Source organism: Pseudomonas sp. FEN (assembly GCF_904067045.1).
Classification (GTDB): domain Bacteria; phylum Pseudomonadota; class Gammaproteobacteria; order Pseudomonadales; family Pseudomonadaceae; genus Aquipseudomonas.
In genome coordinates this window covers 1-57,671 of record NZ_CAJFDC010000036.1, presented here as the reverse complement: position 1 = coordinate 57,671, position 57,671 = coordinate 1, and the positions used below count along the sequence as shown (strand labels likewise).

The following is a 57,671-nucleotide window of genomic DNA, read 5'->3' as shown; positions in this document are numbered from 1 at the left end:
GGATCGGTGACGGTCACCGGTTCCAGGCTGCCATACACCACGTCACTGACGGTCAGCAGGAATTCCTTGAAAACGAAGGGGATGTTGATGAACAACTCCTCTTCGATTTCGACCAACTGATCCTCGTCGGGCAACTCCAAAGGCACCGGTACGGGTTCGTTGGCTTCACGCAATTGTTCAATGACTTCTTCCACGGCCTCAATCCTCTTGCTTTATGGCGCGGTTCGTATCACGGGTCTTATACAGTAGCTTGCAAAAAGTACAATTGTGAAATGCAAAACCCCGGACAAGTCCGGGGTTTTTGTAGCTCTTTTCAGCGAGTGCCGTGGATCAGCCGTTCTGGCGAATACCAGCCACCAACCAAGGTTGATTGTCGCCTTGTGGACGCTCCATGTTCCAGCTTTCGCTGAAGGCTTCGCCCTGGTCGAAACGCGAGTTCTTCGACACACCGGTGAACGTCAGGGTGGCGATGGTCTTGTCAGCGCGATCATCCAGGCCGTCCAACTGCACGTGCAGGTTGTCGATGTAGGTGGACTGGAAGCCGTCGCCCTCGCTCGCCCGTTCCTGTTTCAGGAACTGCAGCATCTGCGGGGTCACGAACTCGGCGATCTTGTCCATCTCGTTGGCGTCCCAGTGCTGCTGCAGCGACTGGAAGTGGCTGCGCGCGGCTTCCAGGAAGCGTTCCTCGTTGAACCAGGCCGGCGCGTTGATCACGCGGCGTGGGGCGACGGGGGCGGAACCACCGAAGATCGAGTTCTGCGGCTGCGCCGGTTGTTCGAACGCTTCACGCTGGAACGGCGCGCCGGCCGGGGCCATGTGTTCCTGCTGCTTGCGTCGACGGGCGGCAATGAAGCGGAAGATCACGAAGGCGATGATCGCGATGATCAGGATGTCGAAGAACTGCATGCCCTGGAAGCCGCCGCCCATGAACATCGAGGCGAGCAGGCCACCGGCGGCGATGCCGGCCAGCGGACCGAGCCAGCGTGAAGCACCGCCCGCTTTGGCGGCAGCGCCCGCGGCACCGGCGGCACCGGCGGAAGGGGCCATCTGGCTGGTTTGGTGGCTGGGTGCCGAGCCCATGCTCTTGCCGCCGCCGAAGCGCTTGGCGTTCGCGTCCAGGCTCATCGTCAGACCGATGCAGAGCGCCAAGACGATACTGAGAAAACGTTGCATAAGGGTATTCCCGTTTGTGGAGTGCACGCGCGCCATACTGCACAGGTGAAATGTTACTGGCTAGCGCGAGAGTGTTTCCGGCTTTTGCCTGATCCTCTCATGCCCACCTGAAGGTTTCATGAAAGGCCATTACGCCGATGCCGTTTGTTTCGTAAGGTGAGTCGATAAACTCTGCGTGAAATGTCCCTGACTAGCGTCGAAGAGCCAGCATGACCACGCCGGTGGTAATCAGGCCGATACCACCCCACTGACGCAGGTCGAGCTTCTCGCCCAGCAACAGCACGCTGATCACGGCGACGAACACCACGCTGAGCTTGTCCACCGGGGCCACCAACGAGGCCGGGCCGACCTTCAACGCGCGGAAGTAGCACAACCACGATGCTCCGGTAGCCAGGCCCGACAACAGCAGGAACAGATAGCTCTTGGCGGAAATCGAACTCAATGACTGATATTGGCCCGTTGCGTACAAAATCAAGGCCAGGCTGACCAATACCACGATGGTGCGCAGCAGGGTGGCGAAGTCCGAGTTGACGTTGTCGATGCCGATCTTGGCGAAGATCGCCGTCAGGGCGGCGAAAATCGCCGACAACAGGGCCCAGAATGTCCATGATGAAAAAAAGCTCGAGCCCATGGTGCGTGGTGACCTCGATTGAGTGATGGGGAGAGAGCGCCGGCGAGGTTTCCACGCCAGGCGTGGAAACGCTTGAATGTCGTGATCAGACCGCTTCCAGCTTGGCGTAGCCGAGCATCAGCCACTTGCTGCCTTCGCTGAAATTCACCTGGACCCGGGCCTGGGCGCCGGCGCCTTCGAAGTTGAGGATCACGCCGTCGCCGAAGATGCTGTGGCGTACGGTCTGGCCGAGGCTGAAGCCGGTGTCCGGAATGTCGCTGCCGCCGAACAGGCTGCTGCCGGCCTGCGCCTGGGCGCCGCCGAACGGTCGGCTGACGCTGTTGGACAGGCGCACTTCCTGGATCAGTCCTTTCGGCACTTCGCGGACGAAGCGCGAAACCTTGTTGTAGGTCTCGCTGCCGTACAGGCGGCGGGTCTCGGCGTAGGTCAGCACCAGGTTCTGCATCGCCCGGGTGATGCCCACGTAGGCCAACCGGCGTTCTTCCTCAAGGCGGCCGGGTTCTTCCAGGCTCATCTTGTGAGGGAACAGGCCTTCTTCCATGCCCACCAGGAACACGTAGGGGAACTCCAGGCCCTTGGCGCTGTGCAGGGTCATCAGTTGAATGCTGTCTTCGTGCTCATCGGCCTGGGTATCGCCGGCTTCCAGCGATGCATGGCCGAGGAAGGCGGCCAGCGGCGTGAGCTCGGCGTCTTCTTCGGCGGCCTCGAAATTGCGCGCGGCGCTGACCAGTTCCTCGAGGTTTTCCACCCGGGCCTGGCCTTTCTCGCCCTTTTCCGCTTCGTGGTAGGCGATCAGCCCGGACTGCTCGATGACCACCTGGGTCATCAGGTGCAGGGGCATTTCCCGGGTTTTTGCCGCCAGGTCTTCGATCAGTTCGATAAAGACCCCCAGCGCGCCGGCGGCACGCCCGGCCAGGCCCTTGTTGGCAACCAACTGACGCATGGCCTCCCACATCGACAGCTCGCTGTGGCGGGCGTGTTCGCGAATGGCCTCGACGGTTTTCTCACCGATACCGCGGGCCGGGACGTTGATCACCCGCTCCAGCGCCGCGTCGTTGCCACGGCCTTCGAGCAGGCGCAGGTAGGCCATGGCGTTCTTGATTTCAGCCCGTTCGAAGAAGCGCTGGCCGCCGTAGATACGGTACGGGATACGCTCGCGCAGCAACGCCTCTTCCAGCACCCGGGACTGGGCGTTGGAGCGGTACAGAATAGCGATATCGCTACGCGCCAGGCCGGTTTTCAGCGCGCTTTCGATGGTTTCCACCACGTAGCGCGCTTCGTCGTGTTCGTTGAAGGCGGCGTAGAGATTGATCGCTTCGCCGTCACCGCCGTCGGTCCACAACTCCTTGCCCAGGCGCCCGGTGTTGTGGGCGATCAGGGCGTTGGCGGCCTTGAGGATGCCGGCCGTGGAGCGGTAGTTCTGCTCCAGGCGAATGGTCACGGCGTCCGCGAAGTCGGCGGAATACTGGTGGATGTTCTCGATTTTCGCGCCGCGCCAGCCATAGATCGACTGATCGTCGTCACCGACCACCATCAGGCTGTCGCCGCCCTTGGCCAGCAGGCGCAGCCAGGCATATTGCACGGCGTTGGTGTCCTGGAACTCGTCGACCAGGATGTGCCGGAAACGCTTCTGATAATGCGCCAGCAGGCCCGGATGGTCACGCCACAGATCCAGGGCGCGCAGCAGCAGTTCGGAGAAGTCGATGACCCCGGCGCGCGCGCAGGCGGCCTCGTAGGCTTCATAGATGCTGCGCATGGTCGCCAGGAACAGATCGCCGCTGGCCTGGATATGCTGGGGACGCAGGCCTTCGTCCTTCTGGCCGTTGATGAACCACTGGGCCTGGCGGGCCGGCCAGCGCTGTTCGTCGAGGCCGAGGTCGCGGATCACCCGCTTGACCAGCCGTTGCTGGTCGTCGCTGTCGAGGATCTGGAAGGTCTGGCTCAGACCGGCTTCCTGCCAGTGCGCCCGCAACAGGCGGTGCGCCAGGCCGTGGAAGGTGCCGACCCACATGCCGGCCGGGCTGATGCCCAGCAACTGCTCGATGCGATGGCGCATCTCGGCAGCGGCCTTGTTGGTGAAGGTCACCGACAGGATCGAATGGGACGAGGCGTTTTCGACCTGGATCAACCAGGCGATACGGTGCACCAGTACCCGGGTTTTACCCGAGCCGGCACCGGCCAGGACCAACTGACGACCCACGGGAGCGGCTACGGCCTGGCGTTGGGCGTCGTTGAGGGAGTTCAGCAAAAAAGAGAGATCATCGCGCATCGACGCATTCTAGGGTGCCGGGCCTGGACGGGCAAACCCTAATGCTGACCCGGGCGACGTGCGCCCCTTTGTAGACGCAGCCGGTCGACGCTCCTACAGGGGGGGACGTTGCCTGATAAAAAAATCAGCTGTGACGACCGGTCAGTCATCGGCTACAGGCGGCGTCGTGCCTTGCTTTGGCCCTGCACAAGGGCTCTGGCTCCTGGTCAATCCATTACATTTTATGACTTCAGGCAGTTTGGTCCGGCCGGATGCTTGTGTATGCTCCTGCGACGTTTATGGCTTAACCATTATAAGAATACTGCCCATGACCCAGAGCTTTGACGCGCAGAGCCCCTCGATGGAGGCTGGGCGGGTTATCCACAAGCAGTTCGCCACTGAGCTGACGGTCGAACGTACGCGGCTGTTGTACCAGGGGTCGTTGCTGCCGACTTTATTCATGTTGTTGAACGGACTGGTCTGCGCCTGGTTGCTCTGGAGCCCGCAGCGCTACCTGCTGGTCAGCGTCTGGCTGGCATGGCTGATGGCACTGGTGGCCCTGCGGGTCATCCAGGTGGCGGCGTTCGATTCGGCGATGCCCAGTCGGCAGGCCCAGCCGATCTGGCGGCGGATGTTCCTGCTGGGCTCGGCGGTCAGTGGCCTGACCCTGGCCTGCGCCGGCATCGCCCTGGTGCCCACCGACAGTTTCCTCGAACAGGCCTGGGTCTTTGGCCTGATCGGTGCCGCCACCCTGTCCGCCAGCGTGGCCTATGCCGTAAGCATTCCGGCGTTCCTGACCTTTACCTTGCCCTGCCTGTTGCCGGCCATCGGCTACCTGTTCTGGGGCGGCGCCGAGCAGCAGCAAGGCTGGGGCTGGCTCGGGCTGATCCTGCTGGTGTCGCTGAGCGTGGTCGCCCTGCAGGTCAATCGCCTGATCCGTCGTGGTCTGTTACGGCGCTTCCAGAACCAGGCGCTGATCGAGAGCCTGCAACAGGCACAAACCCGAAGCGAGCAACTCAACCACGAACTGGCACGGGAAATCGAGCAGCGCCGCCGCGCCGAACAGGAGCTGCGCGAGGCCCAGGTCGGCCTGGAGAGTCGGGTCGCCCAGCGCAGCCTGGAGCTGGACGCGGCGAGCCAGGCCCTGAGCAAAAGCGAAACGCGTCTGGCCCTGGCCCTGCAGGCCAGCGAGCTGGGGCTGTGGGACTGGAACCTGCAGACCGACGAAGTGCATCACACCCAGATCAAGGAGCTGTTCGGCCTGGATCCGGAACACGTGACCTCGATACTCGGCCACCTCAAGCCGCGCCTGCATCCCGACGATGTCCCGGCGCTCAAGCACGCGCTGGTGGAGCATCTGAAGGGCCGTACCGAGGATTATGTGATCGAATACCGGGTGCGGCATGGCGATGGCCACTGGGTCTGGATCGAAGATCGCGGGCGAGCGGTCGAGCGTACCGCCAGCGGTCGCGTATTGCGCATGGTCGGCACCCGTCGTGACATCAGCGCGCACAAGGAGCAGGAAGCCCAACGCCAATTGGCTGCGACGGTGTTCGAGGCCGCCAGTGAAGGCATCGTGATTTTCGACCCGGATTACAGCCTGCTGGCGATCAACCAGGCTTTCAGCCGGGTGACCGGTTACCTGCCCGAGGACATGCTCGGGCGTAATGTGGTCGACCTGCCGTGCAGCCGTGATGCCCGGCGCCACTATTCGACCATCCACCAGGCTCTGGCACAGCACGGCAGCTGGCAGGGTGAGCTGGTCGAGGCGCGCAAGAGCGGCGAGCTGTACCCGCAATGGCTGCAACTGAATGTGGTGCGCGATAGGCGGGGAAATGTCAGTCATATCGTGGGCTTCTTCGCCGATCTGTCGGCCAGGCGCGAATCCGAAGAGCGCATGCGTTACCTGACCCACTACGACGAACTGACCGGGCTGGCGAACCGTTCGTTGTTCCGCGAGCGTCTGTATGAGGCCCATCAGCAGGCCCGCCAGGGTGGCCGCAGCCTGGCGTTGCTGCACATCAACCTGGACCGTTTCAAATTGCTCAACGACAGCCTCGGCCATGAAGTCGCCGACCAATTGTTGCAGCAGATGGCCCGGCGCCTGGTCAGCGCCTTGCCGGAAGCCAACACCATTGCCCGGTTGTCCGGGGACGAGTTCGCGGTGTTGTTCGACGCCTACGGCAATCTCTCCAGCCTGGCCCGGGTGGCGACCCGCCTGCTGGCCAAGCTGCGGGTGCCGGTGACCATCGGCGGGCACGAACTGGTGGTCAGCGCGTCCATGGGGATCAGCCTGTTACCGGACAATGCGCGGGAAATACCGGTGTTGATCAGCCAGTCGAACATCGCCATGCAGCATGCCAAGCACCTGGGCGGGAATAATTTCCAGTTCTATACCGACAGTCTGCAAGCCAGCACCCTGGAGCGCCTGCAACTGGAGAACCAACTGCGCAAGGCTATCGAAGAGCGCCAGTTGAGTGTTTTCTACCAGCCGAAGCTGTGCCTGGCCTCCGGTCGGGTAAACGCCGCCGAGGCGCTGGTACGCTGGGAGCATCCGACCCTGGGCCAGGTGCCGCCGGGAGACTTTATCGGCCTGGCCGAAGAAACCGGACTGATCGGGCCGATCGGTGAGTTCGTGCTGCGCCAGGCCTGCTGGCAGGCGTGCGAGTGGCAGCGCCAGGGGTTGGCGCCGCTGCGGGTGTCGGTGAACCTGTCGGTGCATCAGTTGCGCCAGGGCAAGCTGGTCAGCCTGGTACGCCAGGTGCTGGAGGAAACCGGCCTGGCCCCGGAACTGTTGGAGCTTGAGCTGACCGAAAGCCAGCTGCTCGACAGCGTCGAACACATCATCGCGACCTTCCAGCAACTGCGCGACCTGGGGGTGAAGCTGGCCATCGACGACTTCGGTACCGGCTACTCGTCCCTGAGTTACCTCAAGCGCTTCCCGGTGGACTACGTGAAGATCGACCAAAGTTTTATTCGTGGCCTGGGCGAGGGCAGCGAAGACGCGGCGATCACCCGGGCGATCATCGCCATGGCCCACAGCCTGGAATTGAAGGTGGTGGCCGAGGGCGTGGAGAACCAGGAGCAGCTGGATTTCCTCACGGCGCAGGGCTGCGATGAGGTGCAGGGCTATCTGATCAGCCGGCCGGTGGCGGCACTGGAGTTGATGCGCCTGCTGCGCCAAGGCTTTCCCTAGGTGCCGCAGTGGCTACATGCTCCCCGCGCTACGGTAGCGGGGAGGCTGGTTACGTAATGGAGCGGGCAATTCGCGAATTCTTGTAGTATAACTACAAGACTGCTACATCCCAGGCGTTCGCCCATAACAATGAGTCCAGCCCTTTGAATCTGTTGCAACACATCGCCCAGTCTCGCAACCTGCTGCGCAAGTCGGAGCTCAAGGTCGCCGATCACGTCCTGCTCGACCCCGCGGCGGTGATGCACAGTTCCATGGCCGACCTGGCCCACAGCGTGGGCATCAGTGAACCGACTATCGTGCGTTTCTGCCGGGCCATCGGCTGCTCGGGCTTCCAGGACCTGAAGCTGAAGCTGGCCCAGAGCCTGGCGGCCGGCGCCAGCTTTGGGCAGTTCGCGATCCACGAAGACGATTCGGTGGCGGACTACAGCCTGAAGATCTTCGACACCACCCTGCACACCCTGATGGACGTGCGCGAGAAGCTTGACCCGGCCGCACTGCAACGCGCCGTGACCGCCATGTCGGCGGCGCAGCGCGTGGAGTTCTATGGCTTCGGTGCTTCCGGCGCGGTGGCGGCGGATGCCCAGCACAAGTTCTTCCGGTTGTTGCTGACGGCGGCGGCGTATTCCGACCCGCACATGCAGGCGATGTCGGCGGTGACGCTCAAGCCCACCGACGTGGCGATCTGCATTTCCCAGTCGGGCCGCTCCAAGGATCTGCTGATCACCGCCAATCTGGTGCGTGAAAGCGGCGCGACCCTGATCACCCTGTGCCCGAGCCAGACCCCGCTGGCCGAGCTGTCGACAGTGAACCTGGCCATCGACGTGCACGAAGACACCGAGATCTATACCCCGCTGACCTCGCGTATCGCCCACCTGGTGGTGATCGATGTGCTGGCGATGGGCGTGGCCATGGCCCGTGGGCCGAGCCTGGTGAACCACCTCAAGAGTGTCAAGCGCAGCTTGCGCAGCCTGCGCTTGTCGCCCAAGTCGGTGAAAGCCCTCGACGACTAGGTCCACTGACTCTCTGCCTCGGGTGGGCTTGCGTGGCGAGCGGGCTTGCCCGCGCTGGGCGGCGAAGCGGCCCTGAAATCAGCGACTTCGTTGTATCAGGCAGAACACCGTCACAGGTTTTGGGGCTGCTTCGCCGCCCAGCGCGGGCAAGCCCGCTCGCCACAGGGACAACTTTCATCTGTCTGTCACGCACTTGCCGCCAAACCGTCATTGCCCGAGTCCACTCTGTAACTCCCGTACCCACCTTGGGAGACTCGAAATGGCCCGGCACCACGAAGAGCAAAGCAGCGTCAAAACCCGTCGGCAGCAGGAAGATCAGCGCCGCATGGAATTTCGTCGCGCAATCGAAGACCGCAACGAACTGCGTCAGTTGCAACAGGAAATCGCCGCCCTCAATTACTGGCAGGCAGACATGGCAGGCGACCGTCGAAGCGCTCAACCAGCCCGCTGATTTGTAACCGTTCACTGCGAATAAACCCCAGGAACGCATGGGCGACCGGTGACAGGCGTTTGTCCTTGGCCTGAACCAGGCACCAACTGCGATAGAGCGGCAGTTCTTCCACCGGCAGTTCCCGGAGCACGCCGGTCGCCAGTTCCAGGCTCAGGGCATGGCGCGTCAACAGGGCCAGGCCCAGCCCCGCCACCACGCATTCGCGCTGGGCCTCGCCCGAGGTCACTTCCAGTGTTTGCGAGAAGTGCACGCGTTTTTCCTTGAAGTACTCCTCGCAAGCTATCCGCGTTCCCGACCCCGCTTCGCGGATCAACAGCGTGTACGGCTCCAGGTCCTGCAAGCGCAGCGGGCCGCCGTGACACAGCGGATGATCGGGCGGCGCCACCGCGACAATCGGGTTGTTCAGGAACGGCAGGAATTCGAGCCCCATGTCCTGGGGCACCATCGACATGATCAGCAGGTCGTCACGGTTGTCCGAGAGGCGCCGGAGCGCCTGCGCGCGGTTGACCACCGTCAGGTGCAGGTTGACCTCGGGATGCTGGCGCTTGAACGCGGCAAACAGGTGCGGCACGAAATACTTGGCGCTGGATTCCACCGCCAGTTTCAGTTGCCCTTGCAGCGAACCCTGCATGTCCGAAAGCTGCATATCGAGGTTTTCCAGCCGACCGAAAATATCCCGGCTGGCCCGCTGTAACGCTTCAGCCGCCTCGGTCATGTAGAGCTTTTTGCCGACGTAATCGAACAAAGGCTGCCCGATCAGCTCTTCCAGCTGACGAATTTGTAGGCTTACAGCCGGTTGTGTGAGAGACATTTCGTCAGCTGCGCGACTGTAGGAACGCAGATCGCAGACTTCGTTGAAAATCTTGAGCTGGCGTAATGTCATACGCATCAAGGACTTACGCATTGTCTAAGTACTCGCGGGGGCTACGAACCGTTCAACTATAAGCTTTTGCTTATGAGTGACCCAATAATTATTGATTTTAGTTTATCGCTGGGTAGGACTAGTGTGGACTCGCGACTGGCTTGAAACATTTAGTCACGCGCCGACCCGTTTTTTCGGTTGCACCCCAAGGGTTGTTTGTTCCAGCGGCTTAGGAATTTCCAAGTGATAAAAAAGATCCTGATCGCCAACCGTGGTGAAATTGCCGTACGAATCGTGCGTGCCTGCGCCGAGATGGGCATTCGCTCGGTCGCGATCTATTCCGACGCCGATCGCCATGCCCTGCATGTGAAGCGCGCGGATGAGGCTCACAGCATTGGCGCCGAGCCGCTGGCCGGCTACCTGAATCCGCGCAAGCTGGTGAACCTGGCGGTGGAAACCGGTTGCGACGCGCTGCACCCCGGTTATGGCTTTCTCTCGGAGAACGCCGAGCTGGCGGACATCTGTGTCGAACGCGGGATCAAGTTCATCGGCCCGTCGGCGGAAGTGATCCGGCGCATGGGCGACAAGACCGAAGCCCGGCGCAGCATGATCAAGGCCGGCGTGCCGGTCACCCCGGGTACCGAAGGCAATGTCGCGGATATCGCCGAAGCCCTCACCGAGGGCGACCGCATCGGTTACCCGGTGATGCTCAAGGCCACCTCCGGTGGTGGCGGTCGCGGCATCCGTCGCTGCAACAGCCGCGAAGAACTGGAACAGGCGTTCCCCCGGGTGATTTCCGAAGCGACCAAGGCCTTTGGCTCGGCGGAAGTCTTCCTGGAAAAATGTATCGTCAATCCCAAGCATATTGAAGCGCAGATTCTCGGCGACAGCTTCGGCAACGTGGTGCACCTGTTCGAGCGTGACTGCTCGATCCAGCGGCGCAACCAGAAGCTGATCGAAATCGCTCCCAGCCCGCAACTGACCCCGGAACAGCGCGCCTATATCGGCGACCTGTCGGTGCGCGCGGCCAAGGCGGTGGGCTACGAGAACGCCGGCACCGTGGAGTTCCTGCTCGCCGAGGGCGAGGTGTACTTCATGGAGATGAACACCCGGGTGCAGGTGGAACACACCATCACCGAAGAAATCACCGGCATCGACATTGTCCGTGAGCAGATCCGTATCGCCTCTGGCCTGCCATTGTCGGTCAAGCAGGAAGACATCATTCATCGCGGTTTCGCCTTGCAGTTCCGGATCAACGCCGAAGACCCGAAGAACAACTTCCTGCCCAGCTTCGGCAAGATTACCCGTTACTACGCCCCCGGCGGTCCCGGGGTGCGTACCGACACGGCGATCTACACCGGCTACACCATTCCGCCGTTCTACGACTCCATGTGCCTGAAGCTGGTGGTCTGGGCGTTGACCTGGGAAGAGGCGCTGGACCGTGGCCTGCGCGCCCTGGACGACATGCGCCTGCAAGGCGTGAAGACCACCGCGGCCTATTACCAGGAAATTCTGCGTAACCCGGAATTCCGTAGCGGTCAGTTCAATACCAGCTTCGTTGAGAGCCACCCTGAACTGACCAACTACTCGATCAAGCGCAAACCCGAAGAGCTGGCCCTGGCTATCGCCGCCGCCATCGCCGCCCACGCAGGCCTGTGAGGACTATTCCAATGACTAAAAAGATTCACGTTACCGACACGATCCTGCGCGACGCCCATCAATCGCTGCTCGCCACTCGCATGCGTACCGAAGACATGCTGCCGATCTGCGACAAGCTCGACAAGGTTGGCTACTGGTCCCTGGAAGTCTGGGGCGGCGCGACCTTCGATGCCTGCGTGCGCTTCCTCAAGGAAGACCCATGGGAGCGTCTGCGCCAACTGCGCGCGGCCTTGCCCAACACGCGCCTGCAAATGCTCCTGCGCGGCCAGAACCTGCTCGGCTACCGGCATTACAGCGACGACGTGGTCAGGGCCTTCGTCGCCAAGGCGGCGGTCAACGGCATCGATGTGTTCCGTATCTTCGATGCCATGAACGACGTGCGTAACCTGCGGGTTGCCATCGAGGCCGTGAAGGCGGCGGGCAAGCACGCCCAGGGCACCATCGCCTACACCACCAGCCCGGTGCATACCATCGAGGCGTTCGTGGCCCAGGCCAAGCAGATGGAAGCCATGGGTTGCGACTCGGTGGCGATCAAGGACATGGCCGGCCTGCTGACCCCTTATGCCACGGGCGAACTGGTCAAGGCGCTGAAGAGCGAGCAGTCGCTGCCAGTGTTTATCCACTCCCACGACACCGCCGGCCTGGCTGCGATGTGCCAGCTCAAGGCGGTGGAGAACGGCGCCGATCATATCGACACCGCGATCTCCAGCTTTGCCTGGGGCACCAGCCATCCGGGTACCGAGTCGATGGTCGCGGCCCTTAAAGGCAGTGAGTTCGACACCGGTCTGGATCTGGAACTGTTGCAGGAAATCGGCCTGTACTTCTATGCCGTGCGCAAGAAGTACCACCAGTTCGAAAGTGAATTCACCGCAGTCGACACCCGGGTGCAGGTCAATCAGGTGCCGGGCGGGATGATTTCCAACCTCGCCAACCAGCTGAAAGAGCAGGGCGCCTTGAACCGCATGGGCGAAGTACTGGCGGAGATTCCGCGAGTGCGTGAGGACCTCGGCTTCCCACCGCTGGTCACCCCGACTTCGCAGATCGTCGGCACCCAGGCGTTCTTCAACGTCCTCGCCGGCGAGCGCTACAAGACCATCACCAACGAGGTGAAGCTGTACCTGCAAGGTGGCTACGGCAAGGCGCCGGGCATCGTCAACGAGAAGCTGCGGCGCCAGGCCATCGGTAGCGAGGAACTGATCGACGTGCGTCCGGCTGACCTGCTCAAGCCGGAAATGGTCAAGTTGCGTGGTGAGATCGGTGCCCTGGCCAAGTCGGAAGAAGACGTACTGACCTACGCCATGTTCCCGGATATCGGGCGCAAGTTCCTCGAAGAGCGTGAGGCCGGCACCCTGGTCCCTGAAGTGCTGTTGCCGATTCCTGAGGCCGGTGGCGTGCGTTCGGCGGGCGGAGAGGGCGTACCGACCGAGTTCGTTATCGACGTGCACGGTGAAACCTACCGGGTGGATATCACCGGTGTCGGTGTGAAAGCCGAAGGCAAGCGGCACTTCTACCTGTCCATCGATGGCATGCCGGAAGAAGTGGTATTCGAACCGCTCAATGAGTTCGTTGGCGGCGGTGGCAGCAAGCGCAAGCAGGCCAGCGCGCCGGGCCATGTCAGTACCACCATGCCGGGCAATATCGTCGATGTACTGGTCAAGGAAGGCGATACCGTCAAAGCCGGCCAGGCCGTGCTGATCACCGAAGCCATGAAGATGGAAACCGAAGTGCAGGCGGCGATTGCCGGCAAGGTCACGGCCATCCATGTAGCCAAGGGCGACCGGGTCAATCCGGGCGAAATCCTCATCGAGATCGAAGGCTGAACCGCAGCCTTCGACTCACAACGATTTATACCTCGGGGGGCATGTGCCCCCTTTTTTTTGGCGTTGGGTCAGGCGGCGACGATTTCAAGAGTGCCGAGGACCCGGTCTTCCTCGCGCACGGGAGTGCACGCGGCATAACGGCCCGTGATGGTGACGGTTCCAGGCAAATCAGGGATCTTGATCCTGATGCTCCCGGAATGGCTGCGTACGACGTCATGCTGCATTCCGGGCTCTGTTCCTCTTTTGAAAAAGAGTGAGTCGATCCCGCTCATGCTGTTTACGACAGGGTCTTCAACGGTGATTGTCGAGCCCACGACCGCTGCTTCCGGAAGAGTCGATTTTCCAGTTTTTGAATGACTCATTTCAACACCTCGTCCTTAAAGTTCAAAGAAATCCACTCCTTCGAAGGCAAGCAGGGCCGCTTCAAGCTAAGGCTGGGATCGACGACATATCTACTGTCAAAAATGACAGTCCTGATCAACGGTCAAGTACTGAGGGGTCTGTATTTTATTGCGTATCTTGCCCACTTGACGCTCTAAAAATGCATTTTATTGCGTTCGTGAGACAAGGAAGATGGATCGATATGTACTAGATTGCAGTTCTATCGACGACTTTTGCTTATCGGACGCATTAAATTGCAGGTTGAATCATGTACGCACTGACGCTCCAGATTTATGCGAACGGGGCTTGGCAGGACGCCATGACCCTGGCTTTCGAGGAGCCACAAAAAGGCTTCGAGGGGCGTTGCAGGTTTGCCTATAAGCAAAGCTATCTGCTGGATCACTTCGAGGACATGGGCAGTTCGTTCGCTTGTGCTGTCAGTGCGGCTCTGCCGTTGGACTGGGACAGCAGGAGTGATCAGTTGGCCCCCGCTTTTATTCAGGACATTGCTCCTGCCGGGGCGGCCAAGCGATTCCTCATGGCCCGAGTAGGTAGGGAAAAGCCGAATGATGTCAGTGCCGATCTGTTTTTGCTGGGAAGAAGTACCCCCGCACCGATTGGCCACTTGCGCGTCAAGGATTCTGTGGAGACATACGATGGTCGTGAGCCAATGGGTTTTTCACGGGCGGACGTAGTGAGTCGTGATAGTCGATTTCTCGAATACGCCTATGAGCAAGGCGCTGGAGGAAGCCAGCAGGCCAAGCCTCTGGATGCGACGCTTTGATCGTAACGTCACCGGACAGGGGGTTGAGCGTTTTGCCGTGGAGTCGATGTATTCGCTGGCTGGAGTCACTATTCCCGGCAGTTACATGGACCATCTGGAGGTGATCAGGCGTCTGGCAAGCCTTTGGCATCAGGCGGGCCAGCAGGATCAGGTGACGGATCTGGTTGCGGATTATCTGCGGCGCGATTTGCTCAACAAGATTCTGGGTAATTCCGACAATCACGGACGGAACACCTCGATCATCCGCGAAAAGTCGGCGTTTCGTCTGGCACCTATTTATGACCTGGCGCCGATGGTCATGGATGACGAGGGCGTGACACGCAGCACCAAGTGGTCAAGGGAGATTGAAAGGGGGGGCGAGGTGGATTGGCGCAAGGCTTGTGATGCGCTGGTAGGTATCGTCGATCCGCAGATGGCGTTTGAACGGCTTCGGGCGGACGCCGATCATTTGTTGGCTTTGCCCGATATTCTGGCTGACGGTGGCTTGCCGACAATCACTTTGAACCATCCGATGATCGCCTTGAAAAGACTTGAGCAGTGCTTGCAAGACTGGGGGCTGAAATGACCCTCAGCCTTGAAGTCCGGGCACTGTTGATTCAAACCATTCAGGACGAACTTGCCCAGGGTGTGATCGGTATCGGGGCTGCGGTCAGGCGCTTGCGCGTCGAGGTGACCGGTTTGCACCAAACTCAATTTGCCCGGATGTGCAGGATTTCGGTACGGACCCTTGTTCATATCGAACATGAAGAGGGCAATCCGACGCTCAAGTCATTGAATTCGGTGTTCAAACCCTTCGGGTTGCAGATGGGCGTGGTGCGACTTCACAAGACTACAGGCTGATGGGCTGGTGTTGCCTTTTGCGGTTAGCCGTCAGTCAAGTCCGAGCACGGTCCCTGTAGGAGCAGAGCTTGCTCGCGAAGAGGCCTGGGGGGCCGCTAAAAGCTTCGCGGGCAATCGAGCGTCGCCCGGCCGCTCCTACATGTTTTCAATCGCTCATTTCCTTAACTGACCGGATGGCGGAAGCCTGGTTTAAAAGGTCAGCCTCCACTGCCCCATGACCCCATGTTGACGGCTGTTGCCGCCGACTTCCCCGGTGTAGCCGACGCCAAGGCTCTGGCTGGATGACAGATGCAGATCCAGTCCGGCCTCCAACAGCAGGCTGTCACGGTCCAGGGCTGCGCCTTTGACCTTGAAGGCGCGATCAGTTACCGCGAGTTTTTGTTCGGTCGTGCTGTCAACGTCGCCATACAGGTGTTTCCAACCAGCGCTCAGGCGCGGGGTCAGGCTCATTTTATTGTCGAGGACGGTGATGGCGCTCGCGCGCAAGCCGAAGGTGCTGTTGAAGTTGCCGTGGGTTTGGGCGCTGACGTCCAGGGCCGCTTCGCCGCCGCTCTGCTTGAAACTGTCCCGCTGATAACGTTCGTAGCCGAGGCCGGCGAACGGTTCAAGGCTCAGGCCGGCAGCGCCGAAGGTGTAACCGAGTTCGGCGAAGGCTTGTTGGCTGTTGGCGTCGTAATCGCCTTTGAGGCGGTCACGGTAGCCGTTGAACGCCAGGTTGTGTTCGGTCTTGCCGGAATGGCTGCTGTACACCGCGCCGAGCCGCAGGGCCAGCGGGCCGCTTTGGCGCAGGGCGTAGGCGCCGACGTGCCAGCTGTCGAGGCCAGCGGTAAAGCGTTGGCCTTTGAAGTCCGACTGCGACTGGCCGCCAAGGATGCCGAGGCGCCATTCGCTGTCGAGCGCCCAGTCGACACCCAATAGCAGGCCCCGGGTGCTCTGCCGCAGCCCGTGGTGGCCGTGATTGCTGTCGAATCTGGCGGAATTGCCCAGGCCTTGAACCCAGAGCCGGCTGTGGCCGCCGTTCATGACTTGAAGTGTTTTGCTGCCTTGGCCGGGCAGGAATTCCGTTTGGCGCATGACTGCCAGCAGGCTGCTGCCCACTTGCCGGGAACCGCTGAGTGTCGCGTTGCGCAACTGGGCGTTGCTGCCGCCGGATAGCTGCTCGAGCGCCTGTCCCGCTTCAACGGCGCTGATGTAGCGCAGGGCATGGCGCAGTGGTGAGTCTGGAGCGGCGGGCGAATCCGACAGCTCGATGTCCTGGTCTCTCTGGGCGACCGGCTCTGGCGGTGTAATGGCTGGTGCGGGAGCGATCGGCTCGGGTGGTGTAATGGCTGGTGCGGGAATGACCGGCTCAGGCGTTATGACCGGTGCTGCCGCAGGCGGACTTGGCTCTATCCAGGGGTTCAAGGCTCCCCCTACGTTCTGGCCATTCTCGGTGTTGCCGAGATCCTCCAGATTGACCTCGTTGCGTTTGTAGGTGATGTCCACCTGCGTCGGGGTGTAGTGGGCGGTAGCGGTCATCAACGCCAGGTTGCTGCTGATCTCGGCGAATTTTCCTTCCAGCTTGCCGGCTTTGATCACCGTGTGCCGCTGGCTTGTCGGCGATTCGTTGGCGGCCAGTACGTAGAGCCGGGCGCCGTCCAGGTGGGCGGAGCCACCGACTTCGACGGTGGCGCTGTTGCCGTTGGCGTCGATGCCGTAGGAGAGGGTCGCGCCGGGATCCAGAGTCAGGTGTTCCTTGACCCTGGCGGCACCCTCCAGGGGGTCAACCTTCAGGGTTCCCGCCACCCACAGCTGTCCAACCGTTCCATTGCCGCTGTAGCTCGCTCCATTGCTGACCCGCGCTGTCCCGAGAATACCGCCCCTGTTGATCAAATGGGTATGCGCCAGGATCTCGGCCCCGCTGCTGAAGTCGTCCTGACTGGTGAGGGTCCAGGTTCCCGTCCTGACCTGCAGCCGCTCGAAGTGGCGGCTGTTGCCGAAGCTGCCGCCCTGGGCGTCATCGAGGACCACTAGGTCGTCGTTGGCTTTGAGTGGTGTGTCAGGGTTGGCGCCGAGTAGAAAGTTCTCCAGGTAATCGTCCGTGGTCCCGCCGTCCACCCAGCCGGAAAATTGGCTACCGCTCTTCACGATCAGGGTGTCGCTCTCACCCCCCAGGTTCAGGGCCACGCCATTGCCGCCGCTGATCAGGCCGTTGCTGATCACGGTATCGGCGAACTGGCCGACCAGGTTGACGCCAAAGCCGTCGAGGCCACGAATGGAACCATCGTTCTCCAGCAGCAAGGAGGTTGTCCGCTGGTCGGCGAGAATACCGTTGTGCTGCCCCTCGATCTCCGCGCCCTTATGGTTGCTGAGGCGACCGCCGTCGAGGTACACGCCCTCGCTGCTATGGCGTGGACTGGCGGAGTCGCCGCCGGGGCGATGGCCCCGGTCAAAACCATTGGCCCCGCTGCCCGTGATTCGACCGTGGTTGTCGATGTAGACCCTGCCCCGGGCCCGCAGTCCGTCGGCATCGCTGTCTACGGTGGCGGTGGTTCCTGTCACGGTGCCACGGTTGAGCAGATGGGTTCCGCCTTCGATCCGCAGGCCCGTGCCGTCCCGCGCCGCCAGCTGGGCCTCGGGAAAAATTTCGATGCTGTTACTGAACAGCGTCTGTCCGCTCAGGGACCAGCGGCCTTGCCGGACCTCCAGTCGCTCGAAATTATGGCTGTCGCCAAAGCGGCCGCCCGCGGGGCTGTCGAGGATGACCCGGTCGTACCCCGTGTTGCCATCGACGCTACCTTCGAAGCGACTGTTTGCCTGCACGATCAGGGTGTCGTCACCGCCGCCCAGGTCGAGGGCATGGCCGTTACCGCCGTGGATCAGTCCGTTATTGGTCACCCGGTCGGCCTGCTCGCCAATGAACTGCACGGCAAAGCCTTGCTGGCCGTGGATAGTGCCGTTATTTTCCAGTGCGGTGGATTGCTGCGCCGGATTCTGGTTGCCGTCACTCACGACGATGCCGTGATCGGCGCCGCTGATGCTGCCCTTGGCATATTGGATGATCGTACCGCCGCCGATGGCGATGCCTTCACTGGTATGAACGGCGCCATATTGGTCCACGCCTCGACTGCCTTTGCCGACAATCTGGCCGCTGTTATGGATCTCGGCGCTCGTCTTGATCCGGATGCCATCGCCGTCGGCGTCCAGGGAGACTGCATCGCCCGTCAAGCTGCCGTAGTTGGTGATCTTGCCACTGCCCGCGGAGTGGAAACCCGCGCCGTTGAGTCCGCTCACCCGATCCCGGTTTACAAGCTCTGCCTGGCCTCGAGTGCTGATGCCGTGACGCCCGCCCGTGACGACTTTGTTGTTGATCACGGCGACATCACTTGCCCCCAGTTCTATGCCGTCATGTTGTTCACTGGTGACCTTCCCGTCGTTGACGATGCGACCGGTGCTGCGTCCGCTGAGCTTGATGGCGCTTCCGGTAATCGCTTGGATCTCGCCGTCACGATGATTGGTGTAGTCGACTGACGCGCCGCTCAGCGTGATCGCGTCACCCTTGGTGGCGTGCAGGCTGCTGGTATTCATGACGGCCGCGCGGGCGCTGGCGCGATCCTGTTCACTGGCGGCTGAAGAGGTGCCAATGGGGTTGGCTTGTGTATCCCGCAGGACGAGAGTGGTCAGTGCCAGCGTGATAGCGAGTGCTAGACGATGAGGGGTAGGGGACATGCGTTTTCCGGCCTCGGATTGATTCGAGGCCGGAAATGTATCTATGTATTTAGCCGATAAATGTCGGCCTTTTTACCTCCGTCAGGCGAGATAAGTCATCGGATCCAAGGGATTAAAAACTCATCTTCCATTGTCCCATGATCCCGTGGGTGCGGCTGTTGTTACCCACCTCGCCGTTGTAGGCCACGCCGATGGAGTGCCTGGCCGAGAGGTTGAGGTCGAGCCCGGCTTCGACCACCAGACTGTCGCGGTCCTGGGCGATGCCTTTGGTATTGTAGGTGCTACCGGTCACCCGATTGGTCTGGGTGCTGGTGCTGTCGATGGCGCCGTACATATGTTTCCAGCCGGCGCTCAGGCGTGGGGCCAGGCTCATCTTGTTGTCCATGTGCTTGATACTGGCGGTGCGCAGGCCCAGGGTGGTGCTGAAGTTGTCGTGGGTCTGGGCATCGGCTTTCAGTGCGGCTTCACCGCCTTTTTCCGTATAGCCCTTGCGTGAGTAGCGCTGGTAGCCGAGGTTGGCGAAAGGCTCGGCGCTCAGGCTGCCGCTGCCCAGGTTGTAGCCGAGTTCACCGAAGACCTGCTGGCTGTTGGCGCCGTAGTCGCCGGTGAGACGGTCCTTGTAGCCGCCGAACTCCACATTGCGCTGGGTCTTGCCGTAGTGCTGGCTGTGGACCGCGCCGAGGCGCAAGGCCAGCGGTCCGCTCTGGTGCACGGCGTAGGTGCCGACATGCCAGCTGTCCAGGTCGCCTTCGAAGCGCTCGCCTTTGTGTTTCGACAGCGATTTTCCGCCCAGCAGGCCCATGCGCCATTCATCGTCGAGCGCCCAGTCGACGCCCATCACCACGCCTCGGGTGTTCTGTCCGAAGGCTTTCTGGCCTTGCGGTTGATCGAAGCTGCTGGCGTTGTTCAGGGCCTGGACCCACAGGCGACTGTCACCGGGATTGATCTCCGAGCGTCCTGCCAGCGAGACCTGAGCGGGGGTGTTGCCTTGCGTTGCGAGCATGCCGTTGCCGAGCTGGCGCATGGCCGCGAGGGCGCTGTTGCCCACTTGGCCAGTACCGCTGAGCGTGGCCCGGCCCAGGTTGGCATTGGCCGCGCCGGAAAGCTGCCCCCGGGCCTCCCGCTTCGCCACCGGGGTCAGCCTGTTCCAGGCTTTGAGCAGTGGCGACTCGACCGGGCGGGGGATTGGCCGGCTGACATTGCCGCCTTGGCCGGCCTTTGGCTCATCCGCCTGGATATTTCGTGGCGGCAAATTGTCGAGCTGAGCTTGTTGGTTCTTCTGCTGTTTTTCGAGTTCGTCGAGGCGTTGCCCGTGTTTGGCGATTTCCTCCAGATGCTCGGGGCTTAATCCAGCGCCGTCCTGACCTCGTTCGCCTTGTGGGCCCTGGGCCCCAGCCGCGCCATCCTGCCCGCGTTCGCCTTGCGGACCTTGAGGCCCCGTCGCACCATCTTGGCCGCGTTCGCCTTGCGGTCCTTGGGGGCCAGTCACCCCATTTTGTCCGCGTTCACCTTGCGGTCCCTGAGGACCGGTCGCCCCGTCGTTTCCGCGTTCGCCTTGCGGTCCTTGAGGCCCTGCCACGCCATCCTGTCCACGTTCGCCTTGCGGACCTTGAGGGCCCGTCGCCCCGTCGTTTCCGCGCTCGCCTTGCGGTCCTTGAGGCCCTGCCACGCCATCCTGTCCACGTTCGCCTTGCGGACCTTGAGGACCGGTCGCCCCGTCGCTTCCGCGTTCGCCTTGCGGTCCTTGAGGCCCTGCCACGCCATTCTGTCCACGTTCGCCTTGCGGACCTTGAGGGCCGGTCGCCCCGTCGCTTCCGCGTTCGCCTTGCGGTCCTTGAGGCCCCGCCCCGCCATCCTGCCCACGCTCGCCTTGCGGTCCTTGAGGGCCAGTCGCCCCGTCGTTTCCGCGCTCGCCCTGCGGTCCTTGAGGCCCTGCCGCGCCATTCTGTCCGATTACAGGGGGACGATTCGGCTTGGCTGGTCGTTGAGGGGGGGGCGTCTTTTCCGTCGAAGCCCAAAGCGTGCCGTTGGGGTGCCTATACACCGGAATGACCTTGTTCGGGTCATCGCCTACGAGACGACCCCACGTCCATGCATCTCCAATGTCCCACATAGGATCCGGCACAAATGACTTTGGATCTAGCGGCCGCATTTTGCTCAGGTCCGGGTTTTCAGGCAGGCCCTGAGCCAGCACTTGTTGAGCGATCAGGCCGTTCAGCGCCAGCGTCAGTGCTACAGCAAGGCGGTTCTTTTTGGGGGACATTCCATTTCATCCTCAGAATAAATCGAGGCGGAAATGTATCTATCCATTTAATCGATAAATGTCGGGCTTTTTACCCGTCTTTTGCGAGATATGTCACCGGTTCGGCGACGATTAAAGGCGTGTTTGTAACTGGGTGCTCTTACGGTGGCTGAGGTGTCAGCCACCGTATTTTCAGACCGAGGGGCACTGCACTTTCCGGTTGTCCGCTTAACCCCGGCACTCGACCAGAGTCTTGATTTGCCCGACCGCGGTCAGGTTCTCTTCCGACAACCAGCGCTCGAATCCAACATTCACCGCCGGCCATTCCGAATCGAGAATGCTGTACCACGCCGTGTCGCGATTTTTACCCTTGACCACCATGTGCTGGCGGAACACGCCTTCGAAGCTGAAGCCCAAGCGCTCGGCCGCCGTACGCGAGCGGGCGTTGTCGTTGTTGCACTTCCATTCCAGGCGGCGGTAACCCTGGGCGAAGACTTCCTTGGCCAGCAGGTAGACCGCCTCGGTACTTTTTGGCGAGCGCTGCATCGGCGCCCCGAACGTGACGTGGCCGATCTCGATGCGACCATGCGCCGGGACGATCGACATCAGACTGAGGATGCCCTGGACTTCACCGCTGGCCTTGTCGACCACGCTGAAAAAATACGGATCGCTATTGGCCGCGTGGTTGCTCAGCCAGTCATTGAAGGCGCTGCGTTCCAGGAAGGGGCCGTAAGGCAGGTAGTCCCAGAGCTTGGGGTCGGCACCGGGGCCCGTCAGGGCTTGCCAGAGATTGTCGCCATGGCGGGCCGGGTCGAGTTTTTCCAGGACGATGAAACGTCCCTCCAGACGCTGGGCCGAAGGTGCCGGCGCGCCTTTCCAGTTTGCTACGGATGTCGACATGACGCTTTCCTCAACGCTTACAACGCTTGGCGAAATTGAATGAAACCGGGGCGCTCGGCAATCCGCTCGTACAGCTGGATGGCGGTGGCGTTGGTCTCGTGGGTCAGCCAGTGCACTTTACTGCAACCGGCGTCGGCCGCCGTGGCATACACATGCTCGATCAGCCGCCGTCCAACGCCAGCCCCGCGCAGCTCGGCCGCCACGAACAGATCCTGCAGGTAGCAGGAATTCTGAATGCTCCAGTTCGAGCGGTGGTAGATGAAGTGCACCAGGCCCACGGCCTTGCCATCCCGCCAGGCGAGGGCGGCGTTGGTGGTTTCGGTCGGGTCGAGCAGGCGTTGCCAGGTCGACTGATAGATCGCGTCCGGCAGCTCGGTGTCGTAGAACTTCAGGTAGGCCTGCCACAGCGGGCGCCAGACGGCCTGGTCGGCGGCGCTGACCGGGCGGATTTCGATGGAACTCATGGTGACTCCTTAGCGCATCAATTGGGCGAGGGCTTGATCCTGGCTGTCGGCGCTGGCCGCCAGCCCTTGTTGTACACCGGCGCTGTCGGCGGCGCCGCGGTTCTGGCTGAGCTTGCGTTTGCCTTCCAGGCGCTGGATCGGCAGGGCAAAGCCGACGATGGCCTTGAGCATGCTGTCGATATATGGCGTGGGAGCGTCGGCGACTTTCCACGGCTTGTCCCGGCCGGCCTCATGGCGGTCGGTCAGGGCGCTGACCAGGTTGAGCAGGCGCTCGGCGTCGTCGAACACCTCGGCTTGGCCGTAGGCATGTACGGCCACGTAGTTCCAGGTTGGCACGACCTTGCCGTGCTCGGCCTTGCTCGGATAGAAGGACGGGCTGACATAGGCGTCGGCCCCCGGGAAGATCACCAGGGCTTCGCCGCTCTCGGCCAGTTCCCGCCACTGCGGATTGGCCCGGGCCAGATGACCGTAGAGCGTGCCATTGGGGCCTTGCTCGGGGCGCAGCAGCAGCGGCACGTGGATGGCCTGCAGGCCAAGCTTGCCATGGGTGACCAGCGTCGCCAGGCGAGTCTCCTGGATATGCCGCTGCAGGGTGAGCAGGTCTTGTTCGGAAAAGGCGCTGGGTATGTACATGGAGATTTTCCTTGGCGAATGGCGACATCCTAGGCAGGCTATTGGTTGGTTGTAAGAGCCATTACCCGTGATTTTCATAGGTCCAATAGCATGCCCAGTCCGTCGCTGCCCCTGCCATTCGACCCTACCGGGATTTATCTGGACCCGGCCAAGGGGCTCAGTCGCCAGCTCTATCAGGCCCTGCGCCTGCGGGTCCTGGACGGGCGCCTGGCCAGTGGCAGCCGCCTGCCCGCCAGTCGTGACCTGGCGGCCGCCCTGGCGATTTCCCGTAACAGCGTGGTACGGGCCTATGACCAGCTGTACGCCGAGGGGTTTATCGAGGGGCGGATCGGCGATGGCACCTACGTTGCGCAACTGCCGGAAAAAGCCCTGCCGATAAAAAAGTTGTCCACAAAAGTATCCACAGGGTTTTCAACAGGCTTACCCACAGGTTTATCCACAAATTCGGGCGAAACCGCTGGGATTACATCCAGTAAAGTTATCCACAATCTGGCCATGGAGCGCATCGAGAGCAACCCGATGTACAAGCCACCGAGCGGTCCGCCGCGGGCTTTTCGGGTGGGGGTGCCAGCGTTCGACCTGTTTCCTTTTGACGTATGGGCCAAGCTGCAGGCGGCTTTCTGGCGCAAACCGGACTTGCAGCAACTGTGTTACGGCGATCCGGCGGGGGACGAGCGCCTGCGTGGCCTGATCGCGGCTTACTTGCGCAGCTCCCGGGGCCTGTCCTGTACGCCTGAGCAAATTGTGATCACCAGTGGCGCACAGCAAGGCATCAGCCTTTGTGCACAGTTGCTGGTGGACCCGGGCGATGGCGTGGCGGTGGAGAATCCCGGGTACCGCGCGGCGCGGTTGGCCTTCGCGGTGGCGGGGGCCAATCTGCATGGCGTGACGGTGGACAATGAGGGGCTGGATTGCGCCGAACTCGCGCAATTGCAGGACTGTCGGCTGGTCTATGTGACCCCGTCCCATCAATACCCTACCGGCGTGATCATGAGTCTGGCGCGGCGTCTGGAGTTGCTGGCCTGGGCCGAGCGCAGCGGTGGCTGGATCGTCGAGGACGACTATGACGGCGAATACCGTTACAGCGGCGCGCCGTTGGCTCCCCTGGCGGCGCTGGATCGACAGGGGCGGGTGCTGTATGTCGGCACTTTTGGCAAGATCGCGTTTCCGGCGCTACGTCTCGGTTACCTGGTGCTGCCGCCGACACTGGTCGGGGCCTTCTCCCAACGCCGCGCCCTGGATATGCGCCACTCGGAGGTCAGTACCCAGGTGGTGATGGCCGAGTTCATGGCCGCCGGGCACTTCCAGCGACATATCCGGCGCATGCGCCGGGCCGCCCTGAGTCGGCGCAACGCCTTGTTGGCCCATTGGCCCGTGGATATTCCGGGCTGTGGCGACCTGCCGGTGGTTGCGGCGGGCCTGCATCTGACGGTGCCCGTGGCGAGCCTGGCCCGCGAGCAGGAGTTGATCGCGCGGGCCGCGAGCGTCGGGGTCGAAATCAGTCCCTTGAGCAGCTACTGGATAACCCAGCCCACGCCGACCGAAGACCAGCGCGCCGGCTTGGTCCTGGGGTTTGCGGCGGTACCGGAGGCGGCTATCGAAGCGGCGCTGGCGCGCTTGCGCACGGTCTGGAAGCGGTAATCGCCGAGGTATTAACCGGCTACCGCAGGCAAGGGAGGGTGGCGGCTTATTTATTCCTGGACCCCAAAAACAGGATGAATAAACATGACCTTCCCCCTCGCTGGCACGACCTTGAGCGAAAACCAACAGGCTGCGCTGGTCTACACCCTCAGTGACTGTTTTGCCCGCCGACCAACCCTGGAAAACGTCGCGCCGGGCCTTGTCCGGGACATGCTGGAAGCCGAATACCCGTTACTGGGCGAGCGGCTTGCCCATGCCGCGCTGATCCAGCCGCTTCCGAGCACGGATGAAAGCTCCACCGTCGAATACGCGATCCTGTCCCTGGCGCCCTTGTTGATCGAGCGCTTTCTGGGCGAAAAGGCACGGGTTCATCCGGCGGGTAGCTACCTGACGCTCTATCCGGGCGCCGAATATCCGCAGAAATTGCCCCTGGGCATGGCGGCGTTCGAGACGCTCCTGAGCGAGTGGGCCCCGCTGTTACTCGAAGCGTATAAACAGGAGCTGGTGGACTTCTGGAGTTTGCCGTTGGAGCAGGATGTCGCGCCCTGGCAGCGGCTTTCCGAATTGTTCGCGGCGCAATTGCGCCAGGCCTGCACGGCGTTGTCGGGCGATGAACTGGATACCGTGCTGGCGGTGCTCGACTATCCCGATTTACAGGCGCGCCGGGCCAAGTTCGGGAATGAGTGCGCACAGGCCTATATTCCCATCATCGATACCCGGCGCGAGGATCCCGACCCTTTGCATGTCCAGGCGCTGGTGATCAGCCGCAAGGTTGGCAAGCGTCAGATCGTCTTGCTCTACAGCCTGTTCGGCGGTATCGAAGCGTTCGATTCCAGCGAAGCGCTTGAAGCCTCCCTGGGGCTGACCTTGAGCGGACAGGGCTCGGATTTCAGGAATTACTCGCCGGATCAGCATGTCTTCGACGCCCTGACCGTGACCCTGCTGGTACGTCAATTGGAAGCGATTGAGGCGATCAAGCCGGGCGACTATCCCGATCTGGCGGCCCTTGAGCAGCGACTGCATGAGCTCACCGGGTTGCAGGCGCTGGTCGGCGCCTTCCGTTCCGGTCACGAGACGAAGTTGGGTCAACTGCGCAACTTGCTCCCAGGTTGGTTGCGCAATGCCTCGCCGTCGGTTCGCACCCGCTATGGGGGGTATGTGGCGGCGCTGGCGGCGGTGCATCGACGGCATGCCGGCAAGGCGTTTCTCGATGGCATTCCCGATATCCTCGCTTTTGCGCGTCAGGCGTTGCGGGCGAGTCTGGAGAAAGCGCATTCACAGGCCGGGCCCGTGTTGGTCAGCGACATCAGCCTGACCTTGACGCAGGGCACGAACAGTTCAGTCGAACTGGCCAATAAAGGCTTCAACCCGGCAGGCTTTCGTGATGGGTCACAGACCCGGGACTATGCCACGCTGGCGCTGAAGAACCTTGAGGCCTTTCCTCGTACGGCGTCCGTGCAGGTTCACTACAAGGGTAAAACAGTACCCGCCTGGATGACCTATGAAGCGCTACGCACGGCGGTGAATGACGCCGATATCGGCAGGACCTACCCCGAGTTGCTCAGGCAGAAATTGCAACATGACCGGGTCGAGCGCGCCCGGCAGGAGACGCTTTTTACCGACTACCTGCGTGTGCTGTTGCCGATGCTGGCGCTGGAGTTGCGGCTTAACCAGCAATTGAGCGAGCCCGCGTGTCGTTATGTCGAAGCCGCCGTGATGCACGACGTTGGCGATCAGACGGTCCAGGAGCCGCGCGTCGTGGTCAGGCCGCTGGCGTTCCTGGCGCAACCGAATGCCGTGGCGGACCGGGTACGTAATATGTTTGTGATCGGCCCACGGGCGACGGACCAGGGACCGCAGGTGTTGTGCTGTCCCGGTAGCATCGCGCCCTTGCTCGAATTTTCGTCATTTGACGGCTTGCTGGCGGCCATCAAGGTCGAAGGGCTTTTGCAGCAGTCGGTTCTCGACGGCCTGGATCCCACGGTGCGCTCGATCTATGACCATGGCGGATTCGATGAACCCCACGTGGGCAGGGTGATTGTTTCCGATTGGGAAGTCCCCCGCGTCCCTGGACCGGTTTCGCTCGACATCACGCCGTTGTCCGGTTCGTTTGGCGCGGCGCTGTTCGCCGCCAGCGTCGAGGCGTTGATCGCGCGTGCCGAGGCGGACTCCGTGTCCAATGCCGAAGACCGCTGGAACCGTTTTGTTGATCTGGGCTGGGCCCTGTTCGGCTTGCTGCTGCCCTTTTTGCCCAGTCCGCTGGCGAGTATGGGCTTGATCGTGCAATTGCTCTCCAGCCTCAAGACCTTCGCCGATGTCTTGCTGAACCTCGCGGTTGTGCTGGTGTACCACCACCAGCCACTTATCGGCAAAGTAGAGGCTGCCGCCAGTGCCGCGCGTCCCAGGCCCATCATCGACAATGCCGTGATCAAGGCGCCGGCGGTCAGCGTCGCAAGGCAATTGGTCTTTGCCTGGACCCGTCCGGGACGGCACTTCAGCGCCTCCGAACTGGTCCGGCTCGAGGCGTTCAAACTGCCGCTGTCCGAGGCGCCCGGCAGCTTGCTGACCTCGGGAGAGTGGCAAGGCTTGTATCAGCGCGACAGCCTGTTCTATGCCCAGGTCGACGACGCCTGGTTTCGCGTGGCGCGCAAACTCGATGGGGTGGTGATCATCGACAACAGGCACCCGGCGCTACAAGGCCCCTGGTTGAAAAGTGACGGCGCGGGAAGCTGGCGGTTGGATCGTGGCCTGCGCCTGCTGGGCGGCGTGGGGGAGTTGAGTGTGCGTGCCGCGAAGAAGCTGAAGTCGCTGGAGAAGAGGGCCCGCGATCTGCTGGCGAATGTGCCGGCGCTGCTGGCGGATGCCGAACGGACAGCGAGCGTCGTTGATTCGCCTCTCGACATCCAGAACATACTCGAGCTCAAGGCGCAGCCCTTTGAAGAGGCGATCAAGGCGCTGCGCGACTTGACCCAAGGGCTTTCACAATCACCCCGGTCGCTGATCTCCGATCTGGAGCGGGCGGCAAACACCTTGGCCGATAAGGGCCTGAGCCTGCGGATCAGGTTGACCAAGGAAAGGTTGCCGAGCGCCGCCGCCGTCAGGTTTCTGAAGGAGCAAGAACAGATCACAATCCGCAAGTTGGGCGAGCGCCGGGATATTTCCCAGGGCAAGGGCAGCGATTTTCTTGAGGAGTACGGTATCAGCGACAGGCAGAACGGGTCGTTTTGGTTCGCGCACTTCCATTATCCGACGGCGAGCACGCCGACGGCCAGCTATGCCAAAGCCCATCTCAAGACCCGCGAGCAACGTTATCTGGGGCTCGGTTTTCAGATCGCCCAGGCGACTGCCGGAGCGAAAGTCCAGCCCATCTGGCGTGGGCCGATCGACGCCGAGACGGCGGCGCTGTTCCTGTCTCCACGTGGCTGAAGTGTAGGAGCAGCCGGTCGACGCTCCTACAGGGGGACAAGGCAATACTCAGGTCCCGGACTTGATCTTGGTCCAGGCCCGCGTGCGTGCCCGTTCGGCCTTCTGCTCCAGCGGCTGCAAGGTGTAGAGCGTCTTCATCGCCGCTTCGGTCGGGTACAGGTTGGGATTGCCGCGGATCGCCGGGTCGACCATTTCGGTGGCGTCCTTGTTCGGGTTCGGATAGCCGACGAAGTCGCTGATCGGCGCGATCACCTGGGGTTGCAGCAGGTAGTTGATAAAGGTGTAGGCATCTTCCGGATCCTTCGCCCCTTTGGGAATCGCCAGCATGTCAAACCAGATCGGCGCGCCTTCCTTGGGCAGGCGCATGTCTACCACCACGCCGTTCTTGGCTTCCTTGGCGCGGTTGGCGGCCTGGGAGAAGCTGCCGGAATAACCGACGGCCACGCAGATATCGCCGTTGGCGATGTCCGCCATGTACTTGGACGAGTGGAAATAGGTGATATACGGACGGATTTTCAGCAACAGCGCTTCGGCTTTTTCATAATCCTTCGGGCTGTTGCTGTTGGGGTTCAGGCCCAGGTGCTGCAAGGCCAGCGGCAGGATCTCCGACGGCGAATCGAGCAGGGCGACGCCGCACTGCTTGAGCTTGCTGATGTTCTCCTCCTTGAAGATCAGGTCCCAGCTGTCCACCGGTGCCTTGTCACCCAATGCGGCCTTGACCTTGTCCGGGTTGAAGCCGATCAGGATGGTGCCGTACATGTAGGGCACGGCAAACTGGTTGCGCGGATCGTTGGCCTCGATCAGCTTCATCAGCTTGGGATCGAGGTGGTTCCAGTTCGGCAGCTTGCTGCGGTCCAGTGGCTGGAACACCCCGGCTTCGATCTGCTTGGCGAGGAACACGTTGGACGGCACCACCACGTCATAGCCGGAGTTACCGGTGAGCAGCTTGGCCTCCAGGGCCTCGTTGGTGTCGAAGATGTCGTAGACCAGCTTGACCTGGCTGTTCTGCGCCTTGAAGTCGTCCAGGGCCTTGGGGGTGATGTAGTCGAACCAGTTGTAGACCCGTAGAGTGCGTTCCTCGGCGTGGGCGGTCACGCTGAGCACGGCGGCGCACAGGGCCGGGGCAATAAGACGCTTGAGCTTGTTCATTGTTCTGATCCTCATTGAGCGTGTTGGAAACCTTCGAGTACGTTCACGGCATTGATGCCGATTTCTTCCACCGCATAGCCACCTTCCATCACGAACAGCGTCGGCTTGCCCAGGCGGGCGATGCGTTCGCCCAGGCGCAGGTAATCCGGGCTGTCGAGCTTGAACTGGGAAATCGGATCGTCCTTGAAGGTATCCACGCCCAGGGAAATCACCAGGACATTGGGCGCGTAACGTTCGATCTCACCGCAGGCCTGTTCCAGCGCCGCGCTCCACTGCTCCCAGGCACTGCCGGCGGCCAGTGGATAGTTGAAGTTGAAGCCTTTGCCAGCACCTTCGCCGAGCTCGTCGGCATAGCCGAGGAAGAACGGAAACTCGGCTTCCGGGTGGCCGTGGAGCGAGGTAAAGAGCACATCGCTGCGCGCGTAGAAAATCGATTGGGTGCCGTTGCCGTGGTGGTAGTCGACGTCGAGGATCGCGACCTTCTCATGGCCTTGATCGAGGAATGCCTGGGCGGCGATGGCGGCGTTGTTCAGGTAGCAGTAACCGCCCATCAGGTCGCTGGCGGCGTGGTGTCCCGGCGGCCGGCAGAGGGCGAAGGCGCTGCGGGCACCGCGCTGGATTTCGGCCTGGGCGCTGAGGGCAACCTGGGCCGCGCTGTACGCCGCCCGCCAGGTCCCGGCAGTGATCGGTGCGCCGCCGTCGAAGCTGTAGTAGCCGAGTTCGCCGTGCAGGTCCTTGGGGATGATCCGGCGCAGGGTGCGGGCCGGCCAGGTGAACGGCAGCAGGTCGCCGGCATGGCCTTGTTCGGCCCAGCGTTCCCAGGCGCCCATGAAGAAGTCCAGGTAGGCCGCGTCGTGAACGCGGCGGATCGGCTCCAGGCCGAAGTCCTCGGGTTCGCGCACCGGGCCCAGGGCCTGCTGCTGTATACGGGCCAGCACATGATCGGCGCGCGCGGGCATTTCGAAGCAAGGCATCAACTGCCCGTCGATCAGCTCGCAGCGGCCGTGGTGCAGGTGGTGATCGTCTGAGTAGACCGTCAGCATTTATTGTTCTCCGATAGCGTGGACGTGGCGTCATTCTTGATGCCTGGCGCTGTTGGGAGAACGGCGGGAGCGGCCAAAAGGGGATCGATATGGCCAAAAGATATGTCCTGATTTCGCCCCTGAACAGGGCGCGGAGCGGCTTGGTGGCCTGAAAAGGCGCACACGGGCGGTTAGTTGTTACGGGTTTTTTCGGGCTGGATTGCGGAGACGACCTGCCGCCGCAGTCTGCTTTGCCTGACAGTGGTCTTTGATACGGATGGATACATTCCCGCCTCCACTCAATCCAGGTAGGGAATGAAATGCCACTGACACAACATCGCCTCGGCTGGGCCGTTGCGCTGGCCCTTGGCGCCGCTTGCTCTTCACCGGTGCATGCCTTCAGTCGGGAGACCCGGGGTGACACCCTGTACGTGGAGCACTTGGGCAATGCTTCGTCAATCATGGCCTCGGAGGACAATGGCATTTTTACCTTTCGCCAGCTCTCGCTGAAAAACGACGGCGCGGTGAAAGGTCTCAGTGGCTCAGGGGTCTATGCCCACGGTAACGGTGTGGTGAGGAATTGGGGGAGCATTTCCGGCCATCATGTCAGTGGTGTGTCGCTCACTGAGTACAACGGGGTCAGGATCGGCCGGCAGGCGCACATAGAAAACCACGGCACGATCGAGGCCGATCTGCCGAATCGTTTTTTTGGCGTTTCTTCGGGGCTTTCGATGGGCAGCGGTTCGGTGGTCAACGCCGAAGATGCGCTGATCCGGGGCCCCAGCTTTGGCATCCTGGGAAAGGGCCACGGGCCGGTCAATGTGGCGAACCACGGGGTTATCCGTGGGCATCAAGGGATCAAGCTCGGCGGTCGCCATGATGACAGCGTGACCAACCATGGTTTGATCGAAAGCACATACGGTAGCGGAACGGCGATAGACCTGGGCGGCGGCCACGATAAATTGACCCTGTACAGTGGCTCCCGGGTGGTGGGGATTATCGAGGGTGGCAGTGGCTTGGACGAGCTTTTCCTCAAGGGCGACAATGGGACGTTGGCGCACACGCGCAACTTTGAGTTTCTGACGGTCAACCAGGGCACCTGGACATTGGCCGGTCCCGCGGATTTCAGCTCCCTGGTGCGTGTCGACAACGGCGCAACGCTGATAAATCATGGCGGGATCCGCGGTTTTACCTCAGTCGACAGCGCCGGTGTTTATTCCGGCAGCGGCAGTACCGACACCTTGCTGGTCAAAGGCACACTAGTGGCCAATCCCCGCTCGGGAGCGCCGATCGTCGAGCGGGATTTGACCCTGGCCGGGTCCGCGACGCTGGCCTATGGCATTGATCGCGATGGCGGCAGTTCGACCCTCGAAGTCGGCGGCACGGCCTACCTGCAAGGGGCGACGCTGGTCGTGCAGGCAATCGACGGCAGTGTGCCCGTGACCAGTGCCCATACGGTTCTGCGTGCCGAGAATATCGAAGGCGCCTTTCACAAGGTCAGCAGCGACCTGGCCTTCATGACCTATCGGCTGTCCTACAGCCCCACGGATGTCGGGCTGATCTACAGCCGCAATTATGTCCCCCTGGAGCGGTTCGCCGAGTCCGGGAATGCCAGGAGTGTTGCGGCGAGCCTTGGCCAGACCGCGTATTTCGCCCCGGCTCAGATCGAGCCGATGTCCGACACTCACGAGGCGTCGGCGAACGCCGGTAGAAGCACACGTGTGCGCAGAAGTCTGGGGCCTGTCGGGGGGGCGCTCGTAGCGGCGCCGGATGAGCAGAGTGCTGTCGCGATGGATGACCCGCCCGCCAATCCGCTCGGTGTGGCCGAGCCGCCGCCGAAACTGGTCTCCGCGCTGCTCGCCAGCAACGCAGCGACAGCGAGAAAGGCTCTGAACCAGCTTGCGGGCAGTCACAACGCCAACCTGGGTAACGCGACCCTGAGTGGTGTCAGCCAGGTCGGCGGGAACATGCTTTCGGCGATGCGCCATTTGGGTGGTAGCCAACGTTTGCAGCGCAGTGATGTGCCGGCCACGGCGGTTATCGATTCAGAGGCCGGCGTCGCGAAGGGCCGGCTCTGGGTCCAGGGCCTGGGCAACTCGAGCCAATTCGATCGCAGCCCGCAGAACGCCCAGGCCATGCAGCAGCAGACCCGGGGGGTGCTGATCGGTGCCGACTGGGCACTGGATGCCGATTGGCGCCTGGGGATCGTTGGCGGTCAATCGCGGACACGCTTGGACGGGAGAGATTTCAAGGGCACTGTCGACAGTTGGCATCTGGGCGCCTATGCCCTGCGTCAGCGCGGGCCGCTGGCGATACGTCTCGGTGCGGTCCATAGCCACCATGACGGCAACACCCAGCGCACGGTCGCTTTCGATGGATTCAGCGAGCGTCTCAGGGGTAATCACGATGCCAGCAGCCAGCAGGTTTTCAGCGAGTTCGGCTACACCCTGGGGACTGCCGACCTGAGCGTGGAGCCCTTTGTCGGTCTGGGTTATCAACGCTATCACCGCCAGCGCTACACGGAAAATGGGGGGGATTCGGCATTGCGCGTCAGGGCACATTCCCAGGACGATGCGAGCAGCACCGTTGGCGCCCGGCTTGCTCGGCAGCACCGGTTGGATAACGGTATGAGCCTGACACCGCGAGCCAGTGTCGGCTGGAAACACCGCTATGGTCGCGACACCCACAGCCTTGGGCAGTCGTCGACGTTGGGCGGCGGCGGGTTTGAGATCCGAAGCGCCAGGCTGGATCGCGACAGCCTGGTGTTGGATGCGGGGTTGGATTTGCGGCTCTCCGGCGACCACAGCATGGGGGTCGGCTACACCGGCGAAATCGCCGACAACCGGCATCTGCACGCTGTTCAGGGCGAGTGGCGGTTGCGTTTCTGAGCGGGCGCGGGTGCATCAAGGGAGGAACTGGCTCGGGCTGACTCCGCTCCAGCGCACGAAGGCGTGGCGGAAGCTGGCGGTTTCGCTGAAGCCCAGTTCATCGGCGATGCGGTGAATCGGTAGCTGACCTTCCCCGAGCAACTGTTTGGCGCGCTCGAAGCGCAGTTCGTCGAGCAGTTCCTGATAGCTGCAGCCCAGGTCGTGCAGATGGCGGCGCAGGGTGCGGGCCGAACATTTCATCTGTTCGGCCAGCCCCTCCAGGCCGGGCGCGGTGTGCAGTTGCGCGGCGAGCAACTGGCGGATACGTCCCAGCCAGGCCTGGCGACCGGTGAACTCCAGATTGTGCTTGCGGCAACGTTCGGCCATGGCCTGGTGGGTAATCGCGTCTGCCAGGGGCAAGGGGTGTTCCAGCCAGCGTCGGTCGAAGGCGAACGCGTTGCGACCGGCCGAGAACTGCAGCGGGCAGTCGAAGCTGTTGCTGTAGTCGGCTCGATAGTCCGGCGCCTCGTATTCGAAGCGTGCCGCCTGCAATGGCAATGGGTGCCCGAGCAGGTCGTCACAGATGACTTTCAGCGATACCAGGCACAGCTCGGTGTTGAACACCGTCAACTGCGGATTTTCCCGATAATCCGCGGCGGTGAACCAGATACGTTCGCCGTCGGCTTCCAGGCTCAGTTCGAAGAGTGTTCCCAATAGCGCCGGATAGCGCAGGGCCAGGCGCAACGCGTCACCGAAGGTGGCACTGGTGAGCAGGGCATAGCCGAGTATGCCGTAGGCCGATACATGCATGCGTCGGCCCAGTTCCAGGCCGATTTTCCGGCGTAGGGCCACGGCGTTGCAGCACACCTGCATCTCCTGGTTGGTGGTGATGCGGGTATCGGCGCGGCTCAGGTCGGCGGCGCTGATGCCGCTGCCGGCCAGGAGCGCGTCGCTGGACACGCCCTTGTCGCGGAAGGTGTCGAGCACCAGGGAAACCGCGTTGAGGGTGGTGAGGTGCGAATGGAGCATGGGCGATGCCGTCCTGGGAAGTACGGCAATCGAGCAAGTTGTGTGCCGCTCACCCGACCGGCCAATAGGCAATGTCGCTCAAGAAAAAAGCGATTTGCCTGGTGTGGGTGCCGTTCAGTGGCGGTCATTTGAAGTCGAGCGCGGTCTTGTGGCGAGCGGGCTTGCCCGCGCTGGGTTGCGAAGCGCCCCTGAAACTGGCGAACTCGGTGCATCAGGTAGACCGGGAGGATCGATTTTGCGACTGCTTCGCCGCCGAACGCGGGCAAGCCCGCTCGCCACAGTGGACCGCCCCTGGCTTAAAGTTTCCTTACATCACTGACTGGCAAGTTGAGCGGGGGGTCAGCTCAACTCGCCACACAGGTCCAGCTCGACCAAGCGCCGCACTTCAGCCAGCTCCAGGCCCGCGCCCAGCAAGGCATGCAGCTTGCCGAACAGCGCCTCGCGGGTCATGCCGCCACCAGACAGCACGCCGACGCCGCGTAGACGGCTGCCCGCCTCATAGACATCCAGCTCGACGCCGCCTTCATGGCACTGGGTGATCGCGACCACCACGATACCCCGCTTCTCCGCCCGTTGGAGGCTGGCGAGAAACCCCGGGTTATCGCTCGGCCCGGTACCGCTGCCGAAGCACTCCAGCACCAGCGCCTGGATACCGCTGTCGATCATGCCATCCAACTGCGCGGCGGCGATGCCCGGGACCAGCGGCAATACGCCGACCATCGTCAGTTGCCGGGGCTGGCGGTAGTCCAGTTGCATCGGCAAGGCTTGTGCCTTTGCCACGCCGCCCGTGCGGTTCAGCGCCGCGAACGGATGACGGCCAAAACTGCGAATCTTCGCGCAACGGGTCGGCGAGAGCATTTCGCCGTGGAAATGCAGGTGTACTCCCGGAGCCAGGCCCTGGCCCAACGCAACCAGCGCACCGCTGACGTTCTCCCAGGCATCGCTGTCCGGCACGCCCGCCGGCAGCATGGAGCCGGTAAACACCACCGGGGCCGACAGCCCCAGCAACTGGAAGCTCATTGCCGCCGCGCTATACGCCAGGGTATCGGTGCCGTGCAGGACCAGCACGCTGTCGCACTGTTGCGCCGCCACTGCATCGACCACCGCGTCACGCAGGCGCAGCCAGTACTCGGGGGTCATGTTGGCGCTGTCGATCAGCGGTGCCATTTCCCGAAAGCGCCAGTCCGGCACCTTCAGGCCGGGCTGGCCGGCGAGTTGTTCGCGCATCCGCGCTTCGAAACCGGAAGCCGGGGCCAGGCCGTTGGCGCTGGCCTGCATGCCGATGGTGCCGCCGGTATAGAGCACCATGACGCGCTGCGCGGCCGGATAAGAGACGGAAGTCATTGAGGGTTCTCCTGGACGAATGCACCTTGCGCCGCAGCATGCCTGCGTGCGCAAGGTGTGTCACGTCAGATGGCTGGATGCCACCCGGTAAGATCTGTCGCGTCGGGCAGCGGAGCGCCACCCGGGAGTGCGATCAGCGTTGCGTGGCAGGCACGCCTTGGGCGGCTTCTTGCTCGCGCGGCGCAGTTTTGCCCGGGGTTGGCCAGGCTTCGAGGTCCAGGTCCAGATCGGCGAACTTGCTCGAGTCGAACACCGGCTGGCTGACGCCGGCACGGCGTTGTTCGTCGTAGTCGCGCATCACGCGCAGGCCGACCTTGAACAGCAGGGCCAGGGCGATCAGGTTGACGAAGGCCAGGCAGGTCATGGTGATGTCGGCGAAGGCGAACACGGTCGACAGATTCTGCACCGAACCCCATACGATCAGTGCCAGCACCAGGGCGCGGTACACCATCAGCACGATGCGGTTGCGGGTCAGGAACTGCAGGCTGGTCTCGCCCAAGTAGTAGTTGTAGAGGATGCAGGTGAAGACGAACAGCGACAGGGCGACGCTGACGAACAAGCGGCCCCAGTCACCGACCACGGCGGCCAGGGAGTTCTGGGTCAGGACGATGCCGTCACCTTCGAAGCCTGGGGTGTAGAAGCCCGACAGCAGGATCAGCAACGCGGTGCAGGTGCAGATCACGAAGGTGTCGAGGAACACGCTGAACGCCTGGACCACGCCCTGGGCACCCGGGTGCTTCACGGCGGCGACGGCGGCGACGTTCGGTGCGCTGCCCAGGCCGGCTTCGTTGGCGAACACGCCACGTTTCACACCCATGACGATGGCGCTGCCGAGCAGGCCGCCGAATGCTGGGTCAAGGCCGAAGGCGCTCTTGAAAATGGTTTCCAGCATGGCCGGCACGTGCTCGATCTGGCTGAAGATCACGTACAGGGTGACGCCGATGTAGGCCAGGGTCTTGACCGGAACCAGCAGGTCGGAAACCGAGGCGATGCGCTTGATGCCGCCGAGGAAGACGATCGCCAGCAGGACGGCCAGGGCGATGCCGGTGTGGTTCGGGGAGAAGCCGAAGGCGTTCTGCAGCGAGTGGGTGACGGTGTACGACTGCAGGCCGTTGAAGGCGAAGCCGTAGGTGACCAGCAGCAGAACGGAGAACACCACTGCCATGCCTTTGAGCTTCAGGCCGTGCTGGATGTAGTAAGCCGGGCCGCCGCGGTACAGGCCGTCGCCATCGGCGCGCTTGTAGACTTGGGCCAGGGTGCATTCGAAGAAGCTGCTGGACATGCCCACCAGCGCGGTGACCCACATCCAGAACACGGCGCCCGGGCCGCCGAGAGTAACGGCGATGCCGACACCGGCGATGTTACCGGCGCCAACACGACCGGCGAGGCTCAGCATCAGTGCTTGGAACGAGCTCAGTTGGCCTGCTTGACCGCGAAGGGACTCTTTGAAGACCGTGAACATGTGACGGAAATGGCGGAACTGGACGAACCGTGAACGGATCGTGAAGTAGCTACCGAGCCCGACAATGAGCACGATCAGTAGTTTCCCTGAGAGGAAGTCGTTGATGACCTCAAGCATGGAGTGGTTCCTCGCTGTTTTTTGATGCAAAGGCGGCTCGTTTGATCTATCGCGTTACACCCGGTATTACAGGGCAGTGTGGGCTGGCGATACATCATCCCGAGCTTTCGCGGGTTGTTTTTAGTGTTGTTTCGCGTGTTTCAGTGCCGCTGTGCCGCGGATCGCTTACGCGAAGAGGGGCGGCACTATACCGATGAGCGCGACCGTCGTCTGCACTGGTTTGTAGGCCGGACGACGAAGCGCAGGGTATTTCTTGTGAATGCCGGGGCGAGGTTGGGCCTTTTCCCACTTCGTCAGTTGTAAAAAAAAGGGCCTGAAGAGTGACCTTCAGGCCCTCAAAAGGTGAGAGGTGTCTAGTCCCTCGACCTGGTGAGCGTGTTGCAGTCCGGCACTGAAGGTCAGGCCTTCAGTGGAACCAGACGTGGAGCAATCATGTTTTCCGGGCGCAGGATGTCGGCGAGCATGGCGTCGTCGAGCAAGCCTTCTTCGCGCACCAGTTCCAGTACGCCGCGGCCACTTTCCAGGGCGATGCGGGCGATCCGGGTGGCGTTTTCATAGCCGATGTAGGGGTTCAGGGCGGTGACCAGGCCGATGGAGTGTTCCACCAGCTCACGGCAGCGCTCTTCGTTGGCGGTGATGCCGACGATGCAGTGTTCGCGCAGCATGTCCATGGCGCGTTGCAGCAGGCGGATCGAGTCGAAGATCTTGAAGGCGATCAGTGGTTCCATCACGTTCAGTTGCAGCTGGCCGCCTTCGGCCGCGATGGTCAGGGCCAGGTCGTTGCCGATGATCTGGAACGCCACTTGGTTGACCGCTTCCGGGATCACCGGGTTGACCTTGCCGGGCATGATCGAGCTGCCGGGCTGGCGCGCTGGCAGGTTGATTTCGTTGATCCCGGTGCGTGGGCCGCTGGACAGCAGGCGCAGGTCGTTGCAGATCTTCGACAGCTTGACCGCGGTGCGCTTGAGCATGCCGGAGAACAGTACGAAGGCGCCCATGTCGGAGGTGGCTTCGATCAGGTCGGCGGCGGGCACCAGCGGCTGGCCGCTGATGGTTGCCAGGCGGTCGACCGCCAGTTGCTGGTAGCGCGGGTCGGCGTTGATGCCGGTGCCGATGGCGGTGCCGCCCAGGTTGACTTCGGTCAGCAGTTCCGGAGCCAGGGTCTTCAGGCGGGCCAAGTCTTCGCTCAGGGTGGTGGCGAAGGCGCGGAACTCCTGGCCGAGGGTCATCGGCACGGCGTCTTGCAGCTGGGTACGGCCCATTTTCAGGACGTGGGCGAACTCTTGACCCTTGCTGGCGAAGGCCTGGATCAGGCTGTCGAGGCTGGCGAGCAGGGCGTCGTGGCCCAGCAGCAGACCCAGGCGAATGGCCGTCGGGTAGGCGTCGTTGGTCGACTGCGCCATGTTCACGTCGTTGTTCGGGTGCAGGTACTGGTATTCGCCCTTGCCGTGGCCCATGGCCTCCAGCGCGATGTTGGCGATGACTTCGTTGGCATTCATATTGGTCGAAGTGCCAGCGCCGCCTTGAATCATGTCCACCACGAACTGCTCGTGGAAGTCGCCGCGGATCAATCGGGCACAGGCTTCGCTGATGGCTGCATGCTTGGCTTCGGTCAGGTGACCGAGCTCGCGGTTGGCGTCAGCGGCGGCCTGTTTGACCATGGCCAGGGCCACGACCAGTTTCGGGTAATGCGAGATCGGGACGCCGGAGAGACGGAAATTGTTCACCGCTCGCAGGGTCTGGATGCCGTAGTACGCGTCGCCGGGTACTTCGAGTACGCCAAGCAGGTCTTTTTCTGTGCGGAAAGATGCAGCGGAGGACATGATAGAAATCATCTCGATAAGAACCCGGTCGGTGCCGGAACGGAGGCAATGCTAGGCTTGGGCAAATTTTTGGGCCAATGCTGTTCAGCACTGCCCTATGCACAAACGGCATAATGTGGATGTGACGCTTTGTGTATGACAAACGTGCGAACCAAAATGGTGCGCGTGGCGGGAGGAGCCGATGAATCTCGAAAGCAAATGGTTGGAAGACTTCAGTGCCCTGGCGGCGACCCGCAGCTTTTCCCAGGCGGCCGAGCGGCGCTTCGTCACGCAGCCGGCGTTCAGCCGACGGATTCGCAGCCTGGAGTCGGCGTTGGGGTTGACCCTGGTCAACCGCTCGCGCACGCCTATTGAGCTGACGGCGGCGGGGCAGTTGTTCTTGGTGACTGCGCGTACGGTGGTCGAGCAGTTGGGCGAGGTAGTGCGCCATCTGCATCACCTGGAAGGCGGGCAGGGCGAAGTCATGCAAGTGGCGGCCGCGCACTCCCTGGCGCTGGGTTTCTTTCCGCGCTGGATCGCGCAGTTGCGTAATGAAGGGCTGAATATCGCCACGCGGCTGGTGGCGACCAACGTCGGCGACGCGGTGCATGCGTTGCGCGAAGGCGGTTGCGACCTGATGCTGGCCTTCTATGATCCAGATGCGGCGTTGCAGATGGATGCGGAGATTTTTCCGTCCCTGCACCTGGGGCAGACCGAGATGTTGCCGGTGTGCGCGACCACGCCGGACGGCCAGCCGCTGTTCGATCTGGAGGGCGAGGCGAGCGTGCCGTTGCTGGCGTATAGCGCGGGGGCGTTTCTCGGGCGTTCGGTGAACCTGTTGCTGCGTCAGCGCAACCTGCGCTTTACCACTATCTATGAAACCGCGATGGCCGACAGTTTGAAAAGCATGGCACTGGAAGGGCTGGGTATTGCCTGGGTGCCGCACCTCAGTGTCCGGGCGGAGTTGGCGCGCGGCGAGCTGGTGGTGTGCGGCGGGCCGCAATGGCACGTGCCGTTGGAAATTCGCCTGTATCGTTGTGCATTGGTGCGCAAGGCCAACGTACGCTTGTTGTGGCGCAAGCTCGAAGGCGCGGCGGCGCAGGTGTCGGGTCCAGGTTGAGTACGAAGCTGATGTGAGTCTTGGTCTGTGGAAAATAGGCCCTTGTGGGAGCGGAGCTTGTGTGGGAGCGCCGCTCCACAATGAGTGCGTGGTGTTTCCTGGTTGACCTGAAAGTCAGGTAAGCCGGCCTTTAGCGGCTAAAATTCGCTAACCGACAAACGGTCGGCAAAGGTGCGTTTAATGTGCTTTTTTCGGTATACTGCGCGGCCTTCGGCCGGCTCGCCCGGCCCCGATTCGTATGACAAGCCACGCCGGTCTCCCGCGTGGCTTGTTGTTTTTTGACGCGCCTGCGGGCGCCCAAGAGAAGAGGCACGACGATGAGTGCACTGGTTGGCGTGATCATGGGCTCCAAGTCCGATTGGTCCACCCTTAGCCACACCGCCGATATGCTGGAAAAGCTCGGCATCCCTTATGAGGTGAAAGTGGTCTCGGCCCACCGCACCCCGGACCTGCTCTTCCAGTACGCGGAAGAGGCCGAGTCGCGTGGGATCGAGGTGATCATCGCCGGTGCTGGCGGCGCGGCCCACCTGCCAGGCATGTGCGCGGCCAAGACCCACCTGCCGGTGCTGGGCGTGCCGGTGCAGTCGGCGATGCTCTCGGGCGTCGATTCGCTGCTGTCGATCGTGCAGATGCCGGCCGGTATTCCGGTGGCGACGCTGGCCATCGGCAAGGCCGGGGCGATCAATGCCGCGCTGCTCTCGGCGAGTATCCTGGGCGCCAAACACCCGCATTTCCATACCGTGCTGAAGAAATTCCGCGCTGAACAGACAGACAGCGTGCTGGACAATCCAGACCCGCGCGTCGCCTGAGGTTGATGACGATGAAGATCGGTGTAATCGGTGGCGGCCAACTGGGCCGCATGTTGGCGCTGGCGGGCACGCCGCTGGGGATGAACTTCGCTTTCCTGGACCCGGCGCCGGATGCCTGTGCAGCCGCCTTGGGCGAGCATTTGCGCGCCGATTACGGCGATCAGGATCATCTGCGCCAGTTGGCCGACGAAGTCGACCTGGTGACCTTCGAGTTCGAAAGTGTCCCGGCGGAAACCGTGGCCTTCCTGTCGCAGTTCGTCCCGGTCTATCCGAGCGCCGAGGCCTTGCGCATCGCCCGTGATCGCTGGTTCGAAAAGAGCATGTTCAAGGACCTGGGGATTCCCACCCCGGCCTTCGCCGATATCCAGTCCCAGGCGGATCTGGATGCCGCGGTGGCCAGCATCGGCCTGCCGGCCGTGCTGAAAACCCGCACCCTGGGTTATGACGGCAAGGGTCAGAAAGTCCTGCGCACTCCGGCCGACGTGGTCGGCACCTTCGCCGAACTGGGCAGCGTTGGCTGCCTGCTGGAGGGCTTCGTGCCGTTCACCGGGGAAGTTTCGCTGATCGCCGTGCGTGGCCGTGACGGCGAAACCTGCTTCTACCCGCTGGTGCACAACACCCACGACAACGGCATCCTGCGCCTGTCCGTGGCCAGCACCGATCATCCGCTGCAAGCCCTGGCCGAAGACTATGCCGGTCGGGTGCTCAAGCAACTGGATTATGTCGGCGTGCTGGCGTTCGAGTTCTTTGAAGTCGACGGTGGCCTCAAGGCCAACGAAATTGCACCGCGGGTCCACAACTCCGGGCACTGGACCACCGAAGGCGCCGAATGCAGCCAGTTCGAAAACCATCTGCGAGCGATTGCCGGGCTGCCGTTGGGCTCGACCGCCAAGGTCGGTGAAAGCGCGATGCTCAACTTTATCGGCGAAGTCCCGTCGGTGGAGCAGGTGATCGCCATCGCCGATTGCCATCTGCATCATTATGGCAAGGCGTTCAAAGCAGGGCGCAAGGTGGGCCATGCAACCCTGCGTTGTGCCGACAAAGCGACCCTGCAGGAACAGATTCTGCGGGTCGAGGCGTTGATCGCCGAGTAAAGATAGTCAGTGCTGGCGGGAACCTACGGCTGCCGCCAGCCTCTGATAGCAGGATGCCAAAGGGTTGACCAGGCTTTGGCTGTGCAAACTCACCTGAGGGAAATGCGATGCACATTATCGGAACAATTTTTATCGGCCTTATCGTCGGTTTGGTAGCGCGTTTCCTCAAGCCCGGCGATGACAGCATGGGCTGGATCATGACCATCCTGCTGGGCATCGGTGGTTCGCTGGCGGCAACCTACGGCGGCCAGGCGCTGGGGATCTATCACGCCGGGCAAGGCGCGGGTTTTATCGGTGCGGTCGTTGGCGCGATTATCCTTCTGGTGGTCTACAACCTGATCAGAAAGAGCTGATCCAGACGAGCAAACCCTCTGCGCCGCAATGGCGTAGAGGGCTAGAATGCGTAACATTTCCTTGTGTCTTCGAGTCTCCCCATGCGCCGTCTTCTTTTGACACTTCTTTTTCTGGGTAGTGGCTTGGCCCATGCTGGTGAACTGCCGGAAACCGACTGGCTGGAGCTCATGCCCAAGTCGGACCAGAAAGCCCTTGAGCAAATGCCGGAAATTACCCACAACTCGCCCGAGAGCAACGGTACGTTTACCGCCAAGGGTGGCTTGAAACAGAGCAAGGGCCTGCCGGCGGTGATGTATTCAACCAAGACCGTGCCGGCCATGGATGGCAAGGAGATCCGCATCGGTGGTTATCCGGTACCGCTGGAAACCGATGCCAAGGGGCGCAGCACGCTGTTTTTCCTGGTGCCGTACCCGGGCGCCTGCATCCACGTGCCGCCACCGCCGCCCAATCAACTGGTGCTGGTGCGCTATCCCAAGGGCCTGAAGCTGGACGATATCTATACGCCGCTGTGGGTCACCGGCACGCTGAAGATCGAGAAGGTCAGCAATGACCTGGCCGACGCGGCGTATGCGCTGGATGCGGGGAAGGTCAGGGTGGTGAAGGAGTCGGATCTGTAAGACGGCATTTGAAGCCGAGCACGGTCTTGTGGCGAGCGGGCTTGCCCGCGCTGGGCTGCGAAGCAGCCCCAAAGCCTGTGACTGCGTTCTGCCTGACACAATGAAGCCGCTGATTTTAGGGGCGCTTCGCGCCCCAACGGGGCGATGCGGCGTTCCGACAAGCCCCTCGCCACAAGGTATTACACCAGGCGCTGACTGCCGATAGTCACACCCAGCGTATGACTAGCTCCCGGTGCAAGCGTCACCACATCATCCATCACGTTCGCGGTCTCGATGCACAGCATCTTCTGCCAGCCATCGTCGGCCATGTCGGCGAGTTGACTGGCCCGGTCGATCCACGGGTTCCAGATCACCGCCGAACGTGAGCCCTGGGTGTTCAGCTCGATACGCCGCTCCCAGGTCGGGTCGACAATGCTCAGCCGCGCGGGCGCATTCTGGTAGATACGGTCGGTTTCACCGGCGAAGCGCAGTTCGCCTTGCTGGCGGACCTGCTTCCAGCCATCCGCCGTGTCGATGTAGGCCAGGCCATCCACGCCCTCGACGTGCACATTGCGCACATCGCTGACAGCGAAGTAGGTATGCAGCGCCTGGCTGAGGCTGACCGGATGGTCGTCCTGGTTCTGGCTGGTGAGTTCGATGTGCAAGGTCTCGCCCAGGCGAATGCGCAAGGTCAGGCCGACCTTGTGCGGCCAGCCCGGCAGGCCACCTTCGGGCAGCGGCAGGCTGAACGTCACGTTCACGCTGTCGCCGTCGGCCTCGATGCCTTGCAACGACCAGTTCATCGTCCGTACCAGGCCATGGGCCGTGGGGGCGTCACTGGCTTGGCGCATGGCCTGCACGCTGTCCGGGTTGCGCGAAAAGTTGCCAAACCACGGCCAACACACCGGTACGCCAGCGCGAATGCCCGTGCCTTGCTTGAACAGCGCCTCGTTGTTGAGCCAGATCAGCGGCGGTTGCCCGGTCAATTGGTAGCTGAGGATCTGCGCGCCTTGTTGCGCCACCAGCAATTCGGCTTGGCCGTGGCGGATGCGCCAGCCGTTCAGCTCGTCCAGTTTTACCGTTTCAACATGGGGCGTGGTCATGGTGTTCTCGCAAGGCAGGGAGTTGCAACGGGCCGCCGGGCGGCCGGGTTAGCGCCGTGGCACGGAGCGGGTTCGACCGCTGCCGTCGATGGCCACGAACACGAAGGCCGCTTCGGTGACCTTGCGCCATTCGCTGGTCAGCGGGTCGTCGCTCCACACCTCGACCATCATCCGCATCGAGCTGCGGCCGATTTCCTCGGTATGGGTATAAAAGGACAATTGCGCGCCGACGGCGACCGGGACCAGGAATGCCATGCGGTCGATGGACACCGTGGCCACCCGGCCGCCGGCGACCTTGCTGGCCATGGCGGTGCCGGCCAGATCCATCTGGCTGACCAGCCAGCCACCATAAATATCGCCGAAACCGTTGGCTTCGCGCGGGAGGGCGGTGATTTGCAGGGCGAGATCGCCTTGCGGGATAGGGTCTTCTTGTTCGAGTTCGATCATGCCGGGGTGCCTCTGACCCGTAACGCTACGTTGGTATTGCAGGTGAATAGCCGTCTTCAAGAAAAACGATTCAGCCCGAACATACTACGTTCGTTACGTTTCTCGTAAGCCGCACTAAGGGAAACTCTGCGAAAGCGGCTGGTTCGGCCCCAACGGCGTTTTCGCACAATACCCCTCTAGCCTGCGGGTTCTACCCGACGCAGGGCACGAGTATATCGGTCGATAGACCGCGAGACGACCTCCCGGTTCTCATTTTTGCCGACGAATACGCCGATCCATGTGCTTTTACAAACAATTTGCTATCGTGCCAGACCTGCCTCCAGCCTGAATCGAGCCTTGCTTGACTCATAGACGTGCCCAATAAGAGAAGCCCATGACCACCGCGTCCACCCATATCGCGCAACCTTCGCGCCCGCTGACCCGCAACGACTACAAGACTTTATCGCTGTCTGCCCTGGGCGGCGCGCTGGAGTTCTACGACTTTATCATTTTCGTGTTTTTTGCCGCAGTGGTCGGCAAGCTGTTTTTCCCGGCGGACATGCCGGAGTGGTTGCGCCTGATGCAGACGTTCGGGATTTTCGCCGCCGGCTACCTGGCGCGACCGCTGGGTGGCATCGTGATGGCCCACTTCGGCGATCTGCTGGGGCGCAAGAAGATGTTCACCCTGAGTATTTTCTTGATGGCGGTGCCGACCCTGATCATGGGCCTGTTGCCGACCTATGCGCAGATTGGCATCTGGGCGCCGATTCTGCTGTTGCTGATGCGGGTGATCCAGGGCGCGGCCATCGGTGGCGAGGTGCCGGGTGCCTGGGTGTTCGTCGCCGAACACGTGCCGGAACGCAAGATCGGCTTTGCCTGCGGCACCCTGACCTCGGGTCTGACCGCCGGCATCCTGCTCGGCTCGCTGGTGGCGACTCTGGTCAACAGCCTTTATACACCGCTGGAAGTGGCCGATTACGCCTGGCGAATTCCGTTCCTGCTCGGTGGCGTGTTCGGCCTGTTTTCGGTGTACCTGCGCCGTTGGCTGCACGAAACCCCGGTATTCGCCGAGTTGCAGCTGCGCAAGGCACTGTCTGACGGCATCCCCCTGGGCGCGGTACTGCGTGATCATCGCGGTGCGGTGCTGGTCTCGATGCTGCTGACCTGGCTGTTGTCCGCCGCTGTGGTGGTGGTGATCCTGATGACCCCGACCGTGCTGCAGACGGTCTTTCACTTTTCCCCTACCGTGTCGCTGAAGGCCAACAGCCTGGCGACGGTGTGCCTGACTTTGGGTTGCATCCTCTCCGGTGCGCTGGCCGACCGTTTCGGGGCCGGACGGGTGTTCGTGTTCGGCAGTCTGGCGCTGATGGCGACCTTCTGGAGCTTCTATGGCAGCTTGCCGACTCACCCCGACTGGCTGTTCCCGCTGTATGCCTTGAGTGGCCTGTTCGTCGGCACCATCGGCGCGGTGCCGTATGTGATGGTCAAGGCGTTTCCGGCGGTGGTGCGTTTCAGCGGCCTGTCGTTTTCCTACAACCTGGCCTACGCGATTTTCGGTGGCCTGACCCCGATGGTGGTCACCCTGCTGCTCAAGGATAGCCCGATGGGCCCTGCTTATTATGTGGCGATCATTTGCGGTATCGGGGTGCTGGTAGGGGGGTATCTGTGGGTGAAGGGGCGTTGAGCCGCGGCGGTTGACGCTAGCACCCATCTGGAGGAAGAGGGTTTCAAATTGTTTCAGGGGCGACCTGCCCGGTATCCCGCAGGGGGGGCTGTAGCCCCCGTAGATTCTGGGTTTTTGTCCGTTTATCCGATCAAGGCTGGCGTTCTTCCGAATGCTGGCCTTTCATCTAACTGTCACATACCAGTCATAGAGTGTTCATGCGGCCTACAGATACTTGGGCCCGATCTAACAATCCCTATCTGCTAGGAGCAAGGCATGAAACTGAAGCGTTTGATGGCGGCAATGACTTTTGTCGCTGCTGGCGTTGCAACTGCCCACGCGGTCGCCGCTGGTGTGGACCCGTCCATTCCGTCTTATACAAAAGTCACGGGTGTATCGGGCAACCTGTCCAGCGTTGGTTCCGACACCCTGGCTAACCTCATGACCTTGTGGGCTGAGAACTACAAGAAAGAATACCCGAACGTGAACATTCAGATTCAGGCCGCCGGTTCCGCTACCGCGCCGCCCGCCCTGACTGAAGGCACTTCGAACCTGGGCCCGATGAGCCGCAAGATGAAGGACACCGAGCTGGCTGCCTTCGAGCAGAAGTACGGCTACAAGCCGACCGCTATCCCGGTCGCCGTGGATGCCTTGGCCGTGTTCGTGCACAAGGACAACCCGATCAAGCACCTGACCATGGAGCAAGTCGACGCGATCTTCTCCTCGACTCGTCTGTGTGGCGCCAAAGCCGACGTCAAGACCTGGGCCGACCTGGGCGTGACCGGCGACCTGGCCAACAAGCCGGTTCAACTGTTCGGTCGCAACTCGGTCTCCGGCACCTACGGCTACTTCAAGGAAGAAGCCCTGTGCAAAGGCGACTACAAGCCTAACGTGAACGAACAGCCAGGTTCGGCTTCCGTTGTGCAGTCCATCAGCTCCTCGCTGAACGGTATCGGCTACTCGGGTATCGGCTACAAGACCGCCAGCGTGAAAACCGTTGCCCTGTCGAAGAAAGGCAGCACTGACTTCATCGAAGACAGTGAAGAAAACGCACTGAACGGCAAATACCCGCTGTCGCGTTTCCTCTACGTGTATGTCAACAAGGCCCCGGGCAAGCCTCTGGCTCCGCTGGAAGCCGAGTTCGTGAAACTGGTCCTGTCCAAGCAGGGTCAGGAAGTGGTTGTGAAGGACGGCTACATCCCACTGCCAGCCAAGGTTGCCTCCAAGGCACTGGCTGACCTGGGTCTGAGCGAAGGCAAGAAGTAAGCCTTGAGCCGGGGCGCCAGCCCCGGTAGCACCACCAAGGCGCGGCTTGATCTCCATCGGCCGCGCCCCATATTCCGAAACCGCTGCCAGCCCTGCTGGGCGGCGGCTTCAGTGCGTCACTGCATTGTCATCTTTCTGTCATACAGGATCGCTAGGGTGTGCGCATGAACGATCTGGCCAATTCCACCATGACTACGACTTCTCCCCCCAAGCGTATTGACTTCAATACGCCTGAGCTGCAACGCAAGCGCCGTATTCGCGCGCTGAAAGATCGCCTGACCCGGTGGTACGTATTTATTGGCGGCTTGGCTGTCCTCGGGGCGATCACGCTGATCTTCTTCTTTCTCGGTTATGTGGTCCTGCCCCTGTTCCAGGGTGCCTCGCTGACCGCCGAGAAAAGCATTACGCCGGCCTGGATGCAGGATGCCGGCAAACCCCTGATGATCTCCGTGGAAGAACAGAATCAGGTGGGCATGCGGGTTTCCGACAAAGGGCAGGTGCTGTTCTTCAATGCCCAGGACGCCACCGAGCTGTCGCGCGTGAACCTGCCGATTCCGGCCGGTACCACCGTCACCTCCATCAGCAAGGACCAGCCGGGCATCCCACTGGTCATTGTCGGCCTGTCCAATGGCCAGGCGCTGGTGTTCCGTCACACCTATAAAGTGACTTACCCGGACGGCAAGAAAACCATTTCTCCAGCGCTCGAGTACCCTTACGGCGAAGCGCCGATCAACCTCGATGAGCAGGGACGCGCGCTTGAGCATGTGAATCTGAACACCGCCGATTCGACCCTGGTCGTGGCGGGCTCCACTGGGGCACAGTTGCACGTGCTGGCGCTGACCCAGGAAGAGAACATGATGACCGGCGAGGTCACCAGCGAGCAGAGAAGCATCGAGCTGCCGCAGATGACCGAACCGGTGAAGGCGATCTATATCGATCCGCGCCAGCAATGGTTGTACGTGATCAACGGGCGCGCCCAGGCCGACGTGTTCAGTCTGCGCGACAAGAGCCTGAACGGTCGCTATAAACTGCTTGAAAACGCCGATGCCGAAGTGACCGCCAGTACACAACTGGTGGGCGGTATCTCGTTGATCATCGGTGACTCCAGTGGCGGTCTGGCCCAGTGGTTCATGGCCCGTGATCCCGATGGCGAGCTGCGCCTGAAACCCATCCGCAGTTTCCAGATGGGCTCCGCGCGATCGTTGAAATCACCGCTGAAGAGCGTCGCAAGGGCTTGTCGCCATGGACGCTTCCGGCAAGCTCGGCGTGTTCCACAGCACCGCGCACCGGACCCTGCTGGTCAACCAGGTGGTCGATGGCCAGGGCCTGTTCGGCCTGTCGCCGCGGGCAACGGGTGATCGTCGAGCAAGGTGGCAAGATCCTGCCGTTGGTCCTCGACAACCCGCACCCGGAAGTGTCCTGGAGCGCGCTGTGGAGCAAGGTCTGGTACGAGACTACGACGAACCCAAGTACGTCTGGCAATCGACCGCCGCCAACACCGACTTCGAACCCAAACTGAGCTTGTCGCCGCTGACCTTCGGGACCCTGAAGGCCGCGTTCTACGCCATGTTGCTGGCCGCGCCGCTGGCCGTCGCCGCCGCGATCTATACCGCCTACTTCATGGCCCCGGGCATGCGCCGCAAGGTCAAACCGGTGATCGAGTTGATGGAGGCGATGCCGACGGTGATCCTCGGTTTCTTCGCCGGCCTGTTCCTGGCGCCGTATGTCGAAGGGCACCTGCCGGGGATCTTCAGCCTGCTGATGCTCGTGCGATCGGTACCTGGTGGCCGGTATCCGGCCCCCTGGGATAAGCCGACCGGCCCCGCCCCCCCCCCCCCCCCCCCCCCCCTGCCCCGACGTCCAGGCATCAGCAGGCTGAAGATCCCCGGCAGGTGCCCTTCGACATACGGCGCCAGGAACAGGCCGGCGAAGAAACCGAGGATCACCGTCGGCATCGCCTCCATCAACTCGATCACCGGTTTGACCTTGCGGCGCATGCCCGGGGCCATGAGTAGGCGTATAGATCGCGGCGGCGACGGCCAGCGGCGCGGCCAGCAACATGGCGTAGAACGCGGCCTTCAGGGTCCCGAAGGTCAGCGGCGACAAGCTCAGTTTGGGTTCGAAAGTCGGTGTTGGCGGCGGTCGATTGCCAGACGTACTTGGGTTCGTCGTAGTTCTCGTACCAGACCTTGCTCCACAGCGCGCTCCAGGACACTTCCGGGTGCGGGTTGTCGAGGACCAACGGCAGGATCTTGCCACCTTGCTCGACGATCACCCGGTTGGCCCGCGGCGACAGGCCGAACAGGCCCTGGCCATCGACCACCTGGTTGACCAGCAGGGTCCGGTGCGCGGTGCTGTGGAACACGCCGAGCTTGCCGGAAGCGTCCATGGCGACAAAGCCCTGCGACGCTCTTCAGCGGTGATTTCAACGATCGGCGCGGAGCCCATCTGGAAACTGCGGATGGGTTTCAGGCGCAGCTCGCCATCGGGATCACGGGCCATGAACCACTGGCCAGACCGCCACTGGAGTCACCGATGATCAACGAGATACCGCCCACCAGTTGTGTACTGGCGGTCACTTCGGCATCGGCGTTTTCAAGCAGTTTATAGCGACCGTTCAGGCTCTTGTCGCGCAGACTGAACACGTCGGCCTGGGCGCGCCCGTTGATCACGTACAACCATTGCTGGCGCGGATCGATATAGATCGCCTTCACCGGTTCGGTCATCTGCGGCAGCTCGATGCTTCTCTGCTCGCTGGTGACCTCGCCGGTCATCATGTTCTCTTCCTGGGTCAGCGCCAGCACGTGCAACTGTGCCCCAGTGGAGCCCGCCACGACCAGGGTCGAATCGGCGGTGTTCAGATTCACATGCTCAAGCGCGCGTCCTGCTCATCGAGGTTGATCGGCGCTTCGCCGTAAGGGTACTCGAGCGCTGGAGAAATGGTTTTCTTGCCGTCCGGGTAAGTCACTTTATAGGTGTGACGGAACACCAGCGCCTGGCATTGGACAGGCCGACAATGACCAGTGGGATGCCGGCTGGTCCTTGCTGATGGAGGTGACGGTGGTACCGGCCGGAATCGGCAGGTTCACGCGCGACAGCTCGGTGGCGTCCTGGCATTGAAGACAGCACCTGCCCTTTGTCGGAAACCCGCATGCCCACCTGATTCTGTTCTTCCACGGAGATCATCAGGGTTTGCCGGCATCCTGCATCCAGGCCGGCGTAATGCTTTTCTCGGCGGTCAGCGAGGCACCCTGGAACAGGGGCAGGACCACATAACCGAGAAAGAAGAAGATCAGCGTGATCGCCCCGAGGACAGCCAAGCCGCCAATAAATACGTACCACCGGGTCAGGCGATCTTTCAGCGCGCGAATACGGCGCTTGCGTTGCAGCTCAGGCGTATTGAAGTCAATACGCTTGGGGGGAGAAGTCGTAGTCATGGTGGAATTGGCCAGATCGTTCATGCGCACACCCTAGCGATCCTGTATGACAGAAAGATGACAATGCAGTGACGCACTGAAGCCGCCGCCCAGCAGGGCTGGCAGCGGTTTCGGAATATGGGGCGCGGCCGATGGAGATCAAGCCGCGCCTTGGTGGTGCTACCGGGGCTGGCGCCCCGGCTCAAGGCTTACTTCTTGCCTTCGCTCAGACCCAGGTCAGCCAGTGCCTTGGAGGCAACCTTGGCTGGCAGTGGGATGTAGCCGTCCTTCACAACCACTTCCTGACCCTGCTTGGACAGGACCAGTTTCACGAACTCGGCTTCCAGCGGAGCCAGAGGCTTGCCCGGGGCCTTGTTGACATACACGTAGAGGAAACGCGACAGCGGGTATTTGCCGTTCAGTGCGTTTTCTTCACTGTCTTCGATGAAGTCAGTGCTGCCTTTCTTCGACAGGGCAACGGTTTTCACGCTGGCGGTCTTGTAGCCGATACCCGAGTAGCCGATACCGTTCAGCGAGGAGCTGATGGACTGCACAACGGAAGCCGAACCTGGCTGTTCGTTCACGTTAGGCTTGTAGTCGCCTTTGCACAGGGCTTCTTCCTTGAAGTAGCCGTAGGTGCCGGAGACCGAGTTGCGACCGAACAGTTGAACCGGCTTGTTGGCCAGGTCGCCGGTCACGCCCAGGTCGGCCCAGGTCTTGACGTCGGCTTTGGCGCCACACAGACGAGTCGAGGAGAAGATCGCGTCGACTTGCTCCATGGTCAGGTGCTTGATCGGGTTGTCCTTGTGCACGAACACGGCCAAGGCATCCACGGCGACCGGGATAGCGGTCGGCTTGTAGCCGTACTTCTGCTCGAAGGCAGCCAGCTCGGTGTCCTTCATCTTGCGGCTCATCGGGCCCAGGTTCGAAGTGCCTTCAGTCAGGGCGGGCGGCGCGGTAGCGGAACCGGCGGCCTGAATCTGAATGTTCACGTTCGGGTATTCTTTCTTGTAGTTCTCAGCCCACAAGGTCATGAGGTTAGCCAGGGTGTCGGAACCAACGCTGGACAGGTTGCCCGATACACCCGTGACTTTTGTATAAGACGGAATGGACGGGTCCACACCAGCGGCGACCGCGTGGGCAGTTGCAACGCCAGCAGCGACAAAAGTCATTGCCGCCATCAAACGCTTCAGTTTCATGCCTTGCTCCTAGCAGATAGGGATTGTTAGATCGGGCCCAAGTATCTGTAGGCCGCATGAACACTCTATGACTGGTATGTGACAGTTAGATGAAAGGCCAGCATTCGGAAGAACGCCAGCCTTGATCGGATAAACGGACAAAAACCCAGAATCTACGGGGGCTACAGCCCCCCCTGCGGGATACCGGGCAGGTCGCCCCTGAAACAATTTGAAACCCTCTTCCTCCAGATGGGTGCTAGCGTCAACCGCCGCGGCTCAACGCCCCTTCACCCACAGATACCCCCCTACCAGCACCCCGATACCGCAAATGATCGCCACATAATAAGCAGGGCCCATCGGGCTATCCTTGAGCAGCAGGGTGACCACCATCGGGGTCAGGCCACCGAAAATCGCGTAGGCCAGGTTGTAGGAAAACGACAGGCCGCTGAAACGCACCACCGCCGGAAACGCCTTGACCATCACATACGGCACCGCGCCGATGGTGCCGACGAACAGGCCACTCAAGGCATACAGCGGGAACAGCCAGTCGGGGTGAGTCGGCAAGCTGCCATAGAAGCTCCAGAAGGTCGCCATCAGCGCCAGACTGCCGAACACGAACACCCGTCCGGCCCCGAAACGGTCGGCCAGCGCACCGGAGAGGATGCAACCCAAAGTCAGGCACACCGTCGCCAGGCTGTTGGCCTTCAGCGACACGGTAGGGGAAAAGTGAAAGACCGTCTGCAGCACGGTCGGGGTCATCAGGATCACCACCACCACAGCGGCGGACAACAGCCAGGTCAGCAGCATCGAGACCAGCACCGCACCGCGATGATCACGCAGTACCGCGCCCAGGGGGATGCCGTCAGACAGTGCCTTGCGCAGCTGCAACTCGGCGAATACCGGGGTTTCGTGCAGCCAACGGCGCAGGTACACCGAAAACAGGCCGAACACGCCACCGAGCAGGAACGGAATTCGCCAGGCGTAATCGGCCACTTCCAGCGGTGTATAAAGGCTGTTGACCAGAGTCGCCACCAGCGAGCCGAGCAGGATGCCGGCGGTCAGACCCGAGGTCAGGGTGCCGCAGGCAAAGCCGATCTTGCGTTCCGGCACGTGTTCGGCGACGAACACCCAGGCACCCGGCACCTCGCCACCGATGGCCGCGCCCTGGATCACCCGCATCAGCAACAGCAGAATCGGCGCCCAGATGCCAATCTGCGCATAGGTCGGCAACAGGCCCATGATCAGGGTCGGCACCGCCATCAAGAAAATACTCAGGGTGAACATCTTCTTGCGCCCCAGCAGATCGCCGAAGTGGGCCATCACGATGCCACCCAGCGGTCGCGCCAGGTAGCCGGCGGCGAAAATCCCGAACGTCTGCATCAGGCGCAACCACTCCGGCATGTCCGCCGGGAAAAACAGCTTGCCGACCACTGCGGCAAAAAACACGAAAATGATAAAGTCGTAGAACTCCAGCGCGCCGCCCAGGGCAGACAGCGATAAAGTCTTGTAGTCGTTGCGGGTCAGCGGGCGCGAAGGTTGCGCGATATGGGTGGACGCGGTGGTCATGGGCTTCTCTTATTGGGCACGTCTATGAGTCAAGCAAGGCTCGATTCAGGCTGGAGGCAGGTCTGGCACGATAGCAAATTGTTTGTAAAAGCACATGGATCGGCGTATTCGTCGGCAAAAATGAGAACCGGGAGGTCGTCTCGCGGTCTATCGACCGATATACTCGTGCCCTGCGTCGGGTAGAACCCGCAGGCTAGAGGGGTATTGTGCGAAAACGCCGTTGGGGCCGAACCAGCCGCTTTCGCAGAGTTTCCCTTAGTGCGGCTTACGAGAAACGTAACGAACGTAGTATGTTCGGGCTGAATCGTTTTTCTTGAAGACGGCTATTCACCTGCAATACCAACGTAGCGTTACGGGTCAGAGGCACCCCGGCATGATCGAACTCGAACAAGAAGACCCTATCCGCAAGGCGATCTCGCCCTGCAAATCACCGCCCTCCCGCGCGAAGCCAACGGTTTCGGCGATATTTATGGTGGCTGGCTGGTCAGCCAGATGGATCTGGCCGGCACCGCCATGGCCAGCAAGGTCGCCGGCGGCCGGGTGGCCACGGTGTCCATCGACCGCATGGCATTCCTGGTCCCGGTCGCCGTCGGCGCGCAATTGTCCTTTTATACCCATACCGAGGAAATCGGCCGCAGCTCGATGCGGATGATGGTCGAGGTGTGGAGCGACGACCCGCTGACCAGCGAATGGCGCAAGGTCACCGAAGCGGCCTTCGTGTTCGTGGCCATCGACGGCAGCGGTCGAACCCGCTCCGTGCCACGGCGCTAACCCGGCCGCCCGGCGGCCCGTTGCAACTCCCTGCCTTGCGAGAACACCATGACCACGCCCCATGTTGAAACGGTAAAACTGGACGAGCTGAACGGCTGGCGCATCCGCCACGGCCAAGCCGAATTGCTGGTGGCGCAACAAGGCGCGCAGATCCTCAGCTACCAATTGACCGGGCAACCGCCGCTGATCTGGCTCAACAACGAGGCGCTGTTCAAGCAAGGCACGGGCATTCGCGCTGGCGTACCGGTGTGTTGGCCGTGGTTTGGCAACTTTTCGCGCAACCCGGACAGCGTGCAGGCCATGCGCCAAGCCAGTGACGCCCCCACGGCCCATGGCCTGGTACGGACGATGAACTGGTCGTTGCAAGGCATCGAGGCCGACGGCGACAGCGTGAACGTGACGTTCAGCCTGCCGCTGCCCGAAGGTGGCCTGCCGGGCTGGCCGCACAAGGTCGGCCTGACCTTGCGCATTCGCCTGGGCGAGACCTTGCACATCGAACTCACCAGCCAGAACCAGGACGACCATCCGGTCAGCCTCAGCCAGGCGCTGCATACCTACTTCGCTGTCAGCGATGTGCGCAATGTGCACGTCGAGGGCGTGGATGGCCTGGCCTACATCGACACGGCGGATGGCTGGAAGCAGGTCCGCCAGCAAGGCGAACTGCGCTTCGCCGGTGAAACCGACCGTATCTACCAGAATGCGCCCGCGCGGCTGAGCATTGTCGACCCGACCTGGGAGCGGCGTATCGAGCTGAACACCCAGGGCTCACGTTCGGCGGTGATCTGGAACCCGTGGATCGACCGGGCCAGTCAACTCGCCGACATGGCCGACGATGGCTGGCAGAAGATGCTGTGCATCGAGACCGCGAACGTGATGGATGATGTGGTGACGCTTGCACCGGGAGCTAGTCATACGCTGGGTGTGACTATCGGCAGTCAGCGCCTGGTGTAATACCTTGTGGCGAGGGGCTTGTCGGAACGCCGCATCGCCCCGTTGGGGCGCGAAGCGCCCCTAAAATCAGCGGCTTCATTGTGTCAGGCAGAACGCAGTCACAGGCTTTGGGGCTGCTTCGCAGCCCAGCGCGGGCAAGCCCGCTCGCCACAAGACCGTGCTCGGCTTCAAATGCCGTCTTACAGATCCGACTCCTTCACCACCCTGACCTTCCCCGCATCCAGCGCATACGCCGCGTCGGCCAGGTCATTGCTGACCTTCTCGATCTTCAGCGTGCCGGTGACCCACAGCGGCGTATAGATATCGTCCAGCTTCAGGCCCTTGGGATAGCGCACCAGCACCAGTTGATTGGGCGGCGGTGGCGGCACGTGGATGCAGGCGCCCGGGTACGGCACCAGGAAAAACAGCGTGCTGCGCCCCTTGGCATCGGTTTCCAGCGGTACCGGATAACCACCGATGCGGATCTCCTTGCCATCCATGGCCGGCACGGTCTTGGTTGAATACATCACCGCCGGCAGGCCCTTGCTCTGTTTCAAGCCACCCTTGGCGGTAAACGTACCGTTGCTCTCGGGCGAGTTGTGGGTAATTTCCGGCATTTGCTCAAGGGCTTTCTGGTCCGACTTGGGCATGAGCTCCAGCCAGTCGGTTTCCGGCAGTTCACCAGCATGGGCCAAGCCACTACCCAGAAAAAGAAGTGTCAAAAGAAGACGGCGCATGGGGAGACTCGAAGACACAAGGAAATGTTACGCATTCTAGCCCTCTACGCCATTGCGGCGCAGAGGGTTTGCTCGTCTGGATCAGCTCTTTCTGATCAGGTTGTAGACCACCAGAAGGATAATCGCGCCAACGACCGCACCGATAAAACCCGCGCCTTGCCCGGCGTGATAGATCCCCAGCGCCTGGCCGCCGTAGGTTGCCGCCAGCGAACCACCGATGCCCAGCAGGATGGTCATGATCCAGCCCATGCTGTCATCGCCGGGCTTGAGGAAACGCGCTACCAAACCGACGATAAGGCCGATAAAAATTGTTCCGATAATGTGCATCGCATTTCCCTCAGGTGAGTTTGCACAGCCAAAGCCTGGTCAACCCTTTGGCATCCTGCTATCAGAGGCTGGCGGCAGCCGTAGGTTCCCGCCAGCACTGACTATCTTTACTCGGCGATCAACGCCTCGACCCGCAGAATCTGTTCCTGCAGGGTCGCTTTGTCGGCACAACGCAGGGTTGCATGGCCCACCTTGCGCCCTGCTTTGAACGCCTTGCCATAATGATGCAGATGGCAATCGGCGATGGCGATCACCTGCTCCACCGACGGGACTTCGCCGATAAAGTTGAGCATCGCGCTTTCACCGACCTTGGCGGTCGAGCCCAACGGCAGCCCGGCAATCGCTCGCAGATGGTTTTCGAACTGGCTGCATTCGGCGCCTTCGGTGGTCCAGTGCCCGGAGTTGTGGACCCGCGGTGCAATTTCGTTGGCCTTGAGGCCACCGTCGACTTCAAAGAACTCGAACGCCAGCACGCCGACATAATCCAGTTGCTTGAGCACCCGACCGGCATAGTCTTCGGCCAGGGCTTGCAGCGGATGATCGGTGCTGGCCACGGACAGGCGCAGGATGCCGTTGTCGTGGGTGTTGTGCACCAGCGGGTAGAAGCAGGTTTCGCCGTCACGGCCACGCACGGCGATCAGCGAAACTTCCCCGGTGAACGGCACGAAGCCCTCCAGCAGGCAGCCAACGCTGCCCAGTTCGGCGAAGGTGCCGACCACGTCGGCCGGAGTGCGCAGGACTTTCTGACCCTTGCCGTCATAACCCAGGGTGCGGGTTTTCAGCACGGCCGGCAGGCCGATGCTGGCCACCGCGGCATCCAGATCCGCCTGGGACTGGATATCGGCGAAGGCCGGGGTGGGAATCCCCAGGTCCTTGAACATGCTCTTTTCGAACCAGCGATCACGGGCGATGCGCAAGGCCTCGGCGCTCGGATAGACCGGGACGAACTGCGACAGGAAGGCCACGGTTTCCGCCGGGACACTTTCGAACTCGAAGGTCACCAGGTCGACTTCGTCGGCCAACTGGCGCAGATGATCCTGATCGCCGTAATCGGCGCGCAAATGCTCGCCCAAGGCGGCTGCACAGGCATCCGGCGCCGGGTCCAGGAAAGCGAAGTTCATCCCCAGCGGCGTGCCCGCCAGCGCCAACATGCGGCCCAGTTGGCCGCCACCGATTACACCGATCTTCATCGTCATCAACCTCAGGCGACGCGCGGGTCTGGATTGTCCAGCACGCTGTCTGTCTGTTCAGCGCGGAATTTCTTCAGCACGGTATGGAAATGCGGGTGTTTGGCGCCCAGGATACTCGCCGAGAGCAGCGCGGCATTGATCGCCCCGGCCTTGCCGATGGCCAGCGTCGCCACCGGAATACCGGCCGGCATCTGCACGATCGACAGCAGCGAATCGACGCCCGAGAGCATCGCCGACTGCACCGGCACGCCCAGCACCGGCAGG

At 62.0% G+C, this 57,671-nt stretch carries 43 protein-coding genes and 4 pseudogenes (1 of these 47 running past the window's edge); 20 read left to right on the top strand and 27 right to left on the bottom strand.

The features are described from left to right. The 4 genes from PFEN_RS23910 to uvrD form a co-directional block, all read right to left on the bottom strand. Positions 1 to 194, bottom strand: the 5' portion of a protein-coding gene (locus PFEN_RS23910; RefSeq protein WP_191489105.1) for an SMI1/KNR4 family protein. It extends 214 nt beyond the left edge of the window; only the first 194 of its 408 coding nucleotides appear in the window; it begins with the start codon at positions 192 to 194; its stop codon lies beyond the left edge, outside the window. 136 nt (positions 195 to 330) lie between these two features. Next, positions 331 to 1,173: a Tim44 domain-containing protein gene (locus PFEN_RS23905; RefSeq protein ID WP_191489104.1), complete on the bottom strand. Its 843-nt coding sequence runs from the start codon at positions 1,171 to 1,173 to the stop codon at positions 331 to 333. A 190-nt stretch (positions 1,174 to 1,363) separates the two neighbouring features. Further along, a complete protein-coding gene (locus PFEN_RS23900) occupies positions 1,364 to 1,804 on the bottom strand; it encodes an EamA family transporter (protein ID WP_191489103.1) in 441 nt (146 codons plus the stop codon). 85 nt (positions 1,805 to 1,889) lie between these two features. Continuing rightward, on the bottom strand, positions 1,890 to 4,073 hold the full coding sequence (gene uvrD / locus PFEN_RS23895) for a DNA helicase II (RefSeq protein WP_191489102.1): 2,184 nt from the start codon (positions 4,071 to 4,073) through the stop codon (positions 1,890 to 1,892). 307 nt (positions 4,074 to 4,380) lie between these two features. On the opposite strand from uvrD, the gene PFEN_RS23890 reads away from it, so the two are divergent. The 3 genes from PFEN_RS23890 (at position 4,381) to PFEN_RS30880 (ending at position 8,709) form a co-directional block, all read left to right on the top strand. After that, positions 4,381 to 7,248 (top strand): GGDEF domain-containing phosphodiesterase, encoded by a 2,868-nt coding sequence (locus PFEN_RS23890; RefSeq protein ID WP_191489101.1) that lies wholly within the window; start codon positions 4,381 to 4,383, stop codon positions 7,246 to 7,248. Positions 7,249 to 7,391: 143 nt separating this feature from the next. After that, positions 7,392 to 8,258 (top strand): transcriptional regulator HexR, encoded by an 867-nt coding sequence (gene hexR, locus PFEN_RS23885; protein ID WP_040071809.1) that lies wholly within the window; start codon positions 7,392 to 7,394, stop codon positions 8,256 to 8,258. A gap of 259 nt (positions 8,259 to 8,517) precedes the next feature. After that, positions 8,518 to 8,709: a PA3496 family putative envelope integrity protein gene (locus tag PFEN_RS30880; protein ID WP_224771062.1), complete on the top strand. Its 192-nt coding sequence runs from the start codon at positions 8,518 to 8,520 to the stop codon at positions 8,707 to 8,709. Here PFEN_RS30880 and PFEN_RS23880 read toward each other — a convergent pair. Then, a complete protein-coding gene (locus tag PFEN_RS23880; RefSeq protein ID WP_191489100.1) occupies positions 8,651 to 9,613 on the bottom strand; it encodes a LysR family transcriptional regulator in 963 nt (320 codons plus the stop codon). The genes PFEN_RS30880 and PFEN_RS23880 overlap by 59 nt on opposite strands. Before the next feature lie 201 nt (positions 9,614 to 9,814). On the opposite strand from PFEN_RS23880, the gene PFEN_RS23875 reads away from it, so the two are divergent. Together PFEN_RS23875 and oadA are read left to right on the top strand one after the other, a co-directional pair. After that, positions 9,815 to 11,230: an acetyl-CoA carboxylase biotin carboxylase subunit gene (locus tag PFEN_RS23875; RefSeq protein ID WP_191489099.1), complete on the top strand. Its 1,416-nt coding sequence runs from the start codon at positions 9,815 to 9,817 to the stop codon at positions 11,228 to 11,230. Positions 11,231 to 11,241: 11 nt separating this feature from the next. Then, a complete protein-coding gene (oadA, locus tag PFEN_RS23870) occupies positions 11,242 to 13,050 on the top strand; it encodes a sodium-extruding oxaloacetate decarboxylase subunit alpha (RefSeq protein WP_191489098.1) in 1,809 nt (602 codons plus the stop codon). Between the two features lie 68 nt (positions 13,051 to 13,118). Here the strand turns inward: oadA and PFEN_RS23865 are convergent, their stop codons facing one another. Next, the gene (locus PFEN_RS23865) at positions 13,119 to 13,412 is read right to left on the bottom strand and encodes a hypothetical protein (RefSeq protein WP_191489097.1); all 294 of its coding nucleotides are present in this window, start codon (positions 13,410 to 13,412) and stop codon (positions 13,119 to 13,121) included. Between the two features lie 287 nt (positions 13,413 to 13,699). Between PFEN_RS23865 and PFEN_RS23860 the strand changes: the two are divergent. Further along, a pseudogene (locus PFEN_RS23860) lies at positions 13,700 to 14,780 on the top strand (HipA domain-containing protein). After that, complete coding sequence (locus tag PFEN_RS23855) at positions 14,777 to 15,055, top strand: helix-turn-helix domain-containing protein (RefSeq protein ID WP_191489096.1); 279 nt, start codon at positions 14,777 to 14,779, stop codon at positions 15,053 to 15,055. Before PFEN_RS23860 ends, PFEN_RS23855 begins: the two are co-directional and overlap by 4 nt. A gap of 189 nt (positions 15,056 to 15,244) precedes the next feature. On the opposite strand, the gene PFEN_RS23850 is transcribed toward PFEN_RS23855, so the two are convergent. The 6 genes from PFEN_RS23850 to PFEN_RS23830 form a co-directional block, all read right to left on the bottom strand. Continuing rightward, positions 15,245 to 18,763 carry an autotransporter outer membrane beta-barrel domain-containing protein gene (locus PFEN_RS23850; protein ID WP_191489095.1) on the bottom strand — a complete coding sequence of 1,173 codons (3,519 nt, stop codon included), beginning with the start codon at positions 18,761 to 18,763 and terminating at the stop codon, positions 15,245 to 15,247. A gap of 112 nt (positions 18,764 to 18,875) precedes the next feature. Beyond that, the gene (locus tag PFEN_RS23845; protein ID WP_224771061.1) at positions 18,876 to 20,252 is read right to left on the bottom strand and encodes an autotransporter domain-containing protein; all 1,377 of its coding nucleotides are present in this window, start codon (positions 20,250 to 20,252) and stop codon (positions 18,876 to 18,878) included. Further along, positions 20,249 to 20,707, bottom strand: coding sequence for a hypothetical protein (locus PFEN_RS30875; RefSeq protein ID WP_224771060.1), 459 nt, complete (start codon positions 20,705 to 20,707; stop codon positions 20,249 to 20,251). Before PFEN_RS30875 ends, PFEN_RS23845 begins: the two co-directional genes overlap by 4 nt. Positions 20,708 to 21,233: 526 nt before the next feature. After that, positions 21,234 to 21,905, bottom strand: coding sequence for a GNAT family N-acetyltransferase (locus tag PFEN_RS23840; RefSeq protein WP_191489093.1), 672 nt, complete (start codon positions 21,903 to 21,905; stop codon positions 21,234 to 21,236). Positions 21,906 to 21,922: 17 nt separating this feature from the next. Further along, positions 21,923 to 22,369 carry a GNAT family N-acetyltransferase gene (locus PFEN_RS23835; RefSeq protein ID WP_191489092.1) on the bottom strand — a complete coding sequence of 149 codons (447 nt, stop codon included), beginning with the start codon at positions 22,367 to 22,369 and terminating at the stop codon, positions 21,923 to 21,925. 9 nt (positions 22,370 to 22,378) lie between these two features. Next, positions 22,379 to 23,002 (bottom strand): FMN-binding negative transcriptional regulator, encoded by a 624-nt coding sequence (locus PFEN_RS23830; RefSeq protein WP_191489091.1) that lies wholly within the window; start codon positions 23,000 to 23,002, stop codon positions 22,379 to 22,381. A 90-nt stretch (positions 23,003 to 23,092) separates the two neighbouring features. Here PFEN_RS23830 and PFEN_RS23825 point away from each other — a divergent pair, with 90 nt between their 5' ends. Both PFEN_RS23825 and PFEN_RS23820 read left to right on the top strand, forming a co-directional pair. Continuing rightward, positions 23,093 to 24,643, top strand: a complete 1,551-nt coding sequence (locus tag PFEN_RS23825; protein WP_191489090.1) for a PLP-dependent aminotransferase family protein — start codon at positions 23,093 to 23,095, stop codon at positions 24,641 to 24,643. Positions 24,644 to 24,727: 84 nt separating this feature from the next. Next, on the top strand, positions 24,728 to 28,069 hold the full coding sequence (locus PFEN_RS23820; RefSeq protein ID WP_191489089.1) for a dermonecrotic toxin domain-containing protein: 3,342 nt from the start codon (positions 24,728 to 24,730) through the stop codon (positions 28,067 to 28,069). 48 nt (positions 28,070 to 28,117) lie between these two features. Here the strand turns inward: PFEN_RS23820 and PFEN_RS23815 are convergent, their stop codons facing one another. Together PFEN_RS23815 and PFEN_RS23810 are read right to left on the bottom strand one after the other, a co-directional pair. Further along, positions 28,118 to 29,218 carry a polyamine ABC transporter substrate-binding protein gene (locus PFEN_RS23815; protein ID WP_191489088.1) on the bottom strand — a complete coding sequence of 367 codons (1,101 nt, stop codon included), beginning with the start codon at positions 29,216 to 29,218 and terminating at the stop codon, positions 28,118 to 28,120. 11 nt (positions 29,219 to 29,229) lie between these two features. Then, positions 29,230 to 30,261, bottom strand: coding sequence for a histone deacetylase family protein (locus tag PFEN_RS23810; protein ID WP_191489087.1), 1,032 nt, complete (start codon positions 30,259 to 30,261; stop codon positions 29,230 to 29,232). Positions 30,262 to 30,560: 299 nt separating this feature from the next. Here PFEN_RS23810 and PFEN_RS23805 point away from each other — a divergent pair, with 299 nt between their 5' ends. Further along, positions 30,561 to 33,128 (top strand): autotransporter domain-containing protein, encoded by a 2,568-nt coding sequence (locus tag PFEN_RS23805; RefSeq protein WP_191489086.1) that lies wholly within the window; start codon positions 30,561 to 30,563, stop codon positions 33,126 to 33,128. A gap of 15 nt (positions 33,129 to 33,143) precedes the next feature. Here the strand turns inward: PFEN_RS23805 and PFEN_RS23800 are convergent, their stop codons facing one another. The 4 genes from PFEN_RS23800 to aspA form a co-directional block, all read right to left on the bottom strand. Further along, positions 33,144 to 34,136: an AraC family transcriptional regulator gene (locus tag PFEN_RS23800; protein ID WP_191489085.1), complete on the bottom strand. Its 993-nt coding sequence runs from the start codon at positions 34,134 to 34,136 to the stop codon at positions 33,144 to 33,146. A gap of 339 nt (positions 34,137 to 34,475) precedes the next feature. Next, positions 34,476 to 35,480 (bottom strand): asparaginase, encoded by a 1,005-nt coding sequence (locus PFEN_RS23795; RefSeq protein ID WP_191489084.1) that lies wholly within the window; start codon positions 35,478 to 35,480, stop codon positions 34,476 to 34,478. A gap of 133 nt (positions 35,481 to 35,613) precedes the next feature. Continuing rightward, positions 35,614 to 37,059: an alanine/glycine:cation symporter family protein gene (locus PFEN_RS23790; protein WP_191489083.1), complete on the bottom strand. Its 1,446-nt coding sequence runs from the start codon at positions 37,057 to 37,059 to the stop codon at positions 35,614 to 35,616. Positions 37,060 to 37,457: 398 nt separating this feature from the next. Continuing rightward, positions 37,458 to 38,882 (bottom strand): aspartate ammonia-lyase, encoded by a 1,425-nt coding sequence (gene aspA, locus PFEN_RS23785; RefSeq protein ID WP_191489082.1) that lies wholly within the window; start codon positions 38,880 to 38,882, stop codon positions 37,458 to 37,460. Between the two features lie 181 nt (positions 38,883 to 39,063). On the opposite strand from aspA, the gene PFEN_RS23780 reads away from it, so the two are divergent. From PFEN_RS23780 to PFEN_RS23760, 5 genes are all read left to right on the top strand, one after another. Next, positions 39,064 to 39,981 (top strand): LysR substrate-binding domain-containing protein, encoded by a 918-nt coding sequence (locus PFEN_RS23780; RefSeq protein ID WP_191489081.1) that lies wholly within the window; start codon positions 39,064 to 39,066, stop codon positions 39,979 to 39,981. A 317-nt stretch (positions 39,982 to 40,298) separates the two neighbouring features. Further along, a complete protein-coding gene (gene purE, locus PFEN_RS23775; protein WP_040071792.1) occupies positions 40,299 to 40,790 on the top strand; it encodes a 5-(carboxyamino)imidazole ribonucleotide mutase in 492 nt (163 codons plus the stop codon). 11 nt (positions 40,791 to 40,801) lie between these two features. Next, complete coding sequence (locus PFEN_RS23770) at positions 40,802 to 41,884, top strand: 5-(carboxyamino)imidazole ribonucleotide synthase (RefSeq protein ID WP_191489075.1); 1,083 nt, start codon at positions 40,802 to 40,804, stop codon at positions 41,882 to 41,884. 107 nt (positions 41,885 to 41,991) lie between these two features. Continuing rightward, positions 41,992 to 42,237 carry a GlsB/YeaQ/YmgE family stress response membrane protein gene (locus tag PFEN_RS23765; protein ID WP_191489076.1) on the top strand — a complete coding sequence of 82 codons (246 nt, stop codon included), beginning with the start codon at positions 41,992 to 41,994 and terminating at the stop codon, positions 42,235 to 42,237. Positions 42,238 to 42,318: 81 nt separating this feature from the next. Next, positions 42,319 to 42,855, top strand: a complete 537-nt coding sequence (locus PFEN_RS23760) for a DUF3299 domain-containing protein (protein WP_191489077.1) — start codon at positions 42,319 to 42,321, stop codon at positions 42,853 to 42,855. A gap of 179 nt (positions 42,856 to 43,034) precedes the next feature. Here the strand turns inward: PFEN_RS23760 and PFEN_RS23755 are convergent, their stop codons facing one another. Together PFEN_RS23755 and PFEN_RS23750 are read right to left on the bottom strand one after the other, a co-directional pair. Next, positions 43,035 to 43,937 (bottom strand): D-hexose-6-phosphate mutarotase, encoded by a 903-nt coding sequence (locus PFEN_RS23755; protein ID WP_191489078.1) that lies wholly within the window; start codon positions 43,935 to 43,937, stop codon positions 43,035 to 43,037. 48 nt (positions 43,938 to 43,985) lie between these two features. Beyond that, the gene (locus tag PFEN_RS23750; RefSeq protein WP_040071787.1) at positions 43,986 to 44,384 is read right to left on the bottom strand and encodes an acyl-CoA thioesterase; all 399 of its coding nucleotides are present in this window, start codon (positions 44,382 to 44,384) and stop codon (positions 43,986 to 43,988) included. Between the two features lie 373 nt (positions 44,385 to 44,757). Between PFEN_RS23750 and PFEN_RS23745 the strand changes: the two genes are divergently transcribed. The 3 genes and pseudogenes from PFEN_RS23745 to PFEN_RS23735 all read left to right on the top strand — a co-directional run. Continuing rightward, a complete protein-coding gene (locus tag PFEN_RS23745) occupies positions 44,758 to 46,047 on the top strand; it encodes an MFS transporter (protein WP_191489079.1) in 1,290 nt (429 codons plus the stop codon). 255 nt (positions 46,048 to 46,302) lie between these two features. Then, positions 46,303 to 47,292 (top strand): phosphate ABC transporter substrate-binding protein PstS, encoded by a 990-nt coding sequence (locus tag PFEN_RS23740; RefSeq protein ID WP_191489080.1) that lies wholly within the window; start codon positions 46,303 to 46,305, stop codon positions 47,290 to 47,292. Between the two features lie 164 nt (positions 47,293 to 47,456). Continuing rightward, a pseudogene (locus tag PFEN_RS23735) lies at positions 47,457 to 49,062 on the top strand (phosphate ABC transporter permease); the annotation flags it as partial. A 95-nt stretch (positions 49,063 to 49,157) separates the two neighbouring features. On the opposite strand, the pseudogene PFEN_RS23730 reads toward PFEN_RS23735, so the two are convergent. From PFEN_RS23730 to PFEN_RS23720, 3 genes and pseudogenes are all read right to left on the bottom strand, one after another. Next, positions 49,158 to 50,753, bottom strand: a pseudogene (locus tag PFEN_RS23730) (phosphate ABC transporter permease); the annotation flags it as partial. A gap of 164 nt (positions 50,754 to 50,917) precedes the next feature. Next, positions 50,918 to 51,907 carry a phosphate ABC transporter substrate-binding protein PstS gene (locus PFEN_RS23725; protein WP_191489080.1) on the bottom strand — a complete coding sequence of 330 codons (990 nt, stop codon included), beginning with the start codon at positions 51,905 to 51,907 and terminating at the stop codon, positions 50,918 to 50,920. A 255-nt stretch (positions 51,908 to 52,162) separates the two neighbouring features. Further along, positions 52,163 to 53,452, bottom strand: a complete 1,290-nt coding sequence (locus tag PFEN_RS23720; RefSeq protein ID WP_191489079.1) for an MFS transporter — start codon at positions 53,450 to 53,452, stop codon at positions 52,163 to 52,165. A 373-nt stretch (positions 53,453 to 53,825) separates the two neighbouring features. Here PFEN_RS23720 and PFEN_RS23715 point away from each other — a divergent pair. Then, a pseudogene (locus PFEN_RS23715) lies at positions 53,826 to 54,223 on the top strand (acyl-CoA thioesterase). Between the two features lie 48 nt (positions 54,224 to 54,271). After that, positions 54,272 to 55,174: a D-hexose-6-phosphate mutarotase gene (locus tag PFEN_RS23710; RefSeq protein ID WP_191489078.1), complete on the top strand. Its 903-nt coding sequence runs from the start codon at positions 54,272 to 54,274 to the stop codon at positions 55,172 to 55,174. A gap of 179 nt (positions 55,175 to 55,353) precedes the next feature. Here the strand turns inward: PFEN_RS23710 and PFEN_RS23705 are convergent, their stop codons facing one another. The 4 genes from PFEN_RS23705 to PFEN_RS23690 form a co-directional block, all read right to left on the bottom strand. Next, positions 55,354 to 55,890 (bottom strand): DUF3299 domain-containing protein, encoded by a 537-nt coding sequence (locus PFEN_RS23705; RefSeq protein WP_191489077.1) that lies wholly within the window; start codon positions 55,888 to 55,890, stop codon positions 55,354 to 55,356. An 81-nt stretch (positions 55,891 to 55,971) separates the two neighbouring features. Beyond that, positions 55,972 to 56,217, bottom strand: a complete 246-nt coding sequence (locus PFEN_RS23700) for a GlsB/YeaQ/YmgE family stress response membrane protein (protein WP_191489076.1) — start codon at positions 56,215 to 56,217, stop codon at positions 55,972 to 55,974. Between the two features lie 107 nt (positions 56,218 to 56,324). Then, on the bottom strand, positions 56,325 to 57,407 hold the full coding sequence (locus PFEN_RS23695; RefSeq protein WP_191489075.1) for a 5-(carboxyamino)imidazole ribonucleotide synthase: 1,083 nt from the start codon (positions 57,405 to 57,407) through the stop codon (positions 56,325 to 56,327). Between the two features lie 11 nt (positions 57,408 to 57,418). Then, a partial coding sequence (locus tag PFEN_RS23690) for an AIR carboxylase family protein (RefSeq protein ID WP_191489074.1) occupies positions 57,419 to 57,671 on the bottom strand: 253 nt, incomplete at its 5' end.

Excerpts from the sequence above, each read along its gene's own strand:
- PFEN_RS23905 (WP_191489104.1), bottom strand. The coding sequence starts at position 1,173 with ATGCAACGTTTTCTCAGTATCGTCTTGGCGCTCTGCATCGGTCTGACG.
- PFEN_RS23900 (WP_191489103.1), bottom strand. The coding sequence starts at position 1,804 with ATGGGCTCGAGCTTTTTTTCATCATGGACATTCTGGGCCCTGTTGTCG.
- uvrD (WP_191489102.1), bottom strand. The coding sequence starts at position 4,073 with ATGCGCGATGATCTCTCTTTTTTGCTGAACTCCCTCAACGACGCCCAA.
- PFEN_RS23890 (WP_191489101.1), top strand. The coding sequence starts at position 4,381 with ATGACCCAGAGCTTTGACGCGCAGAGCCCCTCGATGGAGGCTGGGCGG.
- PFEN_RS30880 (WP_224771062.1), top strand. The coding sequence starts at position 8,518 with ATGGCCCGGCACCACGAAGAGCAAAGCAGCGTCAAAACCCGTCGGCAG.
- PFEN_RS23880 (WP_191489100.1), bottom strand. The coding sequence starts at position 9,613 with ATGCGTAAGTCCTTGATGCGTATGACATTACGCCAGCTCAAGATTTTC.
- oadA (WP_191489098.1), top strand. The coding sequence starts at position 11,242 with ATGACTAAAAAGATTCACGTTACCGACACGATCCTGCGCGACGCCCAT.
- PFEN_RS23865 (WP_191489097.1), bottom strand. The coding sequence starts at position 13,412 with ATGAGTCATTCAAAAACTGGAAAATCGACTCTTCCGGAAGCAGCGGTC.
- PFEN_RS23855 (WP_191489096.1), top strand. The coding sequence starts at position 14,777 with ATGACCCTCAGCCTTGAAGTCCGGGCACTGTTGATTCAAACCATTCAG.
- PFEN_RS23850 (WP_191489095.1), bottom strand. The coding sequence starts at position 18,763 with ATGTCCCCTACCCCTCATCGTCTAGCACTCGCTATCACGCTGGCACTG.
- PFEN_RS30875 (WP_224771060.1), bottom strand. The coding sequence starts at position 20,707 with ATGGCGCGGCAGGGCCTCAAGGACCGCAGGGCGAGCGCGGAAACGACG.
- PFEN_RS23840 (WP_191489093.1), bottom strand. The coding sequence starts at position 21,905 with ATGTCGACATCCGTAGCAAACTGGAAAGGCGCGCCGGCACCTTCGGCC.
- PFEN_RS23835 (WP_191489092.1), bottom strand. The coding sequence starts at position 22,369 with ATGAGTTCCATCGAAATCCGCCCGGTCAGCGCCGCCGACCAGGCCGTC.
- PFEN_RS23830 (WP_191489091.1), bottom strand. The coding sequence starts at position 23,002 with ATGTACATACCCAGCGCCTTTTCCGAACAAGACCTGCTCACCCTGCAG.
- PFEN_RS23825 (WP_191489090.1), top strand. The coding sequence starts at position 23,093 with ATGCCCAGTCCGTCGCTGCCCCTGCCATTCGACCCTACCGGGATTTAT.
- PFEN_RS23820 (WP_191489089.1), top strand. The coding sequence starts at position 24,728 with ATGACCTTCCCCCTCGCTGGCACGACCTTGAGCGAAAACCAACAGGCT.
- PFEN_RS23815 (WP_191489088.1), bottom strand. The coding sequence starts at position 29,218 with ATGAACAAGCTCAAGCGTCTTATTGCCCCGGCCCTGTGCGCCGCCGTG.
- PFEN_RS23810 (WP_191489087.1), bottom strand. The coding sequence starts at position 30,261 with ATGCTGACGGTCTACTCAGACGATCACCACCTGCACCACGGCCGCTGC.
- PFEN_RS23805 (WP_191489086.1), top strand. The coding sequence starts at position 30,561 with ATGCCACTGACACAACATCGCCTCGGCTGGGCCGTTGCGCTGGCCCTT.
- PFEN_RS23800 (WP_191489085.1), bottom strand. The coding sequence starts at position 34,136 with ATGCTCCATTCGCACCTCACCACCCTCAACGCGGTTTCCCTGGTGCTC.
- PFEN_RS23795 (WP_191489084.1), bottom strand. The coding sequence starts at position 35,480 with ATGACTTCCGTCTCTTATCCGGCCGCGCAGCGCGTCATGGTGCTCTAT.
- PFEN_RS23790 (WP_191489083.1), bottom strand. The coding sequence starts at position 37,059 with ATGCTTGAGGTCATCAACGACTTCCTCTCAGGGAAACTACTGATCGTG.
- aspA (WP_191489082.1), bottom strand. The coding sequence starts at position 38,882 with ATGTCCTCCGCTGCATCTTTCCGCACAGAAAAAGACCTGCTTGGCGTA.
- PFEN_RS23780 (WP_191489081.1), top strand. The coding sequence starts at position 39,064 with ATGAATCTCGAAAGCAAATGGTTGGAAGACTTCAGTGCCCTGGCGGCG.
- purE (WP_040071792.1), top strand. The coding sequence starts at position 40,299 with ATGAGTGCACTGGTTGGCGTGATCATGGGCTCCAAGTCCGATTGGTCC.
- PFEN_RS23770 (WP_191489075.1), top strand. The coding sequence starts at position 40,802 with ATGAAGATCGGTGTAATCGGTGGCGGCCAACTGGGCCGCATGTTGGCG.
- PFEN_RS23765 (WP_191489076.1), top strand. The coding sequence starts at position 41,992 with ATGCACATTATCGGAACAATTTTTATCGGCCTTATCGTCGGTTTGGTA.
- PFEN_RS23760 (WP_191489077.1), top strand. The coding sequence starts at position 42,319 with ATGCGCCGTCTTCTTTTGACACTTCTTTTTCTGGGTAGTGGCTTGGCC.
- PFEN_RS23755 (WP_191489078.1), bottom strand. The coding sequence starts at position 43,937 with ATGACCACGCCCCATGTTGAAACGGTAAAACTGGACGAGCTGAACGGC.
- PFEN_RS23750 (WP_040071787.1), bottom strand. The coding sequence starts at position 44,384 with ATGATCGAACTCGAACAAGAAGACCCTATCCCGCAAGGCGATCTCGCC.
- PFEN_RS23745 (WP_191489079.1), top strand. The coding sequence starts at position 44,758 with ATGACCACCGCGTCCACCCATATCGCGCAACCTTCGCGCCCGCTGACC.
- PFEN_RS23740 (WP_191489080.1), top strand. The coding sequence starts at position 46,303 with ATGAAACTGAAGCGTTTGATGGCGGCAATGACTTTTGTCGCTGCTGGC.
- PFEN_RS23725 (WP_191489080.1), bottom strand. The coding sequence starts at position 51,907 with ATGAAACTGAAGCGTTTGATGGCGGCAATGACTTTTGTCGCTGCTGGC.
- PFEN_RS23720 (WP_191489079.1), bottom strand. The coding sequence starts at position 53,452 with ATGACCACCGCGTCCACCCATATCGCGCAACCTTCGCGCCCGCTGACC.
- PFEN_RS23710 (WP_191489078.1), top strand. The coding sequence starts at position 54,272 with ATGACCACGCCCCATGTTGAAACGGTAAAACTGGACGAGCTGAACGGC.
- PFEN_RS23705 (WP_191489077.1), bottom strand. The coding sequence starts at position 55,890 with ATGCGCCGTCTTCTTTTGACACTTCTTTTTCTGGGTAGTGGCTTGGCC.
- PFEN_RS23700 (WP_191489076.1), bottom strand. The coding sequence starts at position 56,217 with ATGCACATTATCGGAACAATTTTTATCGGCCTTATCGTCGGTTTGGTA.
- PFEN_RS23695 (WP_191489075.1), bottom strand. The coding sequence starts at position 57,407 with ATGAAGATCGGTGTAATCGGTGGCGGCCAACTGGGCCGCATGTTGGCG.